Here is a 53,243-nt window from a genome sequence, read left to right on the forward strand (position 1 = left end):
GAGGCCGCCGATTCCGCCATTGCCGCCAGGACCGAACACCACAGAGTTGGATATGCTGAAGCCGCCCGTGCCGCCCGTGCCGCCCGCGTCGATGGCCGGGATGCCGCCGATCATGACTACCTCGGCTGCTCCGGTGTCCACTGTGTCCGGACCGCCGGAGCCGGTTCGGTCGCCGGAGCCGGTGGGCGCGGTGCGGGAGGAACCGGTTCGTCGGGACGCGATGCCGGTCGAGAACTCGCGGCCTCCCGTGGGCGACGTGGCGCGGGCGCCGGAGGAACAGGCCGTGCCCCGGGAGGTTCCCGAGGTGGTCCCGGAACCGCGGGTTCCGGCACCGGCGGGCAAGGCGCTCGTCGTGCCGGGGCGGAACAGCACCGCGGGCGAGCAGGCGCGGTTCGTCTCGGCGGCGGGGGAGTACTTCTCCGAGGCCCTGGCCACCGTGAACGCCGCCATGGCCACCTGGCCGTCCATGCGGGTCGACGACTCGCCGGGGGTCAAGGCCGACTACGTCGCCGTGTGCCTGTTCCTCGGGCGAGGTGAGGGCAGCGCGCTGCCGATCAACGGTGCCCTCCGCGTCGGGCAGGCCGGGGCGTTGGACGGGCAGGTGCCCTGTCTGATGTCCGGGATCCGCCGGCTGCCGACACATCGGCGTGCCGTGCTGCGGCAGGGCCGGGTGAACGAGTCGCTCGAACACCAGAGCACGCCCGGCACGGTGCTCACCGAGCCGGGGTTCCTCGCCGGGAGCGTCGACCTCGACGTCACGGCCCCCGGCGCCGACCTGGACGTCCTGATCTGGCCCAGCTCGGCCCGGCGGACCTCCGAGCTGATGATCGGGCGGTCCGTCGACGAGGCGGTGTTCGTCGCCGGGGCCCGGTTCAAGGCGCTCGCCGTGCGGACAGCAGAAGAGGACGACGAGGAGACCGAGGACGACGGCTCGCCCCAGGCGCCTCGGATCGCCGTGCTCTACCGGGAGCTGGCGCCGGGGGAGACACCGACCACCACTGAGCTGGACGAGCGGGACCTCGCCGTGCTGGCCAAGCTCGACAGCGTGCTCGCCCGGCGGCACCAGGGACAGCTGCGGCTCGTCGAGGACCCCGAGGTGGCCGCGCGGCTCACCACCTCCATGGTGGTCTGGCAGCAGGAGGCGGCCGCGGCGGTGGCCTCGTGAACGGGCCCGCGGGCAGGCTCGCCGGGGTGCTGGTCGCCGGGGTGCTCGGGATCGTCCCGGCCGTGCCCGCCGCCGCGCAGCCGTCGTCACCAGGGGGCACCACCACGACGGAGCAGGAGCCCTGCCTGCCGCCGCCGCAGAGCGTCGATCCGTCCGTGCCCTGGGCGCAGCGGCAGCTGGCACCGGAACAGGCCTGGCCGCTGACCGACGGGTCGGGCATCACCGTCGGCGTGGTCGACACCGGGGTCGACGGCCATGTGCCGCAGCTACAAGGGGTCGTGCTGCCGGGGGTCGACACGACCAAGCCCGGGCACGCGCCGGGCGACACCGACTGCTTCGGACACGGCACGTTCGTCGCCGGGATCATCGCGGCCAAGCCCACCCAGGGGACGGGGTACGTCGGCGTGGCGCCGGGCGTGCGGATCCTGCCGGTCCGGTGCGCCACCACCGACACCCCGAACGCGCCGGGGGCGCGGACCCCGGAAGGGATGGTGCTCGGCATCCGGGCCGCGGTCGACGCGGGCGCACAGGTGATCAACGTGTCGGCCAGTACGACCGAGCAGAACCCCACGCTCGCCGACGCCATCCGGTACGCGGCCGAGCACGACGTCGTCGTGGTCGCCTCGGCCGCCAACAGCGGGAACGAGGGCGATCCGGTCACCTACCCCGCCGCCTTCCCCACGGTGATCGCGGTCGGCGCGGTGAACGAGACCGGGCAGCACGCGGACTTCTCGCAGACCGGGCCGTTCGTGTCGCTCGTGGCGCCGGGGGTCGACATCCTCGGGCTGGGGCCGGGTGGTCCCGGGCACTGGAAGGGCAACGGCACCAGCTACTCCGCGCCCTTCGTCGCCGGGGTCGCCGCGCTCGTCCGCGCGTACCGGCCCGGGCTCTCCGCCGAACAGGTCAAGCACCGGCTGCTGGCCACGGCGACCCATCCGGCCGTCGCGCTGCCCGACCCGGCGCTCGGGTGGGGCATGGTGAACCCCCTGGCCGCGGTGACCACCGTGCTGCCGGAGGAGAACGGCGTGGAACCGCGAAGTGTCGCGCCGCCGGGCGCCACCGCCGCGCCCGTCGTCCCGCACGACGAGATGGGGCCGGTGCTCGCCATGGCCGGCATGATCGGCGCCGTGGTCCTCGTGCTGGCCGCGCTGCTGCTTGGCCGGTTGTTCAGTGCCGGCCGCAAGCGCGGCTTCCGGCCGGCACGGGTGATCGAGATGTCCACACCGGACGGTCCCGCGACGCGCTGACTCGGGGCCAAACCTACAAAGGCTGGTGCACGGCCTGCCACCGGATCGCCGCCGGCGCCTGCCCGAGGGCACAACTGTCGCGGCAGTGCTGGGGGTTTTAGCTGTTCTGTCACCGGCGAGGGCAGGTCGGGCCGTTGGTCCACTTCCGATCCCGTGGACCAACGGCCCGGTACCTCAGCCCTTGTCCGACTTCACGAAGCCTTCGACGATCGGGGTCTGGACCAGCCGCACCGCCCGGCGGCGGTTGACGAACTGGCCGCGGCCGACCGGCAGCACCCTCGGCTTGAGGTTGCCGAGGAACGACCCCTCGCCCTTCGGGCAGGACAGCAGCAGCGCGGGCGTGCCCAGCTCCCACATCTTCCGGATCGCCTGGTTCATCATCGAGCGGCTCGCACCGGACGTGCTGCGGGCGATGATCACGTGCACGCCCACGTCCGCGGCCTGCGGCAGCACCGGGATGAGCGAGTCGAGCGGGCTGGATGACTCGGCGAGCTCGTAGTCGTCGATGATGATGTACAGGCGGCCGCCCTCCCACCAGTCCCGTTTGGGCAGCCGGCTCGGGCTGATCTCCGGGCCGGGCAGGCGGTTCTTGATGACCTGCGCGGCGCCGGCGATCGACTTCGCCAGTGCCTCGGCACCCACCGCGTACTCGAGCTGGTGGGTCGCGGGGACCGAGTCGTGCAGCTCGCGACGGAAGTCGCCGAACATGATCCGCGCCTCGGTGTTGGTGTGGTGCGCGGCCACGGCGCGGGCGATGTGGCGGAGCAGGTTCGTCTTGCCCGTCTCCGCGTCGCCGTAGATCAGCAGGTGCGGGCTCGCGTCGAAGTCGTGCCACAGCGGGGCCAGCTCGACGTCGTCGATGCCCAGTGGGACACGCATCTCCGCGGTCGGGTTCGGGGACTTCGGGCCGGGCAGCTCCCGCACGAACAACTCGTGCGGCAGCAGCTTGACCTTCGGTGCCACCGGGGCCGTCGGCAGTGCCAGCGACTCCGCCAGCTCGACCGTCGCCTCCGCCAGGTCGTCCGTCTCGGACGTACCGTCGATGCGGGGGAGTGCGGCCAGGAAGTGCAGGCGGTCGGGGGTGATGCCGCGGCCGGGGATGGACGGCACGGTCGCGGCGAAGCGGCTGTTGACCTCCGAGTCGACCGGGTCACCCAGTTTCAGCTCGAACCTGGTGCCCAGCACGTCGCGCAGCCACGGCCGCATCTCCGACCACCGGTTGGTCGCGACGACCATGTGGATGCCGAAGCTCAGGCCGCGCGCGGCGAGCTCGGTGAAGTTCGGCTCGATGTCGTCGAAGTCCTGGCGGATGGTGTACCAGCCGTCGACCACGAGGAAGACGTCGCCGTACGGGTCGACGTCGGTGAACCTGCCCGCCCGGCGGGCTCGCCGGTAGCTGGACATCGAGTCGATGTTGTGGTCGGCGAAGATCTTCTCCCGGCGGGCCATCAGGTTGGTGACCTCGAGCACGGTCCGCGTGACGCGGTCGCGGTCGAGGCGGTTCGCCACACTGCCGACGTGCGGCAGCTTGGCGAGCGCGGTGAGCGTGCCGCCGAAGTCGAGGCAGTAGAACTGGACCTCGGCCGCGGTGTGGGTGAGCGCGAGCGCCGAGATCAGCGTGCGCAGCATGGTGCTCTTGCCGCTCTGCACACCGCCGACGACGGCGACGTTGCCCTTGCTGCCGGACAGGTCCGTGATCAACAGCTCGCGCTTCTGCTGCGCGGGCAGGTCGATCAGGCCGACCGGCACGGTGAGGGTCCCCGTGCCGTACCCGCCGACCGGGCGGGGGCCGAGGTCGGGGTCGTCCACCAGCGGCGGCAGCAGCTGGTCGAGCGTCGCCGCCTGCTTCAGCGGCGGCAGCCACACCTGGTGCGCACGCGGGCCGACGCCCTTCAGCCGGGTCAGCAGCACGTCGAGCACCGTGTCCAGGCTGTCCTTCTCGTCCGGCTCGGGCTCCGGCTCGGGCTCCGGCTGGTGCTGCGGCTCGATGTAGCGCATGCCGAACGGCACGACCCGCTGGTCGGCCGACTTGTCCATGGCGGCGCGCCGCTTGGGCCGGTACAGCGAGGAGGAGTACGCGCCCTTGAAGCGGATGAGCGTCTGGGTGTCCGGCCGCAGGTAGCCGTTGCCGGGGCTGTTCGGCAGCTCGTAGGCGTCCGGCACGCCGATGACGCTGCGGCTCTCCATCGCGGAGAACGTGCGCAGGCCGATCCGGTACGACAGGTGCGTCTCCACCTTGTGGATCCGGCCCTCGTCGAGGCGCTGGGACGCCAGCAGCAGGTGCACGCCCAGCGACCGGCCCAACCGGCCGATCATGGCGAACACGTCGATGAACTCCGGCTTGCTCGACAGCATCTCGGAGAACTCGTCGACCACGATGAACAGCGCGGGCATCGGCTCCAGCGGCACGCCCTGCTGCCGCGCGGCCTCGTAGTCGCGGCGGGACGCGTAGTTGCCGGCCGCCCGCAGGTACTCCTGGCGCCGGTTCATCTCGCCGGTCAGCGCGTCCTGCATGCGGTCGACCAGCTCGAGCTCCTCGGACAGGTTCGTGATCACCGCCGAGGTGTGCGGCAGCTGGTCGAACCCGAGGAACGCCGCGCCGCCCTTGAAGTCCACCAGCACGAAGTTCAGGTCCTCAGGCGAGTGCGTGGTGGCCAGCGCGAGCACGAGCGTGCGGAGCAGCTCGCTCTTGCCGGAGCCGGTGGCGCCGACGCACAGGCCGTGCGGGCCCATGCCGTCCTCCGCGGCCTCCTTGATGTCCAGCTCCAGCGGTGTGCCGTTCGCCGCGATGCCGATGGGCACCCGCAGCCGCCGCTTGGCGGTCATCCGCTCCCGGCGGTAGCGGGTCGGCTCGAAGTGGGCGACGTCGCCGATGCCCAACATCTTGGCCAGGTCGTAGTCGGCGGCCATCGGCTCCTCGGTCTCGTTCACCTCGCCGACCCGGTAGCGGGACATGGTCCTGGCCAGCGCGGCGGCCGCCACGTGACTGAAGGTGTCCGGGGTGCAGAGCGGCCTGGTCTGCGCCCTGCCGAGCCGGTCGAAGCTCACGGTGCTCGCCGCGCCGGCGACGACCTCGAGGAACAGCACGCCGGCCCGCTGGTGCCACGGCAGGCTGCCGGACACGTCGAGGACCACCGCGTTGCGGTAGCCCTCGTCAGCGGCGCGGTGGTCGCCGGGGATCTGCGGACCGTCCACGATGAGCACCACGTACGGTTCGGACGCGGTGACCGGCGTGTCGGCCTCGAACCGCGGCCTGCCGGTGAAGGCGGGGCCGCCGAGCAGCAGCTCGATCTCGTTGATGCCTTCGCCCACCAGCCTGCGCGCGCCCGCGGCGTCCCGGCTCTCCAGGTCCTGGTTGTGCGGCAGCCACTTCAGCCAGTCCCAGCGCTCGAGCCGGTCGTCGGTGGCGCACAGTGCGATGCGGACGTCGCCGGGCGCGTGCGCGGTGGCGAGCTGGCCCAGCATCGCGCGCACGAGGTCCATCACCGCGACGTCCTCGCCGCTGAACTGGATCTGCCCGAACCCCCGCAGGTACACCGCGATCGGCGCGTTCGGGAGGGTCGAGTAGGCGCGGAGGAAGCGGCGCAGGGCGTGCGCGGCGAGCGGTTCGAGGTCCTCGATGGGCTTGGTGTCCGGCGGGAGGAGCTTGAGCGCGGACCGCTGCGTGCCGACGCCGATGCGGACCTCGCCGAAGTCGTCCTGCGCGGGGCGGCGTTCCCACAGGCGGTAGCCCAGCGCGATCGACCACAGCGCGCGGGGGTCCGGGTGGATCCACCGGGCGGCCCGCTGCTGCGCGGCGAGCGCCTTGCGGACCCGGCCGCGGAGCTGGGTGAGGTAGCGGATGTAGTCGCGCCGGTGGCCGTGCAGCTTCTGCTTGTGGGTCACCGAGCTGCGCACCAGCTGCACGATCAGCATGCCGATGACGGACACGAGCATCATGCCGCCGCCGATGTAGGACATCAGCCCGGAGCCCGGCCGCACGAACATCATCACCATCGCGATGGAGCCGAGGCCCATCGGGGCGTACATCAGGACCGAGCTGATCCCGCCGCCCGTGTCCTCCGGCACGGCGGGCGGTTCCTGGACCTGGATCTCGTCAGCCGGCACGCCCGGCTTCGGCCGCCGCGCCCGGCGCGCGAAGAGCACCGTGCTCATGACGCCGCTCCGCCCGCTCCGCTGCACCGGCCCCGCCCACGGTCATGACGGTGTCCTCGGTGTGGTCGACTCGCTGCGCAAGCTGCGCTCATGGCTCTCCCTCGGTGGTGAGTGGACTTCCCCTATTTCGCGCTCGCGGGGCTGTCTACACAGATCACGCGTGCCGCGCGGCATTAGGTTCGGGCCTGGTTCACGGTCTGGGATCCCTGGCAGGAAGGACCTGACACCAGATGGAAGAGCAGACACAGCATCGCACAACGACGTCGGCGAGGCTACGGTTCGTCCTCGGGAAACGGGCGACGGAGGTGGCGTTGCCGACGGAGGCGACGCTGACCGACCTCCTGCCCGCGGTGCTGCCCCAGTTCGGCGCGGACTGGATCGAGCAGGGGGCCGACCACGAGGGCTGGGTCGTGCAGCGGGTCGGTGAGGCGCCGCTGGACGAGGACCGGACGCTCGCCGAGCTCAACCTGCTCGACGGCGAGACCGTCTACCTGCGACCGCGGGCGGACCAGCTCGCGCCGATCGACTACGACGACCTCGTCGACGGCGTCGGTGAGCAGGTGCGCGAGCACCCCGGCGCGTGGCAACCGAAGCACACCCGCACGCTGTTCCGGATCGGCACGGCCGTCGCCTTCCTGCTCGGGCTCGTCGTGTTGCCCGGCGCCGGCTCGACGCTCGCCCAGGCGGTGCTGGCACTGGCCGGCGCCGTGGTCCTCCTGCTCGGCGCCGCGTTGGTGGCGCGGGGGGTGGCCGACCCGACCGGGGCGATGGTCCTGGCCGGCGTCTCGGTCTGCTACGCCGTGGTGGGTGGGGTGCTGCTCACGAAGGAACTCGCGCCGCTGGCCACGTTCACGGTCGAGGTGACCGTCGGGCTCGTCATCGCGTTCCTGGTGTTGTGCGGCGGGGTGCTACTGGTCGCCGACGCGGCGCTGCTGTTCGCCGGGGGCATCCTCTTCGTGTTCGCGCTCGGGGTCACCGGGCTCATCGCGTCGGTCGCGGACGTGAACCTGCAGCAGGCGGTGGGCATCGGGCTCGCGATCTGCCTGATCGTCGGGGTCTACCTGCCCGCCACGGCGTTCCGGCTGTCCGGGTTGACCCTGCCGATGCTGCCGACCGACGCACCGGAGCTGTCCGAGGACATCGACCCGGTGCCCGCCAAGGTCGTCGTCGAGCGGGGCGCGGTGACCGTGGGCTACTCGACGGCACTGCACGTCGGGCTCGGCGCCGCGGTGGCGATCATGCTGCCCGTCCTGGCCATCGACGGCAACGGCTGGACCGAGGTGCTGTCGCTGGTGATCGCGTTCCTGCTGTTCCTGCGGACCCGCCATCCCAGCGGGGTGGTGCAGCGGTGGGCGGTCATGCTGCCCGCGATCGTCTGCGTTGCCGCGAACTTCTACCAGCTCGCCGGTGAGCAGGACGAGGCCGGCCGGCTGCTCGCGGTGTTCCTGCCGCTGTTCGCGGGCGGGATCGTCCTGCTGTTGTGCAGCAAGGTGATGCCGGGCAAGCGGCAGCGGCCGTACTGGGGCCGCGCGGTGGAGATCCTCGAGTCGGTCGCCGCCGTCGCCGTGATCCCCATTCTGTTGCAGGTACTGGGTGTGTACGCCTGGATGCGTGGATTGGCAGGCTGATGCAGTCCAAGAGGGACCAGGTACAGGCCTACTTCTTCGTGGTGGGCAGGCTCGTCTCCGCCGTGGTGCACGGCAAGCCGGACGTGCTGGCGCAGCCGAACAGGAGGCTGAACACCGGTACGTTCCTCGGGGTGATCCTCGGCGGCGTCCTCATGGGAGTCTTCGGCATCATCGGACTGTTCGTCCCCGGCGGCAACACGACGTGGCGCCAGCCGGGGGCGATCGTGATGAACGAGGACACCGGCGCCCGGTACGTCTTCCTCGAGAACCAGCTCCGGCCGGTGCTCAACTACTCGTCGGCGCGGCTGGCGGCCGGGAAGAGCGGTGGCACGGTCTACAAGGTGTCGCAGAAGTCCCTCGCCGGCACGCCGGTGGGGCAGCCGATCGGCATCCCGGGCGCGCCGGACGCGCTGCCGGGGGCGAACGCGCTCTCGGCCGGCCCGTGGACGGTGTGCGCGCAGCAGGCGGGTACCGGCACCCAGGACACCGGGCCGACGACGACCCTCCTCATCGGACAGTCGTTCGAGATGACGGTGGCCGACTCGCAGGCCCTGCTGGTAAGTGCCCCGGACGAGGCGCTGTACCTGATCTGGGAGGGCAGGCGGCACCGGATCCCCGGCAGGGCGGAGGCGACCGCGCTGGGCTACGGCGACGTCGCGCCGGTGGCGGTCACCGCCGCCTGGCTCAACCCGATCCCGCAGGGCCGGGACTTCGAGGCGAAGAGGACACCGGGCACCGGGGAACCGGGGCCGGACATCGACGGCGGCCCGAGCGTGGTCGGCCAGATCTACCTCGTCCACAACCCGGCGATCGGCGCCGACCAGCTCTACCTGATGCGCTCGGACGGGCTGGCGCCGTTGTCCCCGACCACTGCCGCGCTGCTGCTCGCCGCGCCGTTCACCAGGGACGCCTACAACGGCGAGTCCGTGACACCCATCGAGGTGGGGCCGGGCGCGTTGTCCGGTGTGCCGACGTCGGACGGCGGCGACGACCTCGTCGGCGGCCTGCCGCAGCGACCACCGGAGATCGTGGTGCCCGGCCAGGACGACGCGGCGTGCGCGGCGTACTTCCCGGTCGGCAAGGGAGAGGTGCGGGTCATCACCGGCTTCGTCTCCGCGGACGTCCACAAGAGGGCCATGCCGATGGCCGTGCACGAGGCCGGTGTGACGGCCGACCGCGTGCTGATACCGGCCGGCGCCGGGGTGCTGGTCAGGGAACAGCAGTCCCCCGAGGCGGCGCTCAACGCGGTCTACCTCATCACCGAGACGGGGATGAAGTACCCGCTCGCGGACGGGTCCGTGGTGGAGGCGCTGGGGTACTCCGCGCAGTCCGCCGTGGCGATGTCCGGCGAGATGCTCGCGTTGCTGCCGTCCGGGCCGGTGCTGAGCACCCAGGCCGCGCTGAGCGTCCAGGCGGGGTGACCGACTCATGAGGGGAGTCCCGCTTGTTCGTCCCCCCGGACGCGAAGCCGGATTCTCCCGCGGGTTCCGAAACTAACGTTTGAGTGGTGGCCGGGCTGTTCTCAGGGCTGCCAGGGCTGACAGGAAGAAACGGAAACAAGGAGATCTCATGGCGCACACAACTCAGCTCGACCCGGACGAGATCCGCAAGCAGGCGGACAACCACGACTCCACCCGTGAGGCCATCGTCGGCCAGCTCACGCAGCTGAAGTCCGACGTGGACAACGTCCTGCAGGCGAGCACCAGCGCCGCGACGCGCGCGCTGAGCACCTCGACCGACACCTGGATCGAGAACGTCAAGAAGTCGGTCATCGCGCACATGCAGGCCATGGCGGAGAACATCCGGCGCGAGTCGAACAACCAGGAGGGCACCGACGAGGACCTCAACCAGCAGATCATGAACATCCCGCTGGAGACCGGCTCCTTCCTCGGCGCCTGAGCGAACGACCCCTGACGACATCCTCAACAGGAGAGAACAGCGATGATCACATACGACTACGCCGCCATCGACGAGGCCATCGACATGATGACCAAGAAGGCCACGGAGATCGCGAACCAGACCGACGAGCAGCAGCAGCAGGTCAAGGCGATCATGGGCAACTGGACCGGTACCACGGCCGACGCCTACAACAAGCTGTGCGACGACCTCGAGTCCGACCTGCGTGCGAACGTGGAGATCCTCAACAACCTGAAGGCCACCTTCGGCCAGGGTGCGGACGACATGAAGCAGCAGGACGCCAAGGGCGGGCAGAACGTCGCCGGCAGCTGATGCCCGCGCGGTGCTGTGTGCCGGGCGCCATCCCGCCCGGCACACAACACACCGCAACCAGTAGTACCGCGAGACATGTGTCCACCGTCCTTCCTGGAGTGATGAGATGACCACCAGCACGAACATGAATGTCGAGGCCGTCAAGGACTCGGCGGCCAACCTCGGGCGGATCATGGACGACATGTCCGCCTTCAACTCGCTGCGGACGACCTGGCCGTCGATCGGCAACTTCGACCTGGCACAGCAGCTTCAGGCCATCATCGACGACCGCCGCAACGGTGTCGTCGCGCACGCCGACCAGCTGAAGATCTCGCTCGGCGAGATCTCGAAGGCGCTGATGAAGGTCGCGACCGACGTCGAGAACATCGACGAGGGCAACGCCGAGCGGATCAGGGCGGTCGTCGCCGCGCTGCAGACCCGGGTGCACGAGGACCTCGTGGCGCTCGGCGAGCCGGCGAACTGAGGTACCGGACATGGCCGATACCACGGCGTACAACGCCGAGAACGTGAAGAACGCGTCGATCAACATCGGCAAGATCCTCGACGACATGGCGCCGTTCAACGACCTGAAGCCGCACTGGCCGAACGCGGGCAAGTTCGAGCTCGCGCAGTGGCTGGAGCGCATCGTGGACGACCGGCGCAACGCGATCGTGGCGCACGCCGAGCACCTGCGGATGACGTTCGACAGCCTCGAGACCACGCTGACCCAGATCGCCAAGGACTTCGCGAACACCGACGGCGGCAACGCCGAGAAGATCAAGGCCGCGCTCGGCGACTGGCACTCCAGGCTCGAGGGCCAGTGGGACACCTGGGACACGAACACCGAGAAGGCCCAGACGAACTACACGGACGACCCGAACAACAAGAACAACTCGCACGACGGCGACGGGTACAACGACAACCTGAGCGTCCCCATCGGCAAGTAAGTCCCGCGCAGCGCACCGGTCTCGACGAACACATCGACAAGGGTTGGAAAAATGGCCGATTCGGAAATCCAGGACGTTGGTATTTACAACGCCTCGGCACCGCCTCTGGATCCCATGGGGTACAGCACCCTCGGAGCCCTGGTCGACGTGACCTCGGGACTGGTGGTCACCGGCGGTGGCAATGACGCGGCGAGCCTGTCCTCGAACACCACGGCCGAGGCGTGGTACCGCCTCGAGACCCAGATGAACTCCGCCACGAAGAAGCTCGGCGAGGTGAACGACGCGTTCGCCAGGGAGATCAAGTCGCTGAACGACAACCTCAAGGGTGTCGCGGGCGACGAGTTCAACAAGGTCGCCACCGACCTGCTGAAGAAGAGCCAGGACCTCTACAACACCCTGGACACCAAGAAGTACGGCCTGATGGTCGGCAACATCGGGCACTGCATCCAGTGGTTCGCCAACCGCTGGTGGGAGATCGTCGACGCCAACGACAAGAAGAAGACCGACGCCCAGCTCAAGCTGAGGACGCTCGCCGCGGCCCAGGCGGAGGTGGCGACGACCACGTCGGACCTCCAGAGTGTGCTGGACCAGCTGCAAACCGCGTTCAAGAACCTCGACGACGACGCCGAGAAGGCGCTCATCAAGGACCTCCAGGACCTCCTCGGCGAGATGGGCAGGCAGTACAACGCCCGTGGCCAGGACCTCGCCCCCATCTACATCGCCGGTGGCCACGAGACCACCAACAACGGCAACGGCAACGGCAACAACCAGGGCTACCAGCAGGGCCAGCGGATGCAAGCCCTCAAGGGCAGGACGCTCGCGCCGCTGGAGCCCGAGCAGCAAGGCCAGTACGCCCCCGGGGAGGAAACCGAGGGCGGCGCGACCAGCCCGGGCAACAGCCAGCTCGACGCGGCCAAGAAGGCGGCCGAGGACGCCATCGACGGCGTCAAGGCCAAGACGACCGACCCCGAGGCCCAGAAGGCGCTCGACGACGCGAAGAAGGCCGTCGGCGACGCAATCGACGGTCTCGGCGGCGGTGCGGGCGGTGGCAAGTCCGGTGGCGGTTCGCCGGGTACGGGCTCCGGTGGGGGTTCCCCGGGCAGCGGTGCGCTCGACGCGGCCAAGAAGGCGGCGGGCGACGCGATCGACGGCCTCAAGGGCGGCACCACCGATCCCGCGGCGCAGAAGGCGCTCGACGACGCGAAGAAGGCGGCCAGCGACGCCATTGACGGTCTCACCGGCGGTTCCGGCGGCGGCGAGGGCAGCGGTGCCGGTGGCGGCGGCATGCCGGGGATGGGTACGCCGGGCGGCGGTTCTGGCGGCGGCCGGTCGAAGGCCCTGGACGACGCGAAGAAGGCGGCGCAGGACGCGATCGACGGCCTCAAGGGCGGTACCGGCGACCCCGAGGCCGACAAGGCCCTTGAGGACGCGAAGAAGGCGGTCGGCGACGCGATCGACGGGCTCGACGGCTCCGGGGTCGACGACGCCAAGGACGAGGCCAAGCAGGCCTCGGACAAGGCGTTCGACGACGCCATCGGCAAGACCGACGACCCGGAGGCCAAGCAGGCCCTCGAGGACGCGAAGAAGGCCGCGGGCGACGCGATCGACAAGATCAAAGCCGACAGTCCCGCGGACGCGCTGAAGCAGGCGGGCGACGCGGCGAACAAGGCGATCGACGACGCGCTGGCGAAGACCACCGACCCGGAGGCCAAGCAGGCCCTGCAGGACGCGAAGGACGCGGTCGGCAAGGCCATCGACGGCATCGACCCGGACACGGCCGGTCAGCTGGGCGACGCCAAGGACAAGGCCCTCGGCGCGCTCGACGACATCAAGGACGGCACGACCGACCCGGAGGCGCAGCAGGCCCTCGACGCGGCCAAGGACGCGGTCGGCAAGGCCATCGACGGCCTCGGCGCGGGTGAGGGCGCCGACGCCATCAAGGACGCGGCCGGCGCGGCGGACAAGGCGCTCGACGACGCGCTCGCGCACACCACCGACCCCGAGGCGCGCCAGGCACTGCAGGACGCCAAGGACAAGGTGGCCGACGCCATCAACGGACTCGACGCGGGCGACCCCGGCAAGCCGTCGACCGTCTCCGGTGGCCCCGGCGCGGAGGACCCGGAGGCCAAGCAGGCTCTGACCGACGCCAGGGGTGCGGTGGACAAGGCGCTCGACGACATGATCAACAAGGAGGGCGACCCGGAGGCCAAGCAGGCGCTGCAGGACGCCAGGTCCGCGGTCGACAAGGCGATCGACGGCATCAAGCCGGCCGGCATCGGCGGCCTCGACTCCATGAAGGACTTCCTGTCCGGCGGCGGCGGTGGTTCCTCAGGCGGTGCCGGCGGCGGCCTCGGTGGCGGTGGGGGCGGTATCGGTGGCGGCGGTGGGGCACTGCCTCGCGCCCAGTTCGACACCGACGTGGCCCAGCAGCGCGGGTTCACGACCCCTGGCGTCCAGACCGTGTCCGGCAGTCCGTTGAGCGCCGCGACGGCCGCGTCCGTCGGCACGCCGATGGGCGGCATGGGCATGGGTGGCGGCGGCATGCCGATGGGCATGGGCGGCATGGGTGGCATGGGCGGCCAGAACAACAACAACGAGCGCGAACCGCAGATCTGGCTGCAGGCCGACAAGGACGCGTGGCGTGACGACGACGCCGAGGACGACGGCGTCATCGGTCGCCCGGCGACGAGGACCTAGGCCATGCCGGACGGTTCGCCACTCAACCCGCAACCGAACCCCAACGACCCCTGGCTGGAAGGCCTGACGTTCGAGCAGGTCTCCCAGCTCGTCATGGAGATCAACCCGGACGTGTTCTACCAGCGCGCGTCTGCCTTCGACCAGGCCGGGGCGCGGTTCCAGGACGTGCTCGACCTGGTCCGGCACGAGATGAACTTCGTGCGGGAGGCCTGGACCGGCAAGGCGGCCGAGGACTTCGACGCCGTCGTCCGGGAGCTGACCGGCAAGATCGGCGGCGTGCTGCAGTTCCTGCAGAGCCCCGGCTACGGCGCGATCCTGCGGGACGCGGGCGACCGGCTGGCCGACCACCAGCAGCGGCTCCGGGACCTCCAGGGGCAGAAGGCGGCGCAGGAGGCCACGCCACCCGCGCCGGGCGCACCCTCGGCGGAGGAGACGGCGAAGCTCAACAACGACTCGGCCAAGCAGATCCTGCGCGACCTGCGCACGGCGTACTGGGACGTCGGGAACGCGCTCGCTCCGCTGCCGTACAAGCCGCCGGGCGTCACCGCCGACACGAGCACGAACCCGGGCCAGGGCAACGGCAATGGCAACGGCAATGGCAACGGGGAGCACGGGCCCGGGAACTCCGGCGAGACCTACAACTTCGCGCCCACGCCGTTCTTCGGGCCGAACACGCTGACGAAGACCGGGACCAACCGGCCCGGTGAGTCGGGCGGTGACGGGCCGTTCCTGTCCAGTGGGCAGAACAGGAACGTGCTCGGCCGCGCCGACCCGGGTGGGCAGGGTCTCGGCGTGCCGGGGCATGCGGGTCCGGTGTTCGCGTCGGGACACTCCCAGGACAGCGGTGTGCTGGGCCAGGCACGGGAGATGGTGGACGCGCAGGGCCCCTACACCGGCGGCCACCCCGGTGGCCCGCCGCTGATGGGTGCCGTGCCGGGCGTGCTCGGCAGGCCGGCGGGCAAGTCGGCTGGCAAGTCGACGGGCGAGTCGGCCGCCTGTGTGCCGGGCGCCAAGGACGTCACCACGCGGACCACGGACAAGGCGACGGACAAAGGGACGGACAGAGGGACGGACAAGGGGACGGACAAGGCCTCGGGTAAGGGGACCGGCAAGGGGACGGACGAGGAGAAGGAGCGCGCGAAGCGCAGGGCCCTCGTCGAGGAAGTGGTGCCGGAGGAGGGCGACTCGGAGACGCTGGACACCGACGACGTCACCACGAGGTCGGCCGACGCCCCGGAGCGGCGCAAGGCGATCAAGACGGCGACCGAGGTACCCGCGCCGACCGAGACCGAGCAGGTGCACAAGGTCGCCGCACAGGTCGCCACCACGTCGGGGCAGCCTGCCGAGACGCACTCCCTCGTCACCCCGCAGCAGCGGCACGAGGTGGCGGCCGCGGTGGCCGGTGGGGGCACGACGACCCACGCCACGCCCGGCACCCCCGCCAAGCCGCTCGTGCCCGCCGCCCACGCCACACCCGCCGCACTGCAGCACGCGCTGGAGACCGACGCACAGGGCAAGCCGCTGACGTTCTCGCACGGGGGCGGTGGCGTCCATCAGGTCGTCAACCTGGAGCCCCATTCGCGGGGGATGTTCGCGCCGGGCACCACGACGCCGGACGCGCTCGTGGGGCAGACGACCGCGGAGACGATCAGCGGTACCACGCCGACGCCGTCCGCTCGTGGCGTCACCGCCGACCCGCTCGCGTCCGGTCACATGGGTGGCATGCCCATGGGGATGATGGGCGGCATGGGTGGCATGGGCGGCAACCAGCAGAACGGGCGGATGGCGGCCATGCCGAACGAGCCGAGGCCCGAGGTGTGGGACCCGGCGAGCGGCGCGCCAGGCGCGGTTGGCAGGCGCGAGCGCGAGCCCGTGCGGGAAGAGGAGGAGAAGCCGAGCGAGAAGAAGCTCTCGCAGGCCGACATCCAGGTCGCGCTCGCCGCGAAGTTCGCCGAGCTCGACCGACTGACGGAACGAGGTAAGTGATGGCCGACTGGAACTCCGCCGACCCCGAGCGCGCGATGGAATCGGCGATGGCGATGTTCGAGAACGAGTCCCGCAAGCTTGCTGAGCTCGGCAAGCACTGGGACGAGGCGAGCACGACCGTGCGGGCGAAGGACCACTCGCTCGAGATGACGTTCGACGGCCGCGGTGAGCTCGTCGACCTCGTGTTCAACTCCTCGAAGTACCGCGCGATGCCGCCCGCCCAGCTGGCGCAGGTGATCATCGAGACGCTGCGTGGCGGCCGCGCGGCCGCCCAGCAGAAGATGTCCGAGCTGATGGGCATCCCCGAGGTGGCCGGGATGGACCTGCAGGGCCTCGCCACCGGCCAGGTCCGCCCCGACGAGATGATCAACGCGCTGATCGGCCCCATGTTCGACACTCTGAACGACTTCGGTGTGGACGCGCCGCGCCCGCGGCCGGACAACCGCACACACGAGGAGCGGTGATGGCGGAGAACTTCTTCCTGGACGAACCCGCGTTCGAGGGCGTCACGGACAGCATTCTCGTCAGCGGGACCAACCTGGGTACCGCGTACGGCAAGCTCAACGACGTGCTCCTGGCGACCCAGGGCTGCTGGGGCGACGACGACATCGGCAAGGCGTTCGAGAAGAACTACTGGGAGAACGCCGAGGAGGTCCGGGTCGGCATGTCGGACGCGGGCGAGGGGCTCGTGCAGTCCTCGAAGAACGTGCACGAGAAGGCCACCGTCCTGGCGGACCTCGACGAGCGGAACGCGAAGTGGCTCGACTCCCAGGTCGGGGAGGAGTGACCGGCTTCCACCTGCCCTGACGGCCCCCTCCGAGACGTCGGCCGCCTCGGAGGGGTCCTTCGCGACGTCGGTGAACTCTTCGCGCCGCGCCACGCGTGTCTCTACCAGATAGCCATGTGAAAGGAGGTGAACACATTCAATGGCTGCTACTGGTGGTAGCAAGGGTGGCGGCGGCCACGGTGGGGAAGCCAGCGGTGTAACCGGCGCCGGGTCGCAGATGACGACCCAGCTGCCCGACGGTCTACAGAAGTTCTTCAAGGTCACCCTCGGCATGACCTGGCCGGAGGGCAGCGAGGGCGGCCTGCACCAGATGTCCGATGCCTGGTACGCGTTCCAGACCGCGGCCAAGGAGCGGGTCGCCGAGATCGAGGCGATGCTGCCCCGGCTGGACGCGTCGATCCGCGGTGACACCGCGAACGGGTTGAAGGCGTACCTGAACGACGTCAAGGAGAACCTCAAGAAGGTCGAGGCCGCGTCGGGCGAGTTCGGCAAGATGAGCAACACCGCCGCCGCGGACATCCAAAAAGCCAAGATCATGCTGATCGCGATGGCGCTCATGGTCCTGGCCACCGTCATCTCCCTGATCGCCTCCCTTTTCGGCGCGTTCGCCGTGCCCGGGGTGCTGGCCGCGGGCCGTGTCGCCCTGCAGGCCATCTGGAACGCGCTCGTCCGCAAGATCATGCAGATGACCTGGCAGAAGGCCGCGATGGGACTGGGGCGGCTGGCCTGGCAGATGGGCAAGTACGCGGCCGGTGGTGCCGCGTTCATGGGTGGTCTGGACCTGGGTATCCAGACCGGCCAGCTGATCGACAACAAGCTGCACGGCGGCCACGGTGGACGCGACGACATCGACTGGGACTCGGTGAAGGGTTCCGTCATCGGCGGCGCGATCGGTGGTGCGGCGTTCGGTGCCTTCCACGGCGCGGCGAAAGGTCTCGGCGGTATCGCGAAGGGCGCGGGCAAGGGCGGTGGCCCCAAGAACATCGGCGTCAAGGGCCCCGGTGCGGGGGCCGGCAAGGGCGGCGGTGCCAAGGGCGGCGGGAAGGGCGGCGAAGGCGCCGGTAAGGGTGGCGAGGGCGCCGGTAAGGGTGGCGAGGGCGCGGGCAAGAAGGGCTTCGAGGAAAAGGGCTACGACTCGAACGGCTTCAAGACCAAGGACGACCCGAAGAGCTGGAAGAACAAGCTCGGCGGCCGTGGCATGGAGGGCGACCCGCCCGGCTGGGTGCGCGGCCTGGGGCAGCTCGGGTACGCGGGCGCCCAGATCGGCATGGTCGCGGCCAGCAACCCGATCGTGAACAAGGCCACCGGCCACGACGACGACATCTGGGCGGGCATCCTCGGCGGTGCCGCGCCCTTCCACGCGAGCAAGGGCATGTCCGCGAAGCTCGACGCCAAGGCCGGCGACTTGGCCAAGAGCTTCGCCGGCAAGTTCGGCATGAAGTTCGACCAGCCGGGTCTCGGCCTCCCGGGCGGTGACTCCGAGAAGGCCCCGCTCCTCGGCGGTGAGCACTCGGACAGCGACTCCTCGCATGGCGACGACGGCCAGTCGTTCGACGACGCGAGTGACACGCACTCCATCGCCGACTCGCTGGACGAGACGGCCCCGCCGACGATCCCCGAGAGCCCGTTCGACACCGAGGGTGGGTTCACCGGCCACGGCCAGGACGTCTCCACCGGGGACGGCAAGTTCGGCAGCCTGTTCACCGACGGCGGCGAGAACTCGATCAGCACGTCCTCCGACGGGCACCCGGGGTCGTCGGACCACTCGGGGCAGATATCGGACGACGCCAAGAAGTTCTTCGGCGGCAACGAATCCGGGCAGAGCTCGGATGGTGCCTCCCAGCAGGGCGGACAGCAGGGGAGCCAGCAGAGCGACGGCCGGGGCGGCGACCAGAGCCAGCAGGGTCGTGGCGGCGACGGTCGGCAGTTCGGGGACCAGGGCCGCGGGAGCGAGTTCAACCAGCAGGACGGCCATGGTGGTCGCGACGGCGGTCCCATCAGGACGGAGTCCGGGCCGCAGCTCGGTTCGCGGGACGGGAACGGCGTCTTCCAACCGGGGCAGCAGTCCGGCTTCCCGGGTGGGCAGCAGTCGAACCTGCCTGGCCAGTCCTCGAACCTTCCAGGCCAGTCGTCGAACCTTCCTGGGCAGTCGTCGAATCTGCCTGGTCAGTCGTCGAACCTTCCTGGTCAGTCGTCGAACGTGCCGGGGCAGGGTGGGAACCAGCAGAGCACGCCGGTCGGCAGCTCGGGGACGCAGCAGAGCGGGCAGCCGATCACCCAGTCCGGGCCGCAGAACTCCCAGCAGTCCAACCAGCCCAACACGCAGTCGAACCAGCCCAACACGCAGTCGAACCAGCCGAGCACGCAGTCCAACCAGCCGAGCACCTCCGGTGGGCCGAAGCAGGGCGCGCCGGTGGTCACGCAGTCCGGGCCGGACACGAGCAACACGGGACGCAGCATCGCGTCGGAACCGTCCATCCTCGACAGCCCGATACCCAAGATCGACATCCCGGCGCTGGCGGACCAGACCCCCGCGGCGTTCACCGACGACGCCCTGGTCAGCCCGATCACCGACGAGAACCCGTTCTGGAAGTCGTCCGACGCGGCGCCGGTCAGTCCGATCGACGAGACGCCACCGGCGTTCCCGGCCAGCACGGGACCGAGCACGTTCGCGCCAACGCCGTCGGCGCCGGCACCCAGCTCGCACTCCACGCAGAACTTCACCCCCAGCTCCAACAACACCCCCAGTTCGACCAGTACCCCCAGCTCGACCAGCACGAACCCGACGCCGCAGAGCTCGCACAGCACGACGCAGCAGAGCTCCTCGAACGTGCAGCAGGGCGGCCAGCCGCGGGACACCGGCGGGTCGCAGAGCCAGCAGTCGTCGTCGCAGTCGGGATCGCAGCAGCCCAGGACCGAGGGGTCCGGGAACACGACGCCCACCATCGCCAAGGGCATCGACAAGTCGGTGGCCGACAGGTTTCAGTCCCTGCTGGACCGGCCGACGGAGAAGACGTTCCCCCTCACGCAGTCGACCGACCGGGCGGGCGCCGACCGGACCGTGCCGCAGACCAACGAGCGGCCGGACGTCGAGAAGCAGGTGACCCACTCCGGAGAGCAGCGCCTGCCGCAGAAGCAGATGCCCACCCCGGACCGCCCGGGCCCCACGCCCGACCGGCCCGGCCCGACCCCGGACAAAACAGGCCCGACCCCGGACCGGTCGCAGGACCGCCCAGGCTCCCAGGACAGGACCGGCCAGCAGGACAGGACGGGTTCCCAGGACAAGATCGGCCCGCAGGACCGGCCCCAGGACAAGTCGTCCGGGCCGGAGCGGAATGTCACCCCGGAGAAGCCGGCAGCCGACAGGGGCACGCACGGCCGGCCCAAGGAGCCGAAGCAGGAGGAGGTCGTGGCCGCCGTGGCCGCGGTCGCCCACCTGGCACCCGACGGGACCGACCGCGGGACCGACCGCGGCGCCGGTGGCACCCACGGCCACGCGACCCCGGACGGCATCACCCCCGACGGCTTCGTGCACAGTGACCACAAGGCCTGGCAGGGCCGGCGCGACGGCGCGACGCCCACCCGGTTCAGCGCCGAGCGGTTCGAGCCGAACAGCCGCCTCGGCGGTCTGCGGACCCAGGACGGCCAGGTCTCCGGCAAGATCACGCAGATCCGCTACGACCTGCGCCACTTCGAGGTGGCGCCGGGCAAGTGGGTGCTGGAGTTCACCGTCCCGCTCGACCTCGTCTCGCCGGACCACTCGATCGACGCCAACACGCGGCGGGCCGCGGCCGACGAGCTGCAGGCCGAGCTGGACAAGAGCTTCAACTACAAGAACACCTGGCAGGGCAAGGACTCCTTCGCGGGCAGCCAGGTCCACTTCACGGTCGACGCGCTGACCCCCAACGGCATCACGCGCGGCTGGGACGCCAACCCGGCGATGAACGTGCCGATCGAGGTGCGTGACTCCTCGAAGGGCGACCCCTTCCGGCGGGCGATCGTCCCCGAGGTCAACCAGGTCCAGTGGGACCTGGGGCAGCCCGCGTCGAGCAGGCTGCACGAGTACTTCCACTTCCTCGGGCTGTGGGAGGGCTACCACGACCCGAAGATGCTGTTCAACCACGCGGTGGGCCGCGGCGGCATCATGGGCGACGGCCTGGTGAAGGAGCTGACGCCCGAGCAGGCCGGGATGATCACCGACATCCAGGGCCAGGCGAAGCCGGTCGCTTCCCACGGCCTCGGTGACGACAGCACCTACACGCGGCCCAAGCCCAACCTCGCCGGCCCCGGCGACCTGGTCGACAGCATCTACGCCGACGGCCCCTACAGCCAGCACCAGACCCCCACCAGCGCGCCGAGCAACAAGCCCAAGCCGCCGCCACGCGGACCCAACAGGCCGAACAACGGTCCCGGCAACAGTTCCGGAAGGGGACCCGGCAACAGGTCCGGCAACAGGTCGGACAGTGGTTCCGAACACCGGTCCGACAGCGAGTCCGACGGCGGGCCGCGCCGCGATCCGCGGCGCCAGAACATCAGGGACCTGCCCGCGGTGGAGTCGGCGCACGACCGGCCGTCGCGGTCGGACGCCCGGGACGCCAAGTACGACCAGGACACCTGGGACGAGCGGCCGGTACCGGTCCCGCCTAGGGCCGGTGCGGAGGAGATCGCGCCGGTCAAGGGCTGGTCGCTCGACGAGGCGGGCGACTGGTTCACCAACACGATGGCCAAGTACTTCGGCGGCCGGGGCGGCGAGCCGGTCGTGCCGTTCCTGTCCGGCGGTGCGGCCCTGGCCCGGCAGGGTGGCGTGCGCCCGCCGAAGGACCTCGACTTCCGGATCACCGCGGGCGAGGCCGGCTTCAAGGACTTCAGCGACCCGGTCGCGCAGCGCTTCCTCGACCACCTGAACAACTCGGCGGCCAAACAGCTGCAGAACGAGTACCGGGCGCAGCTGAAGTCCGGTTCGGTGCCGCGTGGCGCCCAGATCGGCGAGTTCGCGCCGCTGCGCAAGTCCGGTGTCGGGTCGACGTCGATGGGTTCGCTGAACATCCTCGGCCAGGAGATCAGCCTGACCGTGGTGCCCAACGACCGGCCGGAGACGAGGCCGGTCGGCGGTGACGGTCCCGGCAAGGACATCCACGTCCTGACCCCGGACGAGCTGGTCGCGGACAAGCTGCGGACGATGATCTCCCGCACGAAGACCGACCAGGACAGCGTGAAGAAGGTCGCGCAGGACGTGTTCGACGTCCTCGACGCGATGGACGTGGCCGACCGGGACGCCGGCCACATCGGCGACACCACCGGCGGCCACCTGGACAAGGGCCTCTCGGCGCGGGCCGAGCAGTACAGCGAGACCAACCTCCTCGGCACGAAGCTCCAGCACTGGGACGACCGGAGCCTGCACGACCTGATGACCGGTCACGCGGTCGAGACGGCGAAGGCGCACCTGAAGAACGGCGAGCGGCGGCGGGCGCTCGAGAAGCTGCTGGACGACGTGCGGGACTGGGGCGGCCACGAGAAGGCCGACCGCATGTGGCGGCGGCTGGGGGACATCGGCAACGTCCCGGTCGGCGACGAGGTCAAGAAGGCCCTGCGGCCGCTGATGGCGGACTTCGACGACCGGCGCCAGTACGGGCCGGGGCCGGAGTCCCGGGGCAGCGGCCGGCCCGAGGTGCGGCCGGGCGCCGCCCCGGGCGAGGAGCCGGGCCACAGCGGTGAGTCGTCGTACGTGCCGCCGGTCGAGGACCTGCTGAACATCCACGCCGACGACATCGCCGGGAACGTGCGCGACCACCTGGTCGACGGGGACCCGAGGCTCGGCGCCAGGCCGGACTCGACCGCGCAGGCCGAGCAGATCGCCCGGGTGCTCGCCTTCTCCGGCGGCTTCCGGCCGCTGGTCGACAGCGGCGAGCCGTTCCAGACGCAGGAGGCGTTCGGTCTCGGCAAGAACGACTTCAGCAAGGGCTTCGACCAGCTGCACAAGGCCGGCCTGGTGGCGCCGAGCCCCGAAGGCCTCCGGCTGCGCAAGGCGGGCTGGAACCTGGTGCCGACCGAGGGTCCGCAGCGGGTGGTGGACCTCGAGGGCAACAACATCGACCCGCCGTCCTCGTCGGAGGGCAGCCCGGCCCGGTCGCCGGAGCGCTCCCCCGAGCGGTCGGGCTCGCCCGTGGAGCGGCCGCGGTCGGTCAGCCCGCCCCGCGCGTCGACCCCGGAGAACCTGGCCGAGATCGAGTTCATGGGCCGGCAGGCGTCCGACGCGTTGGCCGCCGAGAACCGGGACGTGGCACAAGGGCTGCGCAACCGCGCCAAGGACGAGCTGCACAAGGCCGGCTGGCACTCGCCGTTCCCCGGCGACGCCTACCGGCGCGCGGTGGACATCGTCGCCCACTCGATCCTCGACCACGACAGCCCGGAGCTGGTGCGGGACACCGCGCAGGCCGTGACCTCCTGGAAGGAGGACGCGAGCCACGCCGGGCCCGCTGGTGACGGGGTGCGGCTGGCGGACGACGGGTCGGTGGCCCGGCCGGACGGCACGAGCACCGGCAGCCTGCCGCCGGGTGCCCGCGAGGTGCTGCCGCCCGCGGTGCGCAAGCAGTGGGAGCGGGCGCGCCAGGTCACCGGATCGAACAAGCTGCCGCCCGAGATCGCCGGCTGGGTCTCCACCAGGGCGAACCAGATCCTGGCGAACCGCCACGTGACCGAGTCGGCCGGCTCGCGGATCACGTCGATGCGGCGCGACCAGATCGCCCGCGACCAGGCGCTGAACACGATCGTGACGGCGCGGATGATCGAGGACCACGCGGGCGGGCTGACCAGCCGACAGGCGGAGCGCAACGCGCTCGGCTTGGTCAACGACCTGGCCGCGCAGTTGCGCGACCAGGGCGACGAGTTCCGGAACCCACCCGCCGCACCCCGCCCGGACGCCGACGAGTACTTCGCCAAGGCGGTGCCGCCCGCGCCGTGGGTGCTCACGCCCCGCCCGGACGCCTCGGGCCCGGGGCCCGAGCGTTCGTTCGACATCGCGCCGGGCAGTACGCGCCTCGGCGGCGAGCAGCGGCCGAAGCTGGACTCGTTGATCAGGGAGCTGACCGAGGCGAAGGCGACCCGTGACGGGTTGGGCTACCTACCGCCGAAGGTGGCGGTGTCCGGCGACGCCGCCCACGTCATCGCCGGCGCGCTGGCCGAGCGCGGTATCGACGCGGAGGTCAGGCCGGGCCGCGACGGGGGCGCCGACGTCCACGTCGACTGGAACATGGAGCGGCCGGCCGACTTCGTCCCGCCCGAGGCACCGCGCTCGGAGCGGGTCACCGACACCAGGATCACCTGGGACCCCCCGGAGGGCGAGCCGATCCTCCGGCCGGACCCGGTGCAGCAGATCCTGGACGACCCGAGGTGGGCGAGCAGCAAGGACGTCAGCGCGCCCTGGTTCGACCCGAAACCCGACCACATCCCGGCACAGGACATCGCGGGCGTCGCCAAGGACATGCCGGTCACCGGCCGGGTACGCGGCGACCAGGGCGGCCTCACCACCGACTCGATCATCACGACCGACGGCTCGAAGCTGAACACGTGGCGCGGCCCGATCGCCTACGACGTTCGCGACTTCGACATGCCCGGCGGGAAGGGCGGCGTCGGCGACCGCCACGTGAAGTTGTTCCTGGACAAGGGCAGCTACACCGACGCGCAGATCAGGGCCCTGCAGGACAGGGCGAAGACGGGCGTGGACGGGCGGTACAACCCGGGCTACCGGATGGCGAACGGCCGGCAGTTCCACGTGTCCGTCGACTTCGTCGACGACCCCGCGGACGCGTTCGCCGTCGTCGGGATCGACCGGGCGGGCGGCGAGGCGAACCAGCTCAGCTGGCCGGTGGACCTGGCCGCCGACAAGATCGCGCACGAGATCGGCCACTTCCTCGGCCTGCACGACCAGTACTTCGACAGGGGCGCGAACAAGCCGATCTTCCAGCACCAGGACGGCAGAGGCCGGGTCATCGACGACAGCGGCATCATGACCGACGCGGTGAAGGGCCCGAACTCGAAGTTCCTGCCGCGCGACATGTGGCGGATCGAGAACCGGCAGCGCGACCTCGCGTCGGACCTCCCCGTGCAGCACGAGTCCTACCCGGCGCCACCACGCACCGCGGGCGGCGCCGACCGCAGGCTGCCGTCGCTGCTGCAGTACCTGCGCGACCGGTTCGGCTCGGACCACACGCCGGCGCCGGCCCCGGAAGCGCCCGCACCGCACATCGACTTCGAGCCGCCGTCGGTCTCCCGCGAGCTGGCCGAGGACGCGCACGGCATCTTCGACGACGTCGTCAACAACTTCCCGCGCTCGGTCGAGGAGGCCCGCGACGTCGTCGCGGCCGCGAGCCACGCGCTCGACGAGGCGCAGGCCAGGCTCGACGAGGCGCAGGCAGAACACGGGCACCAGCCTTCGTCGTCCACCGCGCCGGAACCGGCTCCGATCGCCGCTGCGCGGGGCGGGGTGGCGCTCGCGGAGGCCGCGCTCGACGTCGCGCACAGCAACCTCGAGGTCTGGGACCACCAGACCGAGCACGGCGCGCGGCACCACGACGAGTGGCTCAACAACCAGTTCACCGACCAGGCCTCGTTGCGCAGCACGGACTACGCGGCGAGCCAGGCGTCCGAGCCGTCGGGCGCGCGGCCGCCGCGGCGGCTGGAGGACGTGCTCTCGCGCGAGGACTGGCACCGCCTCTACCTGAACCCGAAGGACATCGCCAAGGCGGAGGCGATGTTCCCGGACAACCCCGGCTCGCTCTACGACCGGGAGCGGTCGCCGGGCTTCCAGGCGGGCATGGTCGACGCGTACGAGCGGTTCCTCAACCCGGCGGACTTCACCACACAGCGCCTGAACGCGGACCTGTACCGGCAGATGCACGAGGCCGTGACGGCGCAGCTGGGCCGGGAGATCCCGTGGTCCGGCCGCGGCACGACGGGCTTCCCGCTCGGCAGCTCGCGCCCCAGCCCGGACGTGTTCAGCGACACCGTGGGTGGTCGCCCGCTGATGGTCGACGCCGCCGCGTTGCTGCGCTCCGGCAAGAAGGCGGACGTCCAGCCGATCACGATCCTCGACACCTGGAGCAACCCGAACAAGCCGATCGTCCGGACGAACTACCGCCAGCACGAGGTCCAGGGCCTGGTCAACGGCGTCTTCGACGACTTCTACGGCGACCTCGGCCGTGCCACCAACGACGCGGACCGGTTCCGCGCGATCGGCCGTGTGGTCCGCACCCTGCACATCGTGCACCCGTTCGAGGACGCCAACGGGCGCCTGAACATCCACCTGCTGCTGCCGAGGCTGATGCTGGAGGCGGGGTTCCAGCCGATCCTGTTCCGCGACCTGGTCCCGCTGTTCGACGGCAGCCGCACGCTCGACCAGGTCGCCGACGCCATGGCACGTGGGCAGGGCGTCGACCTGACCGAGCCGTTCCGGTCCACCGCACCGGAGTACTCGTCGAGCGAGTCCGAGGCGACCGGCAGCGACCACTCCGACAAGGACGGCAGCGACCACTCCGACGGCGGCTACGCCCATTCCGATGGTGGCAGTGACCATTCCGACGGCGGCTACGCCCACTCCGATGGCGGTAGCGACCATTCCGATGGCGGCTACGCGCATTCCGACGGCGGCGGCGACCACTCCGACGGGCACGCCTTCTCCGACGACGGCCGCCACTCGCCGGCGACCGCGGAGGAGTTCCCGAACCCGCCCGCCGCGCCGTCGGGCAGGGGCCGCCACCAGCAGGTGTCGGACCTCCCGGCCGTGGCGGCCGCGCACGACCAGCCGTCCCGGCAGGAGGCGCGGGACGCCAAGTACGACGAGAACTTCTGGGACGAGCAGCCGGTGCCCGTCCCGTCGCGGGCGGGTGCCGACGAGATCGCGCCGGTCAAGGGCTGGTCGCTGGAGCAGGCCGGCGACTGGTTCACCAACACCATGGCCAAGTACTTCGCGGGTCGCCCGGGCGGCGCCGAGGCGGTGCCGTTCCTGTCCGGTGGCGCGGCGCTGGGCTACCAGGGCGGCGTGCGCCCGCCGAAGGACCTCGACTTCCGCATCACCGCGAGCGAGGCCGGGTTCAAGGACTTCAGCGAACCCGCGGGCCAGCACTTCCTCGACTACCTGAACAAGTCGGCGAAGCCGCAGCTGCAGAACAACTACCACGCGCAGCTGAAGACCGGTTCGGTGCCGCGTGGCGCCCAGATCGGCGAGTTCGCGCCACTGCGCAAGTCAGGTGCCGGCTCCACCTCGATGGGTTCGCTGAACATCCTCGGCCAGGAGATCAGCCTGACGGTCGTGCCCAGCGACCGCCCGGACACGGCGCGCCTCGGTGGCGACGGCCCCGGCAAGGACATCCACGTCCTCACCCCGGACGAGCTGGCCGCGGACAAGCTCCGCACGATGATCTCCCGCACGAAGACCGACCAGGACAGCGTGAAGAAGGTCGCGCAGGACGTGTTCGACGTCCTCGACGCGTTCGACGTAGCCGACCGGCAGGCGGGCCGGTCCGGCGACAGCTCGCCCGCGCAGGTGGCGGCCGGCCTCGCCGCGCGTGCCGGGGAGTACAGCGAGACCAACCTCCTCGGCACGAAGCTCCAGCACTGGACCGGCAAGGACCTGCACGACCTGATGACCGGCCACGCCGTGCTGACCGCGCAGGCGCACCTGAACAACGGCGAGCGGCGCCGGGCGCTGGAGAAACTGCTCGACGACGTCAGGGAGTGGGGCGGCCAGGAGCACGCCGACCGGATGTGGGACCGGCTGGAGAAGTTCGCCTCGATGCCGGTCCGCGACGACGTCAAGACCGCGCTGCGGCCGCTCATCGCCGACTGGGACGACCGGGCGCAGTACGGCCCCGGCCCGGAGGCCCGCGGCAGCGGGCGGCCGGAGGTCCGGTGGGGCGCCGCGCCCGGCGACGAGCCGGTCACCGGTGCGGAGACGGTGTTCCCCGCGCCACCGGTGGGCGACCTGCTGGCGATCCACGCCGACGACATCGCCGGGAACGTCCGCGACCACCTGGTCGACAAGGACCCGAAGCTGGGGAAGAAGGCGGACTCGACCGCGCACGCCCAGCAGATCGCGCGGGTGCTCGCGTTCTCGGGCGGGTTCCGGCCGCTGCTCGACCACCGCGAGAACGTCCAGACGCTCGAGGCGTTCGGGCAGACCAAGAGCGAGTTCGCCAAGGGCTACCAGCAGCTGAAGGACGCGGGCCTGGTGGCGCCGAGCCCCGAGGGGCTGCGGCTGCGCAAGGCCGGCTGGGACCTCGTGCCGACCCGCGGCCCCCAGCGCGTCTTCGACCTGGAGGGCAACCCGATCGACCCGCCGTCCTCGTCGGAGGGCAGCCCGGCCCGGTCCGCCGAGCACTCGCCGGAGCGGTCCGGCTCGCCGGTGGGCCGCCCGAGGTCGACGAGCCCGTTCCGGGCGTCCACGCCGGAGGAGCTCGGCGAGATCGAGCTGACCGGCCGGCAGGCCGCGGCCGTGCTCGCCCAGGAGTCCCCGGCGATCGCACAGGGCCTGCGCAACCGGGCCATGGGCGCGCTGTACAAGGCGGGCTGGCGGGCGCCGAACCCGCCGGAGATGTACGCGCGTGCCGTGGACATCGTCGCCCAGTCCATGCTGGAGGGCGACGGCCCGGCGATGGTCCGGGAGGTCGCGGAGACCGTCGCCGCGCAGCGCGGCAAGGCGAGCAGCGGCGGCCTGGCCGGCGACGGCATCCGGCTGGCCGAGGACGGCTCGCTGGCCCGGCAGGACGGCACGCCGACCGGCAGGCTGCCGCAGGGCGTCTCGCTGCCCGCGCCGGTCAAGGCGCAGTGGGACCAGGCCCGGCAGGTCACCGGCTCGAGCAAGCTGCCGCCGGACATGGCGGGCTGGATCGCCACGCGTGCGGGGCAGATCCTGGCCAACCGGCACATCGCGCAGGGCATCGGCTCGATGGTCACCTCCGCGCAGCGCGACATGATCGCCCGCGACCAGGCGCTCACCACCATCGTCGGCGCCCAGATGTTGAGGGACCGGGCCGCCGGGCTCGACCTGCGGGACGCGGAGCGCAACGCGCTGCGGGTGGCGAACGGCCTGGCGAGCTCGTTGCACACCGGCGACGCCCACCGCCTGGGCGGCGACTTCCCCGACCCGCCGGCGGCACCGCTGCGGGACGGCGGGTCGACCGGGCCCCAGGCCACCGGGTCGCGTCCGGAGCGGCCGGCCGGACCGGCGCCGGAGCACACGTTCGACATCGCGCCGGACAGCACCCGGTTGAGCGAGGGGCAGCGCGGCGAGCTGGAGTCGCTGGCGGACATGCTCAGGAACGCGACGGAGACCCGGCGCCAGGACGGCTACCTGCCGCCGCCGGTGACGGTGTCGGGTGCCAACGCGCACCTGGTCGCGGACGGGCTGGCCGAGCACGGCATCGGCGCGAAGGTCGAGCCGGGCGGGCCCGACGGCGCGGACGTCACGGTGGACTGGAAGCTCAAGCGTGGCACCAACCCGGCCGACGCGATCCTCAACGACGAGTCGTGGCGGCACAGCACGGCCGAGAGCGCGCCGTGGTTCGACCCGGCACCCAACCGGGTCTCGCCGGCGGTCATCGAGAACGCCGCGAAGAACGCACCGGTCGTGAGTCGCGTGCACGGCGTGGACGGCGGACTCCGGCAGAGCGGCAGGCCGTGGGCTGGGCCCATCTCGTACGACGTTCGCCGGTTCGACGTGACGGGGCCGGACGGCAGGACCGTGCCGGTGGAACACCACACCACGAAGGTGTTCCTGGACAACGTGGCCAAGGCCTCGCCGGACGAGATCCGCGCGCTCCAGGAGCGCGTGAAGGCCGGTGTGGACGAGCGGTACAACCAGGGCTACCGGACCGCGGGCGGTCGTCAGTTCCACTCGGCGGTGGAGTTCGTCGACAACCGTGCCGACGCGGGCGACGGCGTCGTCAGGGTCGGCGAGCGCGGCGGCCGGGCCGACCAGCTCAACTGGCCGGTGGACCTGCCGAAGGAGGAGCTGGGCCACGAGGCAGGCCACTTCCAGGGCCTGCACGACGAGTACCTGTCGAAGGCCGGGGACAAGCCGGTCTTCCAGCACCAGGCCGGCAAGGGCCGGGTCATGCCGGACAAGGGCCCGATGACGGCCGGGTTCGCCGACCCCGACGCGCGGTTCAAGCCGCGCAACATGTGGCTCATCGAGAACCGCCTGCGGGACCTCGAGTCCGCCCCGAACGCACCGCGTCCACCCGCGACCGAGTTCGCCACGCCCCCCGAGGTGAGCCGCGGCCCCGCCCGCACGGAGCAGGCGGCCCGCGCCGCGGTCGACAGCGCACGCAGGCGGTTGGACAACGCGGAGAGCCACCTGGCCCGCGCGCTCGGCGCCAACGCGCCGGAGTCCGTGGTCACCGAGGCGCGGAACCGGGCGACCGCGGCGGAGTCCGCACTGGAGCGCGCCAACGACCGCCTTTCCTCGTGGGAGTACCACTCCTGGCTCGACGACGCGCTCACGGGCGAGTCGCTGCGCGGCACCGACGACGCCGTGAGCACGGCGTCGGAGCCGTCCCCCGCGCGGGCGCCCCGCGACCTCGAGAGCGTCCTGCCGCGCAAGGAGTGGTACCGGCTCTACCTCGACCCGGCGCACTTCGACATCGCGGAGCGGCTGTTCCCGCACGACCCCGGCTCGTACTACGACCACGATGAGTCGCCCGGCTACAAGCAGAGCATGGAGGCGGCCTACGAGAAGTTCCTGGACACGGCGAAGTTCCCGCAACAGCGGCTGAACTCCGAGCTGTACGAGCAGATGCACGACGCCGTCAACTCGTCGCTGAAGAAGAAGGCGAACTGGACCGCCAGCGACTACGAGGCGACGGACTTCCCGTTGCGGGCGGAGAACCCCAGCCCCGACGTGTTCACCGAGACGCTGCTCGGCAGGCCGTTGCTGGTCGAGGGCGGCAAGTACCTCGTCGGCGGCAGCGCGATCACCTTCCTCGACCGGGAGACCAACCAGCGGCCGTACATCCGCACGAACTACGGGGTCGAGGAGGCCAGGGGTCTCGTCGACGCGGTGTTCGACCGGTTCTACGACGACATGGCGAAGGCGGGTTCGGACGCGGACCGGTTGAAGGCCATCGGCCGCGCGGTGCGCACCGTGCACATCGTGCACCCGTTCAAGGACACCAACCGCAGGCTGAACGTGCACCTGTTGCTGCCGAGGCTGCTGCTGGAGGCCGGGTTCGCGCCGGTCGCGTTCAAGGACATGGACCAGCTGTTCCAGGGTGGCCGGTCACTCGACCAGATCGCCGACGCCATGGCGCGCGGACAGGGCATCGACCTGACCGGCCGCATCGGGCACACGGACGTCGAGAGCACCGCCCCGCAGACCGAGGCGCGCCCGGGCGAGGGCCGCGGGCTCGACCTGCACCCGGACACGGTGAAGAAGAACAAGAAGGCCGTACTGGCCTGGGCCGCCGCGGGGGTCATCGCCGGTCGGCACATGGACGAGCCGCCCGTGGGCCACCCCGACCGGGTGGTGTTCGACGACATCGTGGACGCCGTCGCGCACCAGTACGACAGCTACGGCCACTTCCACGCCGACCAGCTGGCGAAGAAGCTCGCCGGGAGCCCTGACGACCGGGTCGCCGCGGAGCCCGGGACGTGGCACTACCGGGCGGCTAGGGCCAAGGCACTGCACGAGGCACTCGGCGACGAGGGCAGGACCGCCTACGACCGGGCCGCCGACGAGATCGCGGACATCGTCAAGCAGTACCACCAGCTCCCGGAGGACCGGAACCCGAACACGTCGTTCTTCGGCGAGATCATGAGGGTGGTAGGACTCCGCTACCTGGCCGGTGGCCACGACAGCGCGGCGGAGCTGTCGGGCCGGCTCGCCGACGAGCTGAACACCGCCTACCCGGCGGGTGTGCAGCGGCCCGCCGCCGTCTCGCCGGCTCCGGCCGCCGCGCCCAAGCCGGTCCCGGCCGTGACGGAGCCGACCCCGGAACCCGCGGCCGGCCTGCCGACCTTCGAGTTCACCCCGGCCGACGGCCTGCCGACCTTCGAAGTCACCCCGGCTGACGGCCTGCCTACCTTCGAGGTGACGCCGGCTGACGGCCTGCCTACCTTCGAGGTGACGCCGGCCGACGGCCTGCCTACCTTCGAGGTGACGCCGGCCGAGAACGTGCCGAGCATCCTGGTCACGCCCGACGAGTTCCCGAGCCCGCCCGAGGCACCGTCGAGGGAGGTCGGGAGCAGCACGTCCACCGCCCCCGGCCTCGGGCACCGGACCACCGGCCTGGAGACCATCCACGAGGACCACGAGCTGGAGTCGCTGTCCTCCAGCAGGTCCTACGAACGGCCCGACGGCTTCTGGTCGGAGGACCAGGACCAGGCCACCCGGGACAACACGCAGAGCGCCCGGGAGCCCCGGGACACCGCCCAGGAGACGCCGGGCACCCCCGTACCGCCCCCGCCGCCCAAGGCGCCGGTGCTCACCGGCGAGGTCACCGGGGACACCGTGCGTTCCGGGATCCCCGAGTACGCCCTGGAGAACCGGGGCGCAGGCCGGGCGGACAACCCGTCGGCGCTCACGGGAGTCAACCCGAAGCGCACCATCGGCAAGGTGGCACCGGCGCTGGCCAAGCACCCGATGCTCGACCAGATCCACCACGAGGTCACCTCGGACTACCGGCCGTTCGTCGGCGACAACCGCAAGCAGCCGTACCGGATCGTCACGAAGGACGACGTCTACGAGGTACGGCCCATGGCCGTGCAGCGGTGGGGCCAGGCCGAGGTCGTCGACCCGGCCGCGGAGGCCGGGAAGATGAAGTCCTCCGGCGACAACAAGACCGTCTCGAAGAACAAGACGTCCTCGGGCCATGACGGCACTGTCACCAAGCAGGCCAATGTCTCGGCCGCGCCGCCGCTCGCGGTCAACGTCAAGGCGGGCGGCACGCTCACCCCGAACGAGAGCCACGAGGTCTCCGGGCAGCGCAAGACCAAGCAGTCCACCGAGGCCGAGTTCACGAACACGCATCGCGTGCGGATGCCGGTGGAGCTGTCCTACGAGATCCGCAACGGCAAGGGTGAGCTGCTCGGCCAGGTCACCGACGCGGACGGCGTGCGCAGGAACAGGTCCGAGACGGGCAAGGTCGAGGTCGACGTCCCGCTGAACCTGGGCCGCCGCGCCGACGACGCGTTCGTCATCGACAAGCCGAAGGCCCTCCCCGCCGCGCCGCGGATCGAGGAGCTGTTCACCAACACCAAGCGCGGCAACAGCTTCTTCGAGCAGGCCGGGAAGCTCCTACCGAAGAGCCTGACCGAGATGCGGTCGGCGGGCCGCGGCGAGCTGCAGGGCCTCGTCAGCGACTCGGGGCTGAAGTCCAAGTGGCACAAGATGGCGGTGACCGAGGAGGACGTCCGGCGCAACCCCGAGGCGGGCTGGCAGGAGTCCCCGGCGCTGACCAAGGGCGCGGACAGCAAGCGGTGGTCCAACAAGGCCAGCAAGTTCCAGGTGCGTGCCATCGCCAAGCAGGCCGAGGTCATCAACACGGTGCCCGACGTGAAGGTGACCGACAGCCGCTTCGTGAAGGACACGCTGACCACGAAGGACACCACCGACCGCGGCGCCGAGGGCTCGCTGGGCGTCGGCGTCGGGGGCGACATCGCCCAGACGCTCTACTTCGCCTCAGGCCCCGCGTTCGGCGGCTCCGTGAAGTCGTCGCACGGCATGGAGCACACGGTCAAGGACCTCTACAAGTCGTCGGTCGCGAGGTCCGGCGACGAGGTCCGGTACCGCACGGTGCACGAGATCCAGGTGCGGCCGCTGGGCGGCGAGATCAAGACGCTCGACGGCGACGTCGTGACCTACCAGTCGACCTCGTACGACAAGGCGGCCGACGCCGGGCTGGTGCCACCGCGCGAGGAAGCTCCGCTGGCCGAGAACGAGCAGCGGTACCCGCCGCCGTGGGTGACGGCCAAGAAGTCGCTCGGCGGCATGATCGTCGACGACTTCAAGGGCGGCGACAACGTCTACCGCGCGGTGGCGAAGAGCCTGCGCAAGCTGCCGGGCCGCAAGTGGTACCACATGACCCGCAGCGACTACGTGGTCGAGTTCGGCGACGTCAGGGTCGGCACCTACTCGCGCGGGCTCAAGGCGAGCATCGAGCGGCTGCTGTCCCGCAGCGACGGGCTGCGCAAGGACATCTCGAACGAGCAGCTGTCCGAGCTGGTCGACACGATGCTCACCGACCGGGGCGTGACGTTCACGGTCAAGCCGAAGGACGCGCTGCCCGGCGACTACGGCAACACCATCAACCTGAAGGCCACGCTCGACGAGATCACCCCGGCCGGCCGGCCGGACGAGGTCGCGTACTCCAGCGAGGCCAAGGAGAAGCTGTCGTCCAAGCTCTCCGACGAGAGCTCCAGGAAGGGCGAGGTCGGCATCCAGTCGCGGTTCTGGCATCCGTTCGGCGACAGCGGTCTGTCGCACGCGGGCAACCTGAACATCGGCAAGAGCAAGCTCTGGTCCAGCTCCGCCGACATGTCCGCCAAGAGCAGCGAGGGCACCAAGCGCACGCACGGCCGAGGCGCCGACGCCGACGGCAAGGCCGCCAAGCAGAAGGTGTGGCCGTTCGGCGCGAAGCTCACCATCACGCCGACCGTCACCTCGACGTTCAGGCCGAGCGTCGGCCTGCCAGGCAGGTCCGCGCCGGAACTTCTCACCCAGACCCTGAAGTCGCACGAGGTGCCGCTGAAGGTGCTCGTGCCGGACTCGCTGACCTCGTCGAAGAAGGTCCACGAGTTCGAGACCTCCGAGCCCGTGAACAAGAAGTTCATGGACGACACGGCCACCGTCCCGAGGCCGAACGAGCTGCGCCGCAAGGCACCGCGCATCCTCGACGACGTCGACGTGGTCGCGGTGTTCGGCACCGACCACATCGGCGACGCCCTGGACGAGCGGGTCCACAAGGCCTCCGGCGACCCGGTCGACACGCTCGGCCCCGACGGCCGCGCGAAGTACCCGCACAGCTCGCGCACCGCAGAGGACCAGCTGACCCCCGACCACCTGAAGCGCAGCAGGCGGCGGTTCGAGCCGATGAGCATCGACCGGGACTGGGCCCGCAAGTGGTCCAACCTCGACGTCGACTCGACGGTGCTGATCACCCCGTTCCGGCCGCGGCCGATGAAGTTCCACGAGCTCCAGGAGATCGAGAAGAGCTACGGCGCGGGCGTCGGAACGGGCCGCGGCGACAAGACCTCCTCGTCGTTCGGCATCACCGCGGGCGACACCCTCATGCCGGTCAGCAACGCGATCGGCGACGACCCGGTGGTCCGCTTCCGCGGCTTCATCGGCGGCGAGGCCACCCCGTTCGAACAGCGTTGGGGCCAGGGCAGGTCGTCGGACTTCGCCAGCTCGTCCGAGACGACGGTCAAGAGCTCGCGGCTGGTCAAGGAAACCCTGATCTGGGCGGACTACACCGCCGACATGGTCTCCGACGCGAAGTACACGAACAACTACGACAAGGCGAACCTGTTCCCCGGCAAGGAGCCGGGCCGCGCCGGACTGAGCTACGACCAGCCCAAGGGCATGCTCATGTGGGCGACGGACGAGCAGATCGACGCCATGCAGGCGCACACCGAGGCGAAGGAGGCGGCCGAGGCGAACGCGGCGGCCGAGGCCGCCGCGGTGCCCGGCGCCGAGGTGACCCCCGACGCCGTCACGCCCGACTCCGCCTCGGAGACCCGCTCCGACACGGGCTCGGCAGCCCGGTCCGACGGCGGTCGCTCCGACGGCAACCTCTCGGACAGCATCCATTCCGAGGGTGACCGCTCCGAGGGGGGCCGTTCGGACGGCAACCGGTCCGCCGGCTCGCGTTCCGACACCGCCCGGTCCGACGGCAGGCCCACCCCGAGGCACACGCCGCGGTCCAACTCGTTCCCGCGCAAGGTCACCAGGACGGCCACCGAGGACAGCTTCGCCACCATGTCGGTCGGCCAGATGTCGCGGGTGGAGAGCTTCGAGTCGATCGTGCCGGGGGAGCCGCGTTCACCGCTGCCCCCGCCGCCGTCCATCGTGGACAGCAGCGGCGTCTCGCTCGGCGTCGGCGCGATCACCTCGACCATCGACGCGCGGGGCAGCATCGAGAACCTGCACAGGGACCTCGTCGACAACCTCGGCGAGGACGGTGCGCGCTCGCTGCTGCCGAAGTCCCGGTACGACGCCAAGCACGACAACCACGGCATGGTCGACCATCTGCTGGCCAACGTGAACCGCGCCGCGAGCGCCGCGCTGAACGGCGAGCAGGTCGCGCCCATGCGCCGCGAGCTGGGCCGGTGGAAGGGCAAGACGTACTTCCTGAGCGTCGGCGCGAAGTTCGTCGAGGGCCCGGAGTTCACCGGCATCGAGCACGTCGACAAGCTGGCGGTCAGCGACTCGGTGTCCCGTGGCGACACGAACTCGAAGTCCTCCGGGCACACCGTCGGCAAGGTCGGCGCGATCGCCCGGCCCGGCATCATCGTCACCGGCAAGAGCGACCCGGCCGCCGCCGGCGCCACGACCGGGCACGGCCCCGGCAGCGGCGGCCTGGCCGGTGGCCTCGGCGCCGACGTCGCACTGGGCCGCCGGGACGACGAGCGTTCGCAGGGCCTGTCGCAGAGCCACAAGCAGTCGGCCGAGACGTCCGGGCCGATGGCCTCCTACGCGGGCCGGATCGAGCTGGACGTCCGGATCGAGCGCGGTTTCGGGATCGACGACCACGGCAACGAGGTCGCCCGCGAGGTCGTCGCCCAGGACAAGGGCGCGACGCACGACGTCGACCTGCTGAAGCTGCCGGAGGAGTCGTTCCCCGAGCCCGTCGGCGCGAAGCTCGGCGAGGCCGACCCGGAGCCGTGGTCGGACTCGAACCCGCACCCGAAGAAGGCCACCCCCGAGCAGACCGCCAGGTGGCGCGGGCAGGACGGCCACATGGCGCTGACCGAGGAGGGCGCCCCCAAGCCGGACCGGCCGAGCTACGAGCGCGGCAAGTTCGTCGCCGAGCACTACTTCGGCGACATGGCCGAGTTCCGCAACCGGGTCGAGCGGGCGCTGCTGCGGGTGCCGGGGGTGCGGGAGCTGCCGTCCCGGACCATCGCCGAGCTGAAGTCGGAGGTGACGCTCGCCGCGGTGAAGGCGGGGTCGCCGGACATGATGGCCGGCCAGTTCACGTTCCCGCTGAGCGACTTCGACGTGGAGGTCCACCTCGGCCTCGACGACGAGCCGAGGCTGTCGGGCGCGGGGGACTGGGTCGACATCGAGGCCAAGTCCGACACCACCTACACGGACAAGTCCGGCTCGAAGACCGGCCACGACGCGAGTGCCAACGCGCTGCCCCTCCAGGGCAGCGGCGGTGTCACGCACCCGGGCGGCAAGAACTCCTTCGCCGAGGGCCGCAACAACTTCGGCTCGGTGTTCGCGGGGAGCCAGGCGGGCAACGTCAAGCTCGGCGGGCACGAGAGCGTGCTGGAGGGGGAGAGCACCAGGAAGGGCAAGGCGGGCACGCCGAAGTCCCTCGAGGACCCGGGCAAGCTCACCCAGGTCGACCTGCACGACGGGCAGTTCCTGTTCGTGGCGCGGAAGAAGGGTGCCGTGCCGGGCTCCGGCGAGGGCGTGGCCGTGCTGCCCGTGTCCGACGCCTACGCCATCCGCCACTACCCGGACCCCGCGATGCCGCTGCCCGGCTCGCTGGCGGACGCCGTCGCCGAGCACGGCAAGGCCCGCAAGGCGTGGACCGAGGCGGTCAAGGAGCTCGACGCGGTCAAGCTCAGGCAGCACGGCGGCAAGGGCAAGTCGACCGACGTCGGTGAGCTCGCGGCGGCGCGGAAGAAGCGGAACGACGCGCAGGCCAAGTACTGGGCGACAAAGCAGGAGTACGACACCCAGCTCGTCGCGGCCCGCGCCGCGCAGCCGGCCGGCGCCGCCGCGTACGCCGCCGCGCAGCACGCCTCGCGGACTGCGGACGCGACGGCCAGGGCCACGAAGGCGGCCGAGGACGCCGCGCGGGCCGAGAAGTTCGCCGCGGCCGCGAAGCGCAACAACCAGCCGGGAGTCGTCCGGGGCGCGCAGGCCGAGCAGGCCGCGCAGGAACGCATCCAGCGGGAGTCCACCAACGACGCGCACGGCAACCAGCTCCTGGCACGCGACTCGGCGCAGAACGCGCGGGACCAGGTCGGACCGTCCATCATGGACGCCCGGCGCGGGGCGCAGCGGCACGTCGAGGACTTCCCGGAGCTGAACGAGAACCCGAAGAAGGTCGAGAAGGGCAAGGTCGCGAACCGGTTCGTGCTGGACGCCATGCGGGCGGGCAGCCGGATCGGCAACGAGTTCGCGAACCGGGCGAACGACGCGGCCACCCGCGCCGAGCAGACCTACCGCGACTTCCAGCAGGACGGCGACGGCTCGGTCCGCAGCGGCACCGACCGCAGCACCAACGGCAGCACCAACGGCCGTACCGACCACGGCTCGGACCGCGGCTTCGACCCCGGCTTCGACTCCGGTTCCGTCCGCGACCCCGGCCCCGCGACCCGGGACACCGACGCCGACGGCGGGTTCTGGTCGGAGGACAGCCTTTCCGACGGCGAGTCCACCGCACGGGGCGGCGACCTCGTCGACGACGCCCCGGTCCGGTCGGGCGGCCGACGCGGCGGCGACTTCTTCGTCCCGCTGATGAGCGGCGCGCTGAACCCCGACATGACCGGCGGCGCGGCGACCCCGGGCCACGCGGCCACGCACGCCGGCGACCTCGACTTCCGCCAGGCCCTGACCGCACCCGAGGGCTCGGTCCTGACCCACGAGAGCTTCGCCACCCCGGCCGACGGGTCGCGGTACTTCAAGGCGAACTACGCGAAACTGCTCGGCGTCGACCGCAGCCCGGACAGCGCGAACTGCCTCGAGGTGACCGTCCAGGGCTCGTTCTCCATCCTGGACGGCGAAACCTTCGTCGCCGGCCACGGCAACCCGGTGCGGGTCGGCGACGCGGGCGACCTCGCGGGCCTGCCGTTCCGCCAGGCCTCGCCCGACCAGATCGCCCGGTACATGCGCACCCAGAAACCGGGCGCGCAGGGCATCGTCTTCCTCGGCGGCGGCGACACCGCGGACGCCGATGGGCACTACATCCTGGTCCACAAGGACGACCGCGGCGTCGTCAACTTCGTGGACGTCAAGAACAAGTCCATGGGCGCGCTGAACACCCACCGTCCGGTGACCGGTTTCGCGCCGCTGCTGTGGTCCGGCGCCACCGAGATGGGTGCCACGCCGGAGCACACCGTGCATCCGGACCTCGCCGGAGGCGGCAAGGACCGGCGGGCCAGGGTCGCCGACCTGCCCGCGCTGGACGCCGCCGCCCGCCGCTACCGGCCGCCGTCCGCCGGGGACGGTCGCCACGTGTCCGACGGGCACGGCGGCGCGCGTCCCACACGGCACGACCTGGCCGACGCCAGGCGGGACGGCGCGCTGCACGAGGAGCGCCCGCCCAGCCGCGACCGCGTGCCCGCCCCCGACGACCGCCCCGCGCAACCAGGTCCGGCACCGGTCCTGCCGCACCGGCAGATGGCCGGCCTGTTCACCGACGCCCTCCGGCCGCTCGGCGCGACCGCCTACCTGGCGGGTGGCGGTGCGCTGGCCTTCCAGGGCGGGCGCCGTGCGGTCAACGACCTGGACTTCCGGGTGGCGGAGGACCAGAGCGGCTTCCGGTCCTTCGCCGAGCACGACGGCGGCCAGGTACTCGACTACCTCAACAAGTCCGTGGTGTCGCGGCTGCGGAACGACTACCACGCGGCCCGCAACGCCGACCCGTCCGTGCCCTCCGGCGCGCAGGTCGACCAGTTCCGGCCGCTCGGCGCCGGCGCACTGACCATCGGCTCGGACAACGTGCTCGGCCACGAGGTCAGCCTGTCCGCCGTCCACGGCGCGACCCCGAACCTGGTGTCGCTGGACATGGGCGGCGGCCGGCGGGTGCACGCGCTGCCGCTGGACGAGATCCGCGACGACAAGCTCAAGACGATGATCAGCCGGACCAAGCTCGGTGAGGCCAGCGTCACGAAGGTCGCGCAGGACCTGTTCGACTTCGTGGACTCGCTCGACCTGCTCGACACGCGGGACGGCGCCACCCCCACGGCGGACCACGTCCGGAAGGCGATCGACCACCGGATCGAGGAGTACAAGCGGGCCAACCTCGACGGCGTCAACCTGCACCACTACGCCGAGCACGTGCCGGGCCTGATGAAGGGCCGCCTGGCGATGACCGCCCAGGCGCACCTCTCGAACGGCCCACGCAAGCGCGAGCTGGACGCGATCCTGTCCACGGTGGCCCGCGACCACGGCGAGCCGGTCGCGCGGCGCCTGCACGACCGGGTCCGCCAGGTGGCGGGGTTGCCGGTGCCGCGCGACATCAGGGCCGCGCTGCGGCCGTGGTTCCAGCAGTGGCAGGACCCGAACGCCCCCGGCCCGATCCAGGAGTCGCGTGGCGGCAACAACCCCATCGCTCCCGCGGGCCGCGAGGGCACGCCGTCGTCGGACACCGAGCCGCCCTCACCCACCCAGGTCGGCGATCTGCTGGGCATCAAGGCCGACGACATCGTCGCGAACGTCCGGGCCGTGCTGCCGAGGTCGACGCCCGCGATCGAGCAGGTCGCCAGGGTCCTCGCCTTCGACGGCGGGTTCCGCACGCTGCACGACTCGGGCGACACGCGGCAGACCCTCGCCGCGTTCGGGCTGAACCGCAGGGACTTCGGCAACGCCTTCCAGGTGCTGCGGGAGGCCGGGCTCGTCCAGGACAGCGGGGACGGCCTGGCGCTGACCAAGCGGGGCTGGCGGCAGCTGGTGCCGACCAGCGGACCCGAGCGGGTGTTCGGGCCGGACGGCCGCCCGATCTCGCCGCCGTCCTCGTCCTCGTCCTCCGAGCGTGGCACCCCGCCACCGCCCGAGCCGTCCACCCTGGACAGGGGCCTCGCCGAGCTGTGGCGCCTGTACGGGGAGGCGCAGCGGTTCATGACCGAACTGCCCGCCCAGATCCAGCAGGGCCTGCGGGAGCGGGCCGAGGCCGCGCTGGCGACCGTCGGCTGGGCGGCCGGTGCCATGCGCGACCACGTGGTCGACGTGCTGGCCCACACCATCTACGACGGCGGCGAGGCGACCCGTCTCGCCGAGACCCTCGCGGAGCAGAGCAGTGGCCGCTCCACACCGGACGGCGAGCGCGCCCTGCCGCTGCCCACCTCCGCGGAGCTGGCGGCGGTCACCCCGCCGTGGTTGATGCGCAAGGCCGAGCAGGCCGAGGACTCGTTCGGCAAGCGGTCGCAGGCCGACGTGGCCGAGGCGATGCGGATCGCGGGCGAGATCGTCAGCGCCCGCCACCAGACGCAGCTCGTGATGTTCCCCGAGGAGATGTCCGCGCTGGAGCACGCCCGTGCCGACCGGGACGACGCGGTACGCAGGTCGGTGGCCGCGGAGCTGCTGAAGACCGGTGACGTCACCAAGGCCGAGCGCCTCTCCGAGCAGCTGCGCACCCAGCTCGACAACCCCCGTACCCGCCACGGTGCGCGTGGTGCGCGGGCCGAGGTCCAGCCCGAGTCCGAGGCAGGCCCGTCGAACTCCGGCCGCTCGACGACCCCCGGCCGCTCGACGACGCCCGGCCGCACCCAGCAGCTCCGCGACCTGCTGCCGCTCAACCTCGTCACGGCCGACCGGATCGACGGCTCCGGCCTGCGCGCGCAGGCCGAGCAGGCGATGACCGGGGCGGCCACGCCGAAGCCCGTCCGCGACCAGGTCCTCGCGGGCCTGTCCGACAGCGAGCTGGCCAACCACTTCACGAGGTCCGGCGGCCCGGGGCACCTGACCGTCTCGGCCGGCCAGGGCGCGTCCGCCGTCGAGCTGACCGTCCACACCGGACTCGGTGACAACACCGGCGAGCCGCACGACCTCGTCCCCACCGGCGACGCGAAGAACAAGATCGAGAGCAGCTCCGGCAAGTACGGCAAGTCCAAGGACACGCTGCCCGGGGGGTCGAAGGCCGACCCGGGCATCGGTGGCCGGCTCCCCGGCTCGACGCTCGGCCTGCCGGTGGACGCCCGCGTCAACGTCAAGGGCCGCGTGCCCGGCTCGACGTGGTCGGCCGTCAGCTCGGGCGAGTCCCGCACGGGTGCCGCGATCGAGTCGAAGGGCCCCCGCACCACCAGCACCCACGACCTGCACTACACGGCCACCCTGGCCCGCAACGGTGCGGCGCCGGTCGAGTTCGGCGGCCACGAGCCCGGCGGCGCCACGCTCAGCACCGCGGACGACTTCGCCGACCTGCGCCCGACCGACGGGACCGGCGCGAAGAAGACCGGGCCGACCCCGCCCGCCGTCCGGCTGATCGCCGGCCAGGGCCTGTTCGACGCGGCCAGGGACGCGGTGCAACGCCACCCCGCGTGGACCGGCAAGGCCGACGAGATCGGCTCGCCCGTGCGGGGCACGCTGCGCAAGTTCACCAGCGGCGACTACCTCTCCCAGCGCGGCCCCGAGCTGCTCGACGGTCACACCGTCCGCGAGGAGCTCGTGGTGAGCGACCCGTGGGGCAAGCAGCACACCGCGACCGTGGAGCTGTCCGTCGACAAGGGCGCCGAGCACCCGCTCGCCACCCCCGACGGCGGCGGTGCCGGCAAGGGCAAGCTCACCAGCAAGGCGGGCCAGACCTCGGGCCGCTCGCTGGAGACCGCGCAGGTCCAGCCGGTCGACGTGTCCGTGCGGCTGCGGTCGGGGGTGAATCTCGGGACCGCCGTGGGCAGCGGCACCGACCTCAAGCTGACGGGTCTCGTCCAGGGCAAGCGCACCAACCACGAGGACCTCGTCACGACGCAGTCGAGCGAGGTCGCGAGCCAGGTCCAGTGGACGACCAAGGGCACGCTGTCGGGCAATGCCACCGACCTCACCTACAAGCTGAACGTCCGCTTCGACGACGGGACGGTCGAGCAGGCCGCGTTCGCCCAGCCCGCGGGTGCGGTCAGCTGGACCGCCACCGGCGGCAAGGCCGAGGCCTACCCGGCGGGCGGCCCCGAGGCCGAGCCGTTCCCGGCGCAGAAGATCCTCACCGGCGAGACCCGCTTCCCGAACCTGCCCGCCGTCGAGAACGCGCTGCGTGATGTGCTCCCCGCGGGTGTGCTGGACGAGGCGGGCAAGACGTCGGCCGCGCACGTCGCCCGCAACGAGGCCGTCGTCGAGCGGGCCTTCTCCGCGCGGGGAGCCGCCAACCGCGGCGCCGACCTGAACGGCGACGGCATGTCGCTGCTGCTGGTCTCCGCGACCCACGCGGGCACCGGCACCCCGGACGACTTCGTGCAGGTGGTCGTCAAGGCCGTGCGTCCGCAGCAGCCCCGCACCGGCTACGGCACGTTCGACGCGCCCGGCGTGGTCGGCAACGGCAACGGCAACGGCGGCGCGAGCCGGGTCGTCCCGGGCGCCACGATGAAGGGCGCGCTGTCCACCGACCAGGCGGTCGAGCACAGCGACGTCGTCAAGAGCGGCTACACCGCGGGCGGTGGCGCGGGCCTGCGCGGCGGGGTCGACGGGGTCGGCTCCGGCGAACTGCGCGGCCAGTACAACCGCACCGCGGGCACGACCGAGACCACGCTGACCTCGTCGAGCGGCGCCGGGCACGAGCAGGGCTGGAAGTCCGGCGACGTCGCCGCCCACGACCACACCGTCGACCACTACGAGATCACCGTGCACGGCAAGGACGGCGTGCTCGGCAGCCGGACCGTGCCGGGCGGCCTGGCCACCACGTTCGCCGGCGGCCACTTCGACCCCGCCACCGGCCCGGAACGCCCGCACCAGGAGTTCCGGCCGGTCGAGCACAGCACCCCGAAGCGGCCGGCGGGCTGGCGCCCCGGCGCGCTGCCGGACCACTTCGTCGTGCACGGCGTCGACCTGCCGAACGGCCTCGGCGAGGCACTCCGGAGCGGCCTGGGCGAGCCTCAGGAGACCGGTCCGTTCACCCGCCACCAGACGCACGACTTCGCCAGCGGCAAGCAGGTCGCCGCACACCTCGACGACGCGGGCCAGGGCGTCTACCAGATGCCGGTCAACCGCCGGGGCGCCGGACTGCCGGGCACCACGGACCGCATCGGCGACGCGCGGATCGCGACCGCGCTGTCCAACCCGCGCATCACGGGTGCGCCGGAGGAGATGGAGCTGACCTTCGCCAGCAAGGTCACCGGCGCCACCGGCCACGGCACCGAGCACGCCGGGGGCGGCGGACTGACGGGCCGCGCCCGGCTCGGCAGCTCCGGCCACACCTCGGTCCACGAGATCCTCGGCTACACCGACGGCACCAAGTCGTCGGAGGAGCACGCCGTCGCCGACGAGTTCGAGCGCACCACGACGACGACCTACAGCGGTCTCGTCTACCCGGTCACCTACGACCTCAGCGTGCTGGGCGGCAGCCGCGACGCCGCCGCGGGGTCGACCGTCACCGGCGGCGACGAGGCGGGCAGCTGGCACCACCAGGAGGCGCACCGCGAGAACGCCGTGCGGATCTGGGTGCCCGCCGACGAGCTGCACCAGCTCGGCCTCGACCACCTGCCCGAGGTCGAGCAGCCGACCGCCGGCCACGCCGGCCACCTGCCGCCCGAGTCGGACATCGACGGCCACGCCCCGGTGTCGATCCGGCCCGAGATCACCCAGCAGGTCCTCGACGCGACCCGCGACCTGCTCGACCTGGTGCCGCACGACGAGGTGCCGCGTTCGGTGGTGTCCCGGTTCGCCGGCTGGGTGGGCGAGCGGTCGCTGCCGGAGTGGCTCAACGGCGACGGGTTGCGCCAGGCCAGCGAGGGGCTCTACCGCAAGGTCGTCACCCAGCTCGGCAAGCGTGGCTTCGAGTCCCGCTACCAGGACCTCCTCGGCGGCCCCGGCCTGCGCTGGTCCGACACGGTCGCCGGGCCGCTAGGCACCTACACCGTCGCGCTGAACCTGCGTGGTAACCAGAGGTTCGGCGAGTACGCGGGCACCTCGAAGGGCTGGGGGAGCGAGCACGAGACCAAGACCACCAGCACCACGACCCACGCCACCGGCGACGGCCACACCCGGCAGGTGAACTCGCGGACCGTCCTCGCCAGCAAGTCGGCGATGCTCGGCGAGCAGCACCCCGTCCGGTTCGCCGGCAGCGCGACCGGCACCCACAAGTCCGCGAACTCCCGCACCGAGTCGGTCGCCACCAGCCAGACCCGCGGCTACCAGGCGCCGGAGGGCGAGCGGGCGACCTACCGGCACGGCCTCGGCCTCGAGCTGACGGTCACGAAGACCGCCTACGCGAGCCGTGCGCCGCGCGTCCTGAGCGGCGGCGTCGCCGACCTGTTCACGCCGGAGCCGACGAGCACCCACCACCGCATCGACAGCGTCCCCGACGCGGTGGCGACGCGGGTGCCCGTGAGCGAGCTGGCCACGGGCGAGGCCCGGCCAGGCCGGATCACCACGCTGCCCGACAACCGGCACGTGGTCGCGAACTCCACGAACCTGCACTTCGCCGTGCAGGACATCGTCAACGGCACCCGGCCGGGCGAGTCGGCGGGGCCGACCCCGACGAAGGTGCCCGCGCAGGCGAGCAGCGCGCTGGACACCATCAACACCGGCACCCGGCCGAGCGCGGTCTCCTCGCACCTGCCGAAGGCCATCACCGAGGGCGGCTACCGGCTCGGCGGCCTCGACCTCGACGGCTTCTACAGCGCGGGCGCCGGCGTGCCGACCCCGCTGTCGGCGCTGAACTTCCACGCCACGCTGGACGATGCCCGGGTCACGCCGCTCGACGGCCCGGCCGAGTTCACGACCAAGGACGCGACGACCACCGCCGTCAAGGACAAGCACAAGGAGGGCCCGAGCATCAAGACCGGTGGCCGGGCCACGGTCGAGTCACTCACGGGCAGCTCCCGGCAGATGCTGGACGCCGACGGCGGGATGGAGTACCGGCGAGGCGCGAACGTCGGCTTCACCGGCCCCGGCTACAGCTGGCAGCGCGGCGCCGGGTCGGACTTCAAGGCCAAGAGCGACACCAGCGAGACCAAGACCACGGGCCCGTCCTACCGCGTCAGCGGGTGGGCGAACTGGACGGTCACGCCCGAGTACCGGGGCACGGTGCCCGCGGAGTGGACCGCGCCACGCACGGCCCGCGACCGCTTCCACGTCTACACCGACGAGGCCGGCCTGCGGCAGATGGGCCTCGAACCCCCCGGCGCCCCGCACGTCTCGCGGTCGGCACGCACGAGCGACGCGCCGGTGGTCAACACGAGACTCGCGAGTGACGAGGGCACCCGGGGCGGGGCGGGGGAGTCCTCGCGGACGGGCAGCCCGTTGCGGGACGACAGCGGGTTCTGGGCGGACGACGAGCCGGCCTCGCCGGTCACCGAGTCGCACGCGGCGCCGCGCGCGGACGCGTTCTTCGTGGCACCCAACAGGGTCCGCGGCGTGGGCGGCATGCCCGAGGCCGCACAGGGCGTCCACCCGGTCGACCCCTCCCCGAACCGGATCTCCCTCGGCAGCTTCCGCAACACCGACGAGGCCGCGGCCTTCATGCGGTCCACCCGCCCGCTGGTGCCGATGGTCAACAAGGCGCGGTTCGACCAGCGCGTCCCGGGTGCCCGCACGAACTGCGGCCCCGCCACCGTCCAGGCCTACAACGCGCTCGAGCACGGCGAGGTGCACGAGGCGGGTCCCAGCGCGCCCGTCCGGACCGAGGACATGGAGCGGGGCACCGGCCGCCGGTTCCGCCGGGTCCCGGACTACGACACGATCGACCGGATCCTCGCGCGGCCGCAGGTGCCCGTCGGCGCGAAGGGGATGGTCTTCGCCGACCACGCCGACAAGAAGGGCCACTACTTCATCGTCGAGAAGCTCGCCGACGGCCGGTTCCTCTACCTCGACGGTCAGGACGGCATGCCGGCCAACCTGAGCACGAAGCCGACGGACATCGGCCTCATGATGCTGCCCAGGGGCGCGCGGCTCGACCCGGTCTACGCGCCGTTCACGCCGAAGCCCGCCGACGCCGGCAACCCGGGGCGGGCCGCGGCCGGACCGGGCGGCACCAGGCAGCAGCGGCCGCCGACCCTGCCGGCCGGTGGCGTGCTCGCCCACAGCGCCCTGAGCGCCGCGCAGCAGGCGCAGATGGACCTGCAGGGCGCGCACGCGGTCATCGCGGACGGCGGCGCCAGCCCCGTCGCGAACCTCGTCGACGCACTCAAGCGCAGCCTCGACCCGCACGCGCCTAGCGAGTACCGGCGGATCACCAGGGCACTGGACGACGCCGCGAGGCGCCGCCGGAGCGGCTTCGACCTCGGCGCGATCGCCGGCGAGGCCGGCCTGCGGGTGCACGTTCTGGGCAACGACGGCGACTGGCGGTCGTACGGGCCGGTCACCGGCCGCCCGGTGCACGTGGTGGACGCGAACGTGGCCGGCGTGCCGCGGTTCCTCGGCACGAAGCAGGCCGTGGAGCTGGGCCGGACCGGGGTCGTCTACCCGGGCCCGACCAGGTCGGCCGCCGACGGCGCCGACCACCTGGAGCACCGCGGCGAGTTCGAGGTCGAGACGATCGCCGGCAAGCACTACGTGCGCGCCTACACCGCCGTGTTCGACACCGCCCTGCCCGGCTCCGACCACAAGGACGTCCACCAGGACGCGAACGGCAAGGTGACGCCGTCGACCGGCAAGGCGAGCGTCGCGTGGGTGTCCGGCGGGCGCCCGCTGCGTGCCGTGCAGTGGGTGGCCAAGTACCGCAACGACCAGCTCCAGAAGGGCGAGACGCACGCGACGCCGCTGCTGCGCTCCTACCTGGTGCCCCTCGACACCTACCTGAAGGCGAGCGGGGACGCCCGGCCGGAGGGCGTGGACGCCGGCCGGGACCGGTCGCTGAACGTCGACCAGAGCGGCGACGTCAACCAGTTCGGCCTGCGCGGCGCCGACCTCGACAACCTGCGCCGGTACGCGCTCGACGGCTCCCTGGTCACCTACGTGCCGCCGGAGAGCACCGGGCACGCCCGGCCGGACCTGTCCGGCCGCGTGGAACCCATCTCGGACCTCCACGAGCGCCTGGGCATCAGGCCGGACTTCTCCTCGACGGCCCTCGGGCCGGACAACGACCCGTGGTTCCACTGGAAGCGCGACCAGGACGGGCGGGTGCGCTTCGACGGGTTCCGCAACGACCCGAAGCAGCTGCGTGGCCTGGCCGCCCGGCTGCGCGAGGCGTACGTCCTGTGGACCGAGCCGGAGGTCGCCGCCGGGCAGCGCACGTCGGCCTTCTTCAGCCCCGACGAGGCGATTCCGGGCGAGGACGGCGGCAAGGGCAAGGCCCCCGCGTCGAGCGGTGCCCGGCTGACCGCGAAGCTCAACACCTTCGTCAACACCCACGGCCCCACCGCCCGCAACCTCGAGCAGGTCTCGAACGCGATCCGCGAGGAGGTCGGCGCGGTCACCAGGGACCTGGTCGAGCGGGTGGCGCCGCCGGTGGACAAGGGCCGTGTGTTCACGGAGATGGGGCAGTCGCTCGGCAGGTTCACGGGCTCGGGCTTCTCCCGCCCCGCCGAGATGATGCTGCGCAGGATGAACGGTCCGGCCGGGCCGAGCGTGCCGCTCGGTGCGACCCTGCCCGAGCTCACCGCGTCGATCCAGCACGGCAACAGCCACCACGGCAGCTTCCGGGACACCGTGATCACCCCGATGGCGAACGCGCTCGCCGACCACGTCATGGCCGACGGCCGGTTCGCGGTGCTGGACGCCGGGACCTTCTCGAACCTGTTGCGGGACACCCTGCGGGACACCATCGCGGCGCACCTGGACGACCACTTCACCGAGCTGGCCACCGACCCGGACCGGAGCGCCGCCCTGGCGGCGAAGCCCAACCGCGGCGACCGGACGGGCTGGCTGTCCGGCCAGCGCCTCACCAGTTTCCTCGACGACGTCGCCAAGGACGTGCGGGGCGACCACGCGCTGCGGGCCGCGGTGGCGAACGCGCCGTTGACGGTCGACACCGGGGCGCTGCGGGAGATCGTCCAGGGGCCGGTCATCGACGGCGTCCGCAAGGACACGATCGACAAGGTGCTCGCCAAGGACCTGGTCGACGTCGACCCGGCCGCGCAGAAGAAGCTGTTCGAGGACGAGATCACCGGCGGGCTCGAGCGGTCGGTGCGCGACCGGATCAACGGTGACCCGTCCTTCGGTCTCGTCGACCCCCGCTACCGGCGCCAGCTGGCCGACCGCGTGAGCGAGACGGCGACCGAGAACGTCGACGACGTGCTGGCGAACCTGCCGCTGCGGAAGGTGGGCCACGCCGAGGTCGACCGGTTCATGCGCACGCGGGTGCCCGAGTTCGCGACCATGGCCCAGATCGGTGCCACGATCGCGACCGACGCGCAGCGGAACAAGGTCGACTTCGACACCAGGACCAGCACGCAGGAGCCGTTCCCCAACGAGTTCGGCACGTGGCGCGAGCACTACCGGCAGGGCTACACCCAGAAGAGCGACCCGGCCGTGTTCGGCCACCACAGGGAGGTCGGCGACCGGCTCCGCGAGGTGATCGAGAGCGAGCTGACCGCCCCGCGGCCGGAGTCGGCGAAGAACGTCGTGGACGAGCTGGTCGGCCGGGTCGACGAGTCGGCAAGGGACGGCCACGAGACCCTGGCGCGAAAGTTCGACGAGGTCATCAAGCCGCAGGGTGCGGACAGGCAGTACCGGGCCCGCTCGACCGGACAGCCGGTGACCTATCACGAGCACGCGCAGATGGTGCTGAACCAGTTCCTCGCGCTGTCCCGTGGCGACGACGACTCCGCGCGGTTCGTGTCCCGTGAGGCCGTCGCCAAGGCGATCGTGTTCCACGACATGGACAAGCTGAACTCGAAGAACCAGTTCGGCGACGAGCAGGCCCGGCACGACCGCGAACCGGAGCACCGCGGCGCGGTCCGGTACATGAACCGGCACGAGGGTCTGTGGTCCGACGAGCGCGACTTCCGCCTCGCCCGCGCGATGGTCGACTCGGACCCCATCGGTGGCTACCTCCGCGGCAAGCACGACGCCACGACGGCGTACGAGTTCATCCGGGACCTCGCCCACCGGGCGGGCCGGGCGGACGGGCACGAGGTCACCGCCCAGGACGTGCGGAGGTTCTTCGACGAGTTCCACCAGTACTACCAGTCGGACTTCTCCTCCTACTCGAACCAGTCGGTGTTCGTGAACCCGAGGACGGGCGAGGTCGAGCACGGCAAGGAGTCCGGCCTCACCGGCCTGGCCCGCGACGGCAGGACGGGTCCGTTCCGCCGCACGGCGGACGGCCGGCACTTCGAGTACCTCGACACGGCGTCGGCCGGCAAGAAGAGCTACCAGGCGAAGATCGCCGAGCTGCGCGGCCTGTTCGACAGGGACGTCAGGACCGACGAGGCGGCCGGGCTGGCGACCACGGGCGGGGCACCGGTGAGCGGCGTCGGCGGCATGCCGTCATCGGCGAAGGAGAAGATCGTCGGCAGGACCGACCGGGGCAGGGAGGTCAGGTTCCGGCCGGACGACGTGGTCAGCACCCGGCTGGGTAGTTCCCGCAACGCGCGGGGCCTGGCGTTCGGCTTCGAGGGGCACGCGGAGACCCTGGACACGTGGGCCAGGAACGCACGGCGCGACCCGACCGTGGTGCGCTCCCGGGACGGTGAGACGGCGGTCGAGGCCCTGGCCAGGCTCGCCGACCGGCCCGAGAGCCTCGTGCCGGCGCCGTGGCTGGACCCCATCTTCGTCGTGGTCAAGCCCGACGGCGACGAGTTCGTCATACCGGTCAGCGACAGGGACGGGTCCAGCGACATCCGGGTCACGCCCAAGGCGTTCGCCAAGATCCTGAGCGAGAACTCGGCGTTCAGGAAGATGTTCGGCAAGGCGGAGGACCCGTCGATCCTGATGGTCGCCACCCGGGCGGACGAGGGCGACCTGGTGACGGACCTGCAGGACGAGCTGGCGCACCTCGGGTACACGGCGCGGTTCCACACCACGACAGGCGACGTCGCCTTCTCGGGCGACGGCCACGTCAGCGCTGGCGACAACGCGGGCTGGGCGACCTACGAACGCAGCGCGAAGGCCAAGAAGGTCACGAAGAAGGGCTTCTTCCGGGACAAGGTCACCACCCAGTTCAAGGTCAGGCGGACCCGTACCGTCTGGGAGGACACGCAACTCCCGGAGGACCGGGCGGCCGCCACCGAGGGCCCACGCCCGGACGCCGGTGCCGTGCGCCGTGATCCCGTGGCCGAACAGCAACGCATCTGGGCTGCCGAGATCCGCCGCCGCGAGGAGGCCGCCCGGCGCGACGCCGAGGACGAGCAAGGCCGTGCGGGGTCTCGGCGTCCCCGAACCGAGGCGCGACAGGAGGAAGAGTCGGACTCCGGTTCGGAGTCCGGTTCGGACAACGAGGCGGGTTCGGAGATCGCGTCCGAGGATGGTGCGGAACGGGCGCCGGGTGCCGACCGCGACTCGGACCGCGACTCGGACTCGGATTCGGACCGCGACTCGGACTCGGATTCGGACCGTGAGTCGGAGTCGGACTCCGACCGTGATTCCGACTCGGACTCCGACCGTGACTCCGACTCGGATTCCGACGGGGAGTCGGAGGCCGGGGCAAGGCCGCAGGCCGGGCCGTCACGGCAGCCTCGGGCGGCGGCCGAGCAGAGGGTTTTGGCGGAGGCTGCCGAGGAGCGTCGTAAGGAGGCGCTGCGGCAGGGCGCGTTGGAGAAGGAGGCTCAGCGGCAGGAGAAGGCCAGGGCTGAGCAGAAGGCTCAGGAAGAGGCCGACCGCAAGGAGCGGGAAAAGCGGGAGGCGCAGGAAGCGGCCGAGCGCAAGGAACGGGAAGAGCGGGAGGCTCGGGAGGCGGCTGAGCGCAAGGAGCGCGAGGAGCGGGAGGCTCGGGAGGCGGCTGAGCGCAAGGAGCGGGAAGAGCGCGAGGCTCGGGAGGCGGCCGAGCGGAAGGTTTTGGCGGAGGCTGCTGAGGAGCGTCGTAAGGAGGCGTTGCGGCAGGCTGCGTTGGACAAGGAGGCTCAGCGGCAGGAGAAGGCCAGGGCTGAGCAGAAGGCTCAGGAAGAGGCTGACCGCAAGGAGCGGGAAAAGCGGGAGGCGCAGGAAGCGGCCGAGCGCAAGGAACGGGAAGAGCGCAAGGCTCGGGAAGAAGCCGACCGCAAGGAACGCGAGGACCGGAAGGCTCGGGAAGAGGCCGAGCAGAAGGCTCGCGAGCAGGACCAGCAGCAACGGACTCGGCAGGAGCAGGGCAGCCAGCAGCAGTCGCAGGACGTGCCGCTGCCACCCGGCTTCCCGGACCACTACAAGGTTCTTGGCGTCGAGCCCACCGCGTCCGTCACAGACATCAAGAAGGCCTTCAGGAAGGCCGCCCTCAAGTGGCACCCGGACAAGAACACCGACCCCACCGCCGCGGACAGGTTCAAGGAAGTAAACGAGGCCAACGAGACTCTGACCGACCCCACGCGCAAGCAGGAGTACGACGCCCAACGCAACCTCCTGAAGCGGCCGGCGGCGCAGGCGTCGAGATCGGCGAACCCGTGGGCACAGCAGCCGGGGCCGTCACACCCGCGACCGTCGCACCCACACCCACAGTCGCACCCGCAGGCGCACCCACAGTCACACCCACACCCACAGTCGCACTCGCGCCCACAGCCGCAGCCACAGCCATGGGGGCAAGGGGCCCCGCATCCGGGAGCACCGCATCCGGGAGCGTCTTGGCAACAGGGACCGTGGCAGCAGGGAACATGGCAGCAGGGACCTTCGTGGCAGCAGGGACCGTGGCCACAAGGACCTTCGTGGCAGCAGGATCCCCGCTGGGCGGGTCAGCCGAGCGCGGGCCCTCGTCCTCCGCAGCCTGCCGGACCGCCCGTGGACTGGATTCCCATGGCGACGGCTCCGCAGAACGGCAAGACGATCTACGTCAACCCCCGGGACGTGCTGCGACGAATCCTGTACCGGAACGGCCATCCCATGGGTGTCACGTTCCGGTCGCTGCCGGCGGAGGTGAGGCACGACGCCGCGATCGTGGAGAACAGCGGCCCGACCGACACGTTCGTGCGTGGCCTGCCGCAGAAGAACGCCGACGACTTCGAGCTCGCCGTCGCGACGTCCCAGGGGGCCACCGCGGTTCCGTGGGCGGACGACTACCGCAACGGTGGTTCCGGGCCGGTCTACCTGTTGTCGCACGGGTTGCACGACTGGTTCGTGTCGACGGTCCGCGGTGGCTCCACGATCTGGGACGGCCAGTTCTCGATGTTGGCCGACGACTTCCAGGGCAACCTGGGTGGCGCCGCGACCTGGGATCTGCTGCGCGACATCAAGTCCTTCCGCGACCGGCTCCTCGGGGGAGCCTCGGTCGCCGGGATCATCTGCCTCGTGGCGGCCGGCCGCTGGTCGGACTCGTTCAT

General features: G+C 71.6%; 14 protein-coding genes. 13 read left to right on the forward strand and 1 reads right to left on the reverse strand.

Going from position 1 to position 53,243, the window contains the following annotated elements; all coding sequences use genetic code 11:
- The first annotated feature begins 112 nt into the window (after nt 1-112).
- Nucleotides 113-1,165, forward strand: coding sequence for a hypothetical protein (locus VET29_RS11160; RefSeq protein WP_324918770.1), 1,053 nt, complete (start codon nt 113-115; stop codon nt 1,163-1,165).
- A complete protein-coding gene (gene mycP / locus VET29_RS11165; RefSeq protein WP_324918773.1) occupies nt 1,162-2,412 on the forward strand; it encodes a type VII secretion-associated serine protease mycosin in 1,251 nt (416 codons plus the stop codon). Before VET29_RS11160 ends, mycP begins: the two co-directional genes overlap by 4 nt.
- A 174-nt stretch (nt 2,413-2,586) precedes the next feature.
- On the opposite strand, the gene eccCa is transcribed toward mycP, so the two are convergent.
- Nucleotides 2,587-6,567 (reverse strand): type VII secretion protein EccCa, encoded by a 3,981-nt coding sequence (eccCa, locus tag VET29_RS11170; protein WP_324918776.1) that lies wholly within the window; start codon nt 6,565-6,567, stop codon nt 2,587-2,589.
- A gap of 230 nt (nt 6,568-6,797) precedes the next feature.
- Between eccCa and eccD the strand changes: the two genes are divergently transcribed.
- The 11 genes from eccD to VET29_RS11225 all read left to right on the forward strand — a co-directional run.
- Nucleotides 6,798-8,195, forward strand: a complete 1,398-nt coding sequence (gene eccD, locus VET29_RS11175) for a type VII secretion integral membrane protein EccD (protein WP_324918779.1) — start codon at nt 6,798-6,800, stop codon at nt 8,193-8,195.
- The gene (eccB, locus tag VET29_RS11180) at nt 8,195-9,616 is read left to right on the forward strand and encodes a type VII secretion protein EccB (RefSeq protein ID WP_324918782.1); all 1,422 of its coding nucleotides are present in this window, start codon (nt 8,195-8,197) and stop codon (nt 9,614-9,616) included. The genes eccD and eccB overlap by 1 nt, the downstream gene beginning before the upstream one ends.
- A 148-nt stretch (nt 9,617-9,764) precedes the next feature.
- Nucleotides 9,765-10,094, forward strand: coding sequence for a hypothetical protein (locus tag VET29_RS11185; protein ID WP_324918785.1), 330 nt, complete (start codon nt 9,765-9,767; stop codon nt 10,092-10,094).
- Between the two features lie 42 nt (nt 10,095-10,136).
- Complete coding sequence (locus tag VET29_RS11190; RefSeq protein WP_324918788.1) at nt 10,137-10,424, forward strand: WXG100 family type VII secretion target; 288 nt, start codon at nt 10,137-10,139, stop codon at nt 10,422-10,424.
- Between the two features lie 106 nt (nt 10,425-10,530).
- Nucleotides 10,531-10,887 (forward strand): hypothetical protein, encoded by a 357-nt coding sequence (locus VET29_RS11195; protein ID WP_324918791.1) that lies wholly within the window; start codon nt 10,531-10,533, stop codon nt 10,885-10,887.
- Nucleotides 10,888-10,897: 10 nt separating this feature from the next.
- Nucleotides 10,898-11,350, forward strand: coding sequence for a hypothetical protein (locus VET29_RS11200; protein ID WP_324918794.1), 453 nt, complete (start codon nt 10,898-10,900; stop codon nt 11,348-11,350).
- Between the two features lie 114 nt (nt 11,351-11,464).
- Nucleotides 11,465-14,047: a hypothetical protein gene (locus VET29_RS11205; RefSeq protein WP_324918797.1), complete on the forward strand. Its 2,583-nt coding sequence runs from the start codon at nt 11,465-11,467 to the stop codon at nt 14,045-14,047.
- 3 nt (nt 14,048-14,050) lie between these two features.
- Nucleotides 14,051-16,033 carry a hypothetical protein gene (locus tag VET29_RS11210; protein ID WP_324918800.1) on the forward strand — a complete coding sequence of 661 codons (1,983 nt, stop codon included), beginning with the start codon at nt 14,051-14,053 and terminating at the stop codon, nt 16,031-16,033.
- Nucleotides 16,033-16,497, forward strand: coding sequence for a YbaB/EbfC family nucleoid-associated protein (locus VET29_RS11215; protein WP_324918803.1), 465 nt, complete (start codon nt 16,033-16,035; stop codon nt 16,495-16,497). The genes VET29_RS11210 and VET29_RS11215 overlap by 1 nt, the downstream gene beginning before the upstream one ends.
- Nucleotides 16,497-16,820, forward strand: coding sequence for a hypothetical protein (locus VET29_RS11220; protein ID WP_324918806.1), 324 nt, complete (start codon nt 16,497-16,499; stop codon nt 16,818-16,820). Before VET29_RS11215 ends, VET29_RS11220 begins: the two co-directional genes overlap by 1 nt.
- 217 nt (nt 16,821-17,037) lie before the next feature.
- On the forward strand, nt 17,038-53,243 hold a 36,206-nt coding region (locus VET29_RS11225; RefSeq protein ID WP_324918809.1), incomplete at its 3' end, for a DnaJ domain-containing protein.

Origin of the sequence: Actinophytocola sp., from assembly GCF_035634895.1 — a bacterium.
GTDB lineage: Bacteria > Actinomycetota > Actinomycetes > Mycobacteriales > Pseudonocardiaceae > Actinophytocola.

Coding starts and splice junctions, on each gene's coding strand:
- VET29_RS11160 (WP_324918770.1), top strand. CDS start 113: ATGACTACCTCGGCTGCTCCGGTGTCCACTGTGTCCGGACCGCCGGAG.
- eccCa (WP_324918776.1), bottom strand. CDS start 6,567: ATGAGCACGGTGCTCTTCGCGCGCCGGGCGCGGCGGCCGAAGCCGGGC.
- eccD (WP_324918779.1), top strand. CDS start 6,798: ATGGAAGAGCAGACACAGCATCGCACAACGACGTCGGCGAGGCTACGG.
- eccB (WP_324918782.1), top strand. CDS start 8,195: ATGCAGTCCAAGAGGGACCAGGTACAGGCCTACTTCTTCGTGGTGGGC.
- VET29_RS11185 (WP_324918785.1), top strand. CDS start 9,765: ATGGCGCACACAACTCAGCTCGACCCGGACGAGATCCGCAAGCAGGCG.
- VET29_RS11190 (WP_324918788.1), top strand. CDS start 10,137: ATGATCACATACGACTACGCCGCCATCGACGAGGCCATCGACATGATG.
- VET29_RS11195 (WP_324918791.1), top strand. CDS start 10,531: ATGACCACCAGCACGAACATGAATGTCGAGGCCGTCAAGGACTCGGCG.
- VET29_RS11200 (WP_324918794.1), top strand. CDS start 10,898: ATGGCCGATACCACGGCGTACAACGCCGAGAACGTGAAGAACGCGTCG.
- VET29_RS11205 (WP_324918797.1), top strand. CDS start 11,465: ATGGGGTACAGCACCCTCGGAGCCCTGGTCGACGTGACCTCGGGACTG.
- VET29_RS11210 (WP_324918800.1), top strand. CDS start 14,051: ATGCCGGACGGTTCGCCACTCAACCCGCAACCGAACCCCAACGACCCC.
- VET29_RS11215 (WP_324918803.1), top strand. CDS start 16,033: ATGGCCGACTGGAACTCCGCCGACCCCGAGCGCGCGATGGAATCGGCG.
- VET29_RS11220 (WP_324918806.1), top strand. CDS start 16,497: ATGGCGGAGAACTTCTTCCTGGACGAACCCGCGTTCGAGGGCGTCACG.